Source organism: Streptomyces boetiae, from assembly GCF_031845405.1.
In the GTDB taxonomy this organism is placed as follows: Bacteria; Actinomycetota; Actinomycetes; order Streptomycetales; family Streptomycetaceae; genus Streptomyces; species Streptomyces boetiae.
On the sequence record NZ_JAVREN010000017.1, the window covers coordinates 54,968 to 109,305 of the forward strand.

Here is a 54,338-nt window from a genome sequence, read left to right on the forward strand (position 1 = left end):
TACCCGATCCGCCAGCTCTCCCCGCCGTCGTCGCTGATCAGCGCGTGCGCCCCGTAGTACCGCGGCTCAAGTCCGGTGTCCGGCGAGCCCGCGGGCGGTGACGCGGAGTGGTTGGCGGGGATCACCAGGCGCCCGGCGTGCTCCCCGCCCGTCAGCGCGATCCCGTGGCCGGGCCCGGTGGCGTACCAGCGCCAGCCGGGCAGCGCCGCGTCGTCGGTGATCTCCCGGGAGGCGCCGAACGTCCGCCCGTCGTCCTCGCTGATCTGCACGAAGACCCGGCGCCCCTCCCCGGCCGTCACCTCCCCGCGCATGATCTCCGCCTCGGTGGACCCGCCGCCGTTGAAGGTGGTCAGCAGGACGACCCGGCCCGTCGCCGGGTCGGCCACCGGCGTGGGGTTCCCCCGGGTGTCGGAGCCGCCGGCCGCCACGACGGTCAGCGGGCCCCAGGTGCAGCCGCCGTCCGCCGAGCGCCGCGCCACCACGTCGATCGCGCCCGTGTCACCCGCCCCGTCCCGGCGCCCCTCGGCGAACGCCAGCAGCGCGCCGCCCGGCGTTGCCACCGCCGCGGGTATCCGGAAGGCCGCGTAGCCGCCCTGCCCGGCGGCGAAGGGCACGGAGGACTCGCAGGCGGGCCCGGCGGCCGGGCCGGTGGAACGCCCGTCCTCGCGCGGGCGGTCGGGCCCGGCGGCGCGGCCGTCCAGGGCCAGGGCGGTGCCGAGCACGCCGAGGGCGGCGGCGGCCGTCACCGCGAGCGCCCGGAGGGCCGGGCCGGATGGCTTCACGCGAACGGACGATACCCGCGCCGGGTTACGCCCCGGCGCGCGCCGGCGGCCTGGGGCGGTCAGCGGGCGGCCGGGGCGCCCGGCCGGGGGTCAGTCCCCCGTCGCCACCGCGGCCACCGCGGCCGGGATGGGCGTTTCCCCGTTGACCAGGTCCAGCGTCAGGCCCGCCGTCGCCGGCTGGTCGAGCAGCGCCAGCAGCACGGCCGCGACGTCGTCGCGGGTCACCGCGCCCCGGGGCGCGCCCGAGGCGGAGAGCAGCACCCGGCCGGTGCCGTGGTCGTCGGTGAGGCGGCCGGGGCGCAGGATCGTCCAGTACAGGCCGGTCCTGGCACGGATGTTCTCGTCGGCCGCGGCCTTGGCCCGCAGGTAGGCGGCGAACACCGGGTCCGTGCCCGGCGGCGGCTCCTCGTCGGTGCCCATCGAGGAGACCACCAGCAGGCGTCGCACTCCCACCTGCTCGGCCGCGTCCGCGAAGAGCACCGCGGCGCCGCGGTCCACCGTGTCCTTCCGGGCCGCGCCGCTGCCCGGGCCCGCGCCGGCGGCGAAGACGGCCGCGTCCGCGCCCTCCAGGTGCAGGGCCACCTCCTCGGCGGCGGCCGACTCCAGGTCGCAGACCACGGGCTCGGCCCCCGCGGCGAGCACCGCGCCCGCCTGGCTCGGCTGCCTGATCAGCCCGGAGACCTGGTCCCCGCGGCCGGCCAGCAGGCGCTCCAGGCGGCGGGCGATCTTCCCGTGTCCTCCAGCGATGACTGTGCGCATACCTGCGACCGTAACGCGCCGGGCCAACGCCGGGGGTCAACGCCCGTGGTCAACGTCCCGGGCGGGCATCGGGGGCCGACGACCGGGCACCCCCCGCGGGGCCGCCGCAACGCTAGCCCGTCGCCTGCCGCGGAACCCCGGGAACGCCAGGGCCCGGCGTTCCCGCGAACTCCCGCACCGCGCTGGTGCGGGCCACGATCCGGCCGCGGTGGACGACCAGGCGGCTGACGCCCTGGCTGAGCGCCGAGGCGATGCTCTCGCCGCGCACGGCCAGCAGCTCGGCCGGGTAGCCGGGGGCCACGCGGACCTCCGGCAGCCCCAGCGCCCGCCTGGCCCGGCCGCTGACCGCGGCGTACGCCTCGGCCGGGGGCCGGTCGCCGCGCGCCGCCAGCAGGTAGGCGGCCTCCAGCGGGTCGCCGCGGCCCACCGGGTTGGCCGCATCCCGCAGCGCCCCCGCCCCGGCCGTCACCCGCACCCCGGCCGAGGCCAGCAGCCGCACCGGCGTCGCGGCCCCGCGCGCGGCCGGGCCCGCGAGCCCGCACGGGCCCTGCGGGAGCGCGACCACGCCGACCCCGGCCGCCGCCAGCCGCTCCGCGGCCCGCCCGGCCGCGCGGCGCGGCACCCGCGCCAGGCCGGCCGCGGGCCCGATCAGCAGCGGGGAGGCGGGCGGCAGGCCGGAGGCCGCGGCGGCCAGCCGGGCCAGCCGCACCGGGTCGGCCGCGGCCGTGTGCAGGTCGGCGGCCAGCCCCTGGTCGGCGGCCAGGCCCAGCAGCACCTCGGCGCAGCCGTCCGGGTCCGGGTCCAGGTCGGGGCAGCAGCCCAGGGCGCGGGCCCCGCGCCGGGCGGCCTCCCGCAGCCGCGCCCGGTTCTCCGCGCCCGCCCGGCCGGTCAGCGGGCCGGGGCCGGACGTGGCCACGAACGACAGCTCGGCCAGGCCGCGCAGCGCGCGGGCGGTGGCCAGGGCGGCGTCCAGCGCGGCCAGGCCGCGGTCGCAGCGGATGTGGCTGCGCTGCGCGGTGGCGCCGTGGGCGAGCTGGATCAGGGCGGCCTCGGTGATCCGCCGCCGCGTCCCCGCGGGGTCGTGGGGGCCGGTGAGGGCCGGGCGCGGGGCGCCGTCCGTCAGGGCGGTGTCGTGGTGGGCGTGCGGCTCGGCCGGGGCGGGGAGCAGCAGGTAGCCGGCCAGGTCGACGCGGCGCGCGGCGGGCACGGGAACGGCCGGGGGAACGGCCGGGGCGCCGGCCTCGGCGACGTCCGCGACGCGGCCCGCGCGCAGCGTGACGTCCGCGGTCCGGCCGTCGGGCAGCCGCGCGCCGCACAGCACCAGCGGCTGATCGGGGGAGGCCGGGAAGGGCTCGGCAAGGGGCTCGGGCATCACCGGGAGCGTAGGGGGCGGTTGTTCCCGCCTATACGGATTTCGTCCTGGGCGCCGATGCGTGTAATCTCTTGAGCGCTCGCCCCAATAGCTCAGTCGGCAGAGCGTCTCCATGGTAAGGAGAAGGTCAACGGTTCGATTCCGTTTTGGGGCTCTGGGGTTGCACCCCATGGCGGCGTAGCTCAGTCGGTAGAGCAAACGGCTCATAATCGTTGTGTCACCGGTTCGAGTCCGGTCGCCGCTACCTCAAGTAGCCGATTACGGGGTCGGTCCTCGGATCGGCTACTCTCTCTGTGTTCAACAAGTGTTCGACCCGTCCGCCCGTCAAGGAGCACTCACGTGGCTGCCACCGACGTCCGCCCGAAGATCACGCTGGCCTGCGTGGAGTGCAAGGAGCGGAACTACATCACCAGGAAGAACCGGCGCAACGACCCGGACCGCCTGGAGATGAAGAAGCACTGCCCGCGGTGCAACTCGCACACCGCGCACCGCGAGACCCGCTGACCGGGCTCTCACACGCTCATACGTCGCCGAGGCCGCTCCCGCCCCAGGGGGCGGCCTCGCTTCGATCCGCGGGGACCGACGACCGAACGACGAGCAGGGGGATTCACGCCGATGGGCCTCGACCAGTCCTTCGCCGGGCGGAGCTACCCGCCCACCGAGCCGTACGAGGTGGGCCGGGAGAAGATCCGCGAGTTCGCCGAGGCGATCGGCGACGCGAACCCGGCCTACACCGACCCCGAGGCCGCCCGGGGCCTCGGCCACCCGGACGTGATCGCCCCGCCCACCTTCGTCTTCGCCATCACCTTCCAGGCGGCCACGGCCGTGATCCACGACCCCGAGCTGGGCCTGGACTACTCCCGCGTCGTCCACGGCGACCAGAAGTTCGTCTACAGCCGCCCGGTGCGCGCCGGGGACCGGCTGTCGGTCACCTCGACCATCGAGGCCGTCAAGTCCATGGCGGGCAACGAGATCCTCGACGTCCGCGGGGAGGTGCACGACGTCTCCGGCGAGCACGTCGTGACCGCGTTCACCAAGCTCGTGGCCCGCAGCCTGGACGAAGCCGCCGAGTCCGCCGGGGCCACGGAGGCCGCCCGATGACCGCGCGGATCGCGTACGCCGACGTCGAGCCCGGCACCGAGCTGCCGCCGGCCACCTTCCCCGTGACCCGCGCCACGCTGATCCGCTACGCCGGGGCCTCGCTGGACTTCAACCCGATCCACTGGAACGAGCGGTTCGCCCGCGAGGTCGGGCTGCCCAACGTCATCGCGCACGGCATGTTCACGATGGCCGAGGCCGTCCGCGTGGTCACCGACTGGGCCGGCGACCCGGCCGCGGTGGTCGAGTACGGCGTGCGGTTCACCCGGCCGGTCGTGGTGCCCGACGACGAGAAGGGCGCCGTCATCGAGGTGACCGCGAAGGTGGCCGCCAAGCTGGACGACGAGGCCCGCACCGTGCGGGTGGACCTCACCGCGCACAGCGACGGCCAGAAGGTCCTGGGCGTGGCCCGCGCGGTCGTCCGCCTGGCCTGAGTGGAGACGCTCCGCCTGACGCCCCGCGACGCCTGATGCCTGATGCCGGACGCCCCGGCGCCGGGCCCCGCCCGACGCCGGGCGGTCCCGGCGCGGCCGGCGCGAGGCCGGACGTTCCGCCCGCCTCACCCCCCACCCGCCGTCCCCGGGCCGCCGCGCCCGCGCGGGCCGGGGGCAGCGTGCCTCGGCGGAGCCCCTCGCACAGCCCGCGCGGAGCAGCCCCTTGCGTAGTTAGTGATTGAGCACTAACTTCCTCCCCATGGCCCGAGACAGCCCCCGCATGAGCGCCGACGAGCGGCGCGTCAGCGTCGTCCGCGCGGCGATCACCGAGTTCGCCCGCGGCGGCTACGCCGGCACCTCCACCGCCGCCATCGCCCGCCGCGCGGGTGTCTCGCAGCCGTACCTCTTCCGCCTCTTCCCCGATAAGCGGGAGATCTTCCTGGCCGCCGCCGAGCGCTGCACGCTCGACATCCGGCAGGTCTTCGAGGAGGCCGGCCGCGGCCTGCCGCCCGAGGAGGCCCGCGAGGCGATGGGCGACGCGTACCAGGCGCTGGTGGTGGACCGCGAGCGGGTCCTGTTCCAGCTCCAGATGCACGTCGCCGGGCACGCGGCCGACGAGGCGGGGGACCGGCCGTTCGCCGACCGGCTGCGCGCCGCGTTCACCGACCTGTGGGACGCCTCCCGGCTGCTCCTGGGGGCCGACGACGCCGAGACCTGGGACTTCTTCGCCCACGGCATGCTGATCAACGTCCTGCTGGCCCAGGGCTTCCCGCCCGACCACCGGGTGTGGGTGGCCTGCCCGCCCCGCATCGACCCCGGCGCCTCCTGAGGGGCGGCGCCCCGCGCGCCGTCCCCGTGACGGCGCACCCGTCTGCCCGCAAAAGTTATTGACCGATCACTAATCCGAGGCTGCCCGCCCCCCAGAAAGGCACGCACCGCCATGGAAACCGGAACCGCCCCCGCCCCGCCCCGCCGCGGGCTCGTCGCCTGGACCCTGGTCCTCACCAGCGCCGCCACCTTCATGGCCGCCCTGGACAACCTCGTCGTCACCACCGCCCTCCCCGTCATCCGCGAGGACCTCGGCGGCGGCCTCGCCGAGCTGGAGTGGATCGTCAACGGCTACACCCTCCCCTTCGCCTGCCTGCTGCTGCTCGGCGCCGCGCTCGGGGACCGCCTCGGCCGCCGCCGCGTCTTCGGCCTGGGCGTCCTGCTGTTCACCGCCGCCTCGGCCGCCGCCGCCCTGGCCGGCTCCACCGGCGCGCTGATCGCCGCGCGCGCCGCCCAGGGCGCCGGGGCCGCTCTGCTGGTGCCCCTCAGCCTCACCCTCATCGCCGCCGTCGTCCCGCCCGAGCGGCGCGGCGCGGCGTTCGGCGTCTGGGGCGCGGTCCAGGGCATGGCCGTCGCCTCCGGGCCGCTGATCGGCGGCGCCCTGACCGAACACATCTCCTGGCAGTGGATCTTCTGGCTGAACGTCCCCCTGGGCGTGGCCCTCTACCCGCTGGTCCGGCTCCGGCTGGCCGAGAGCCGCGGGGCGGGCGCCCGGCTCGACCTGCCCGGCACGCTGCTGGCCAGCGCCGGCCTGTTCGGCGTCGTGCTCTCCATCGTCCGCGGCCACGAGCACGGCTGGACCTCGGGCCCCGTCCTGGCCGGCTTCCTGCTCGGCGGCGCGGCCCTGGGCGCCTTCGTGGCCTGGGAGCTGCGCGCGCCCGCGCCGATGCTGCCGATGCGCTTCTTCCGCTCCCGGGCGTTCACCGCCGTCAACCTCTCCAGCCTGCTGATGTACGCGGGCATGTTCGGCTCGATCTTCCTGCTGACGCAGTTCCTCCAGCTCATCCAGGGCTACTCGCCCACCGAGGCCGGGCTGCGGATGCTGCCGTGGACCGCGATGCCGATGCTCGTCGCCCCGGTCGCCGGGATTCTGACCGACCGGATCGGCGGGCGGCCGGTCGTCGCCTGGGGCCTGGGGCTGATGGCCGTGGGCGTGGGCTGGCTCGCGGTGCTGGCCGACCCGGCGGTGAGCTACGTCAGCCAGGTCCCGGCGTTCGTCCTGTGCGGCGTGGGCATGGCCCTGTTCTTCGCGCCCACCGGGGCGATGGCCATGGGCGCGGTCCCGGCCGAGCAGCAGGGCATCGCCTCCGGGGTGAACAACGCCCTGCGCGAGGTCGGCGGCGCCCTGGGCGTCGCGGTCCTGGCCTCCGTCTTCGCCTCGCGCGGCGGCTACGCCACGCCCCGGGCGTTCACCGACGGGCTGGTGCCCGCGCTGTGGGTCGGCGTCGCCGCCCTGGTCGCGGCCACCGCCGCCATCCTCCTCACCCCCCGCGCCCGCCGCGCCCCGCGGCCCCCGGCCGCCGGGCAGGACGCGGACCGGCCCGCGCGCGAGCCGGTCCCGGCGGGGCGCGTCTGACCTCACCCCCAGGGGGTCGCGCTCCCCGGCTCCCGGGACCCGGGGCCGGGGAGCGCCTATCCTGGCCGGGTGCAGGAGACCCGCAACGCCCCGCTCGGACCGCTGACCACGCTGCGGCTGGGAGGCCCCGCGGACCGGCTGCTGACCGCCCACTCCGACGAGGAGGTCGTCGCGGCCGTCGCGGAGGCGGACGCGGCCGGCGAGCCGCTGCTCCTGGTCGGCGGCGGGAGCAACCTGGTGATCGCCGACGAGGGCTTCCGCGGCACCGCCCTGCGGATCGCCACCACCGGCGCCGACCTGGACGGCACCCGTCTGGAGCTGGCCGCGGGGGAGAACTGGGGGGCCGCCGTCGCCCGCACGGTCGAGGCCGGGCTCGCCGGTCTTGAGTGCCTGGCCGGGATCCCCGGCTCGGCCGGGGCCACCCCGATCCAGAACGTCGGCGCCTACGGCCAGGAGGTCTCCTCCGTCCTCACCGAGGTCGTCGCCTACGACCGCGCCGAGCGGGCCGTGCGGACCCTGCGCAACGAGGACTGCGGCTTCGCCTACCGGCACAGCCGGTTCAAGGCCGAGCCCGAGCGCTTCGTCGTGCTGCGCGTCCGCTTCGCGCTGGAGGACGCCGGCGGCCTGTCCGCGCCGCTGCGCTACGCCGAGGCCGCCCGCCTGCTGGGCGTCGAGCCGGGCGCGCGGGTGCCCGCCGCCGACGCCAGGGACGCCGTGCTGAAGCTGCGCACCGGCAAGGGCATGGTCCTCGACCCCGAGGACCACGACACCTGGTCGGCCGGGTCCTTCTTCACCAACCCCGTGCTCACCGAAGCCGAGTTCGCCGCCTTCGCCGAGCGTGCCGCCCGCCGCCTCGGGCCCGGCGCGGCCCCGCCCGCCTACCCCGCGGGCGAGGGCCGCGCCAAGACCTCCGCGGCCTGGCTGATCGAGCGGGCCGGCTTCCCCAAGGGCCACGGCGCCGGGCCCGCCCGCATCTCCGGCAAGCACACCCTGGCCCTGACCAACCGCGGCGGCGCCCGCACCGCCGACCTGCTGGCCCTGGCGCGCGAGGTGCGCGACGGCGTGCGCGAGGCGTTCGGCGTGACGCTGGTCAACGAGCCCGTGTTCGTGGGCGTTTCCCTCTAGGGGGCGCGACACGCTCCCGGAGGTCGTCGTCACTCAGCCGGGGAGCACCGTGGCGCAGGCCGGTCCCTGGACGCCGAGGTCGGGCGGGCCGAAGAGCGCGGGGTACCGCATCTGCGCCGTCCGGGCCGCGCCCGGCCCCTGCGGGCCGCCGCAGCGGACGCTCACCTGCCCGGGGCTCGGCTGCGGTCCCTCGTCCGGGTCGCCCGTCCGGCCAGGATCCGTCACCGGGCGTGCGGCTGATTTGTCAGAGAGACACGAATCGCCCGCCCCGCCCGCACGCGGGGACGCGCCCGCGTGCCGATGGGCGCGGGGCCGCGGACACGCGCCGGCTAGAGCGCCAGCCACTCGTCGATCTCCACCAGGATCTTCTCCCGCACGTCCACCGGCGCCGCCGAGGCCCGCACCGACTGCCGCGCCAGCTCGGCCAGTTCGGCGTCCGTGAAGCCGTGGTGCTCGCGCGCGATCGCGTACTGGTCCGCCAGCCGCGAGCCGAACAGCAGCGGGTCGTCCGCCCCCAGCGCCACCGGAACGCCCGCGTCCCACAGCGTCCGCAGCGGAACGTCCCCCGGCGTCTCGTACACGCCCAGCGCGACGTTCGAGGCCGGGCACACCTCGCAGGCCACCCGCGCCTCCGCCAGCCGCTCCAGCAGTCGCGGGTCCTCCGCCGCGCGCACCCCGTGCCCGATCCGCGCCGCGCGCAGGTCGTCCAGGCAGTCCCGCACGCTGGCCGGGCCCGCCAGCTCCCCGCCGTGCGGCGCCGCCAGCAGCCCGCCCTCCCGCGCGATGGCGAACGCCCGGTCGAAGTCCCGCGCGAAGCCCCGGCGTTCGTCGTTCGACAGGCCGAAGCCGACGATCCCGCGGTCCCGGTGGCGCACCGCGAGCCGGGCCAGGGTCCTGGCGTCCAGCGGGTGCTTCATGCGGTTCGCCGCCACCAGCACGCGCATCCCCAGGCCCGTCTCCCGCGAGGTGGCCTCCACCGCGTCGAGGATGATCTCCAGCGCCGCGGTCAGGCCCCCGAGCCGGGGCGCGTACGAGGTGGGGTCGACCTGGATCTCCAGCCACCGGGAGCCGTCCCGCACGTCCTCCTCGGCCGCCTCGCGCACCAGCCGCCGGATGTCCTCCGGCTCCCGCAGGCAGGAGCGGGCGATGTCGTACAGCCGCTGGAAGCGGAACCAGCCCCGCTCGTCCGTGGCCCGCAGCCGGGGCGGCTTCCCTCCGCGCAGCGCCTCGGGCAGGTGCACGCCGTACTTGTCGGCCAGCTCCAGCAGCGTGCCCGGCCGCATCGAGCCGGTGAAGTGCAGGTGCAGGTGGGCCTTCGGCAGCGAGCGGATGTCCCGCGGGGGTGGTGCGGGGGGTGCAGGTCGGTCCATTGCCCGATCTTGCCGCACGCCCCCGGAGTGCGCCAAAGCGAATGCCCCGGGAGGGCGCCCGCCCGAACACCCGCCGCACCGGGGCGGCCCCGGCGCGGCGGGCGCGCGTCAGTCGCGGGCCTCGGCCAGCAGCTTCTGCAGCCGGGAAACGCCCTCGATCAGGTCGTCGTCGCCCAGCGCGTAGGACAGCCGCAGGTAGCCCGGCGTTCCGAAGGCCTCGCCGGGAACGACCGCCACCTCGGCCTCCTCCAGCAGCACCCCGGCCAGCTCCAGGCTGTCGGCCGGGCGCCGGCCGCGGATCTCCTTGCCGATCAGCCCCTTCACCGAGGGGTAGGCGTAGAACGCGCCCTCGGGCTCGGGGCAGGTGACGCCCTCGATCTCGTTCAGCATGCGCACGATCGTGCGGCGCCTGCGGTCGAACGCCTCCCGCATCTCGGCCACGGCGGCCAGGTCGCCGGAGACCGCGGCCAGGGCGGCGGCCTGCGCGACGTTGCTGACGTTGGAGGTCGCGTGCGACTGGAGGTTGGTGGCCGCCTTGACGATGTCCTTGGGGCCGATCATCCAGCCCACGCGCCAACCCGTCATCGCGTAAGTCTTGGCCACGCCGTTGACGACCACGCAGCGGTCGGCCAGCTCGGGCACGACCACCGGCAGCGAGGAGAAGGTGGCCCCGCCGTACACCAGGTGCTCGTAGATCTCGTCGGTCAGCACCCACAGGCCGTGCTCGGCGGCCCAGCGGCCGATCGCCTCGGTCTGCTCCCGGTCGTAGACCGCGCCCGTCGGGTTGGACGGCGAGACGAACAGCAGCACCTTCGTGCGCTCGGTGCGCGCGGCCTCCAGCTGCTCGACGGAGACCCGGTAGCCCGTGGTCTCGTCGGCGACCACCTCGACGGGGACGCCGCCGGCCAGGCGGATCGACTCCGGGTAGGTCGTCCAGTAAGGGGCCGGGACGATCACCTCGTCACCCGGGTCGAGCAGCGCGGCGAACGCCTCGTAGATCGCCTGCTTGCCGCCGTTGGTCACCAGCACCTGGCTCGCCTCGACCTGGTAGCCGGAGTCGCGCAGGGTCTTGGCGACCAGCGCCTCCTTCAGCTCCGGCAGGCCGCCGGGCGGGGTGTACCGGTGGTACTTCGGGGTGCGGCAGGCCGCCACAGCGGCCTCGACGATGTACTCGGGGGTGGGGAAGTCCGGCTCCCCGGCGCCGAAGCCGATCACCGGGCGCCCGGCGGCCTTCAGGGCCTTCGCCTTCGCGTCGACGGCGAGGGTGGCGGACTCGGAGATCGCGCCGATCCGGGCCGAGACCCGGCGCGCTGCGGGGGTGGAGGAGGATGCGAGGCTCATGCAGGCATGCTCCCAGACGGCCGCGGGCGGCGGCACGGGGTATCCCGGTATCCCCCTCGGCCGCCCCAGGAACCGTTCGACGCCCGCCGATTCACCACGTACACTCCTCACCGGTGGTGCTCGATGCGGTACGTTGTCGGACACCACGCGGCAAAGGGTCGTAGCTCAATTGGTAGAGCACTGGTCTCCAAAACCAGCGGTTGGGGGTTCAAGTCCCTCCGGCCCTGCTACACGCATCGAAACGCATAGCCGTCCGGGTGGCCGGGCGGCCTATGACCATGACCGGGATCAGGTGAGGACGAGTGGCTGGGATCACGGACTCCGTGGAGACGCCAGAGCCCCGCGAGCCCCGGGGTGAGGGCAGGACCACCGGACGCCGCGGCCGGCGCGCCAGGAAGGGGCCGCTGGCCCGCCTCGCGCGCTTCTACCGCCAGGTGATCGCGGAGCTGCGCAAGGTCGTCTGGCCGTCCCGCCGCCAGCTGAGCACCTATACCAGCGCGGTGATCGCCTTCGTGATCGTCGTCATCTGCATCCTGACCATGCTTGACTGGGGGTTCAGCCGGGCCGTCGAGTACGTCTTCGGCTGATCCGCGCCCCCTGCCGACCGTAAAGCCAGGAAGAAGCAGCTACCGTGCCTGACGAACCGATCCCGAACGACGCCGCGCCCGCAGAGGTCGAGGCCGAGGAGACCGCACCCGAGGCCGCGGCGGAGTCGGCACCCGAGCCGGAGCTGGCGGGCGAGGCCGAGGAGGCTGCCGCCGAGGACGAGGCTGCCGAGGCGGGGGAGCCGGAGGCCGGCGAGGCGGAGGCCGCGGACGCGGAGCAGGAGCCCGAGGCCGAGCCGGAGCCCGTGGACCCCGTCGCGCAGCTCCGCGAGGAGCTGCGCGTCCTGCCCGGCGAGTGGTACGTCGTGCACACCTACGCCGGGTACGAGAACCGCGTCAAGACCAACCTGGAGCAGCGGGCCGTCTCGCTGAACGTCGAGGACTACATCTTCCAGGTCGAGGTCCCCCAGGAAGAGGTCGTCCAGATCAAGAACGGCGACCGCCGCACCATCAAGCAGAACAAGCTCCCCAGCTACGTCCTGGTGCGCATGGACCTCACCAACGAGTCCTGGGGCGTGGTCCGCAACACCCCCGGCGTCACCGGCTTCGTGGGCAACGCCTACGACCCCTACCCGCTGACCCTGGACGAGATCGTCAAGATGCTCGCCCCCGAGGCCGAGCAGAAGGCCGCGGCCGAGGCCACCGCCGAGGGCGCCCCCGCCGGCCGCAAGGTCGAGGTCCAGGTCCTGGACTTCGAGGTCGGCGACTCGGTCACCGTCACCGACGGCCCCTTCGCCACCCTCCAGGCGACGATCAACGAGATCAACCCCGACTCCAAGAAGGTCAAGGGCCTCGTCGAGATCTTCGGCCGCGAGACCCCGGTCGAGCTGAGCTTCGACCAGATCCAGAAGAACTAGGCCCGTCCGAGAGGCCAGGAGCCCCCTACCAGCAGCTTTCCCGCCGGTTGGGGGCTCCCGTTTTGCCCGTGGGCCGTCTGTGGGCCGTCAGCCGTCTTGCTCGCCGTGTTGGAACACGGCGTCAACGGCCTTCCGAGTCCGCTCGGCGCTGCTGGGCATCAGGTGCGCGTACACCCGCAGCGTCATCGCGGCGTCGGCGTGCCCCAGGTACTCGCTCACGGCCTTGATGCTCTCCCCGGCATCGAGCAGGACCGAGGCGTAGAAGTGCCTGAGCGCGTGCATGCCGTGCTCACGCGCCGCCTGGTGACGTTCCCCGGGCGCCCGCTCGGGGATGACGCCAGCGGCCACGAGAGCCGGTTTCCAGGCGTGCACGTTGAAGTCGTTCCGGCGGATAGCCCGGCCCTCCCTCCCCGTGAACAGGAGCCGCGCGGTGACGGGCGGCCCGTCCGGCCGCTTCCACGGCAGCGTGACGGCAACCGGCTTGTGCGCCTTCATGTGGGCCCGCAGCGCCTCACCGATCGCGGCGGGCAAGGGCACGTCGCGTTCCTTGTCGCACTTGGGCGGTGCGAACACGGGCTTGCCCCTGATGAGCTTGACTTGCCGCACCACGCGCAGCGTGTCGGTGGCGAAGTCCAGGGCGTCAACGGCCAGTCCGAAGACCTCGCCCTGCCGGAGTCCGCATCCGCCGGCCACGTCGGTCATGGGCTGGAACGCCTCGGGGAGCGCGGCCCGGACAGCGAAGACCCGCTCAGGCAGCCACGGCACCACGCGCTTGGGCTCCGCTGCGGGCGGCCGGACCGACTGAGCGTCGCACGGGTTCCGGGTCAGGTAGCCGTCATCCACGGCGGCAGACAGCACCGCGCGGACGTTCCCGTAGATGACGTGCCCGTACGATCCCGGGATTCCGGCGTCCTCTAGCTCGCGCGTCCATGCCCGCATGTGGGCGGGCTGGAACGTCCCGAGGGGGCGCGTCCCGATGTACGGGAAGGCGTGCAGCCGAAGCCGCCTCTCCACGGCGTCACGGGTCGCCATGTCGGTGGTCTGGGAGGCGAGCCACTTTTCGGCGTACTGCCGGAAGGTGGTGCGGGCGTTCTTGGGGTCGATGTAGTGGCCGCGTTCCATGTCGGCGCGGGTGTGGGCGAGCCACTGTTCGGCCTGGCGGCGTTGGCGGTCGGGGAAGCTCTTGGATTTCTCGGTGCCGTCGGGTCCGGTGTAGCGGGCGCGGTAGCGCAGGCCGGTGCCGTGGCGGCTGGTCTTGACGCGGATGGTCTTGCCTTGGGGGTCGGTGATGTCCTTGTACCAGCGGTCTTGAATGTGCCCTGCCATGGGGGGTGTGCTCCCGTGGTGCTAGCGGTTGCGGCGGGTGCCGGAACGGCCCGTGCTGGGCCGTTCTGACGGGTGCCGGCGGCGGGGGCTGCTAGGGCCTAGGCCGCAGGTGGCGGGCGGGATCAGGGGCTAGGGAGGCCGCTAGACCTAGCGGGGCGGGGTGCTAGGTCTAGCGACCGTGGTCGCCCCTCAGGCGGCGTCGGGAAGGGCGGTCTGTGCTGCGACCCAGGCGGCGACGGCGGCGGGGTCGTAGCGCAGGTGCTTGCCGATGCGGAAGCCGGGCGGGCCGGTGCGCTTGCGGCGCCAGGCGTAGACGGTTTCCACGCTCGGGAGGCTGAACATGGAGGCGAGGTCTTCGGGAGTGAGGTAGCGGTCGGGCAGCCCGCCACGGAGGGCGGCGCGAGGGTCGGCCGGTTCGGCGCGCGGGTTGTCGGGGGATGGCTTGCGTCCCGGCCCCTGCGGCTCAGGCGTCCGGTCCGTGCCCGGTTCGGTCGGCCGATTCCCAGCCGACCGGACCGGGCGTGTCTGCGCAGGTGAGCCCTCGATCGTTGCCCCCGATCCGACCGCCGACCGATCGGCCGATCGGTCGGCCGATTCCGGGCCCGGTCGGGTCGGGGGGCGGTTGGTCTTGGGCGTCATGCGGCCACCTCCCAGCGGGCCCGCCAGGCGGCGCGGTCGGCTGTGTAGCGGTGGTGGGCGAGGCGGGCCAGCAGCCGGAGCGTGTTCACGGTGCCCTGGCTCATGTTCACGGCCTCCTGAACGGCGTTCACGGGCTGCTGGCCGGTGTTCACCGTGCCCGGTGCGGTGTTCATGGCCTCCTGGCCGGTGTTCACGGCCGCCAGCAGGGCCAGTGCCAGCAGCAGGGGCAGGCGGTCGGCCTTGGCCTGGTTGCAGCCGTTGCAGGCCAGGACGAGGTGCCGGGCGGCCCACGTGGCGTAGAGCGAGTGGGGGACGACGTGATCCAGCGTCGCCTGGCGCAAGTCCGTGAACGGGATGCGGCAGTAGGCGCAGCGGGCCCCGTCCCGCGCCGCCACGGCCGCCTTGCGGGCCCGCTTCTTCGCCGCGCCGTTCCGACGTGCCCGGTGCTGGCCGGTGCCCATCACGCGGCGGCCCCTTGGGCGGCGTGGATCTCGCGCAGGACGTGGGCGTGGTGGGCCGCCTCGTGGGGGCAGGGCGGCGGGGTCGTGCCGATGGCGGCACCGCCCGCGTTGAACCAGACCATCAGTGGCACCGGACGCGCCCAGGTGTAGTTCACCGCCAGGTCGTAGCAGAACCGGCGCCGCCGCCGGTCGGGCATCGCCGCTCGGAAGGCGGCGTCCAGCTCCCGCTCCGGAGTCCTGCTGTGCCGGTTGAAGTGGCGTTCCAGCTCTCCGCCGAAGACCGCCACCTGCCGGGCGCCAAGCCGGGAGATGCCTTCGGCCAGGTGTCCGGCGATCTGCGCCTCACGCGCGGGGTCGGTGCCCACGTGGGTGGTGCCGCCACCGGCCAGGCCCGAGGCGTACAGCCCGGCCGCCACCTGGTAGGCGTCCATCGGCGCGGACAGCGCGTCCGCGTACCAGAACGCCAGGCACAACCGGTGGGCCAGGCCCCAGGCCAGCCCCGCCCGCCGGTCCCACACCGGCAGCGCCTCGAACCCCGGCAGCTCAGCCGCCAGGCCCGCCACGCCGTACTCCGCCACCGCCCCCGCCAGCGCCTCCAGCAGCGACTCGTCATCGCTCCGGAAGCCAGCCTCCATCGCGTGAGGCTGCACGAACAGCGCCACCGCCACCAGCTCCCGCGACAACTCCACACCCGCAACCGGAACGGTCGGGAACACCTCACCCACACCCCGCCGCTCCACCAGCGCCGGGACCCCGGCCAAATCCACCGGCGCCCCACCAGACACCCGATCCAACACGCCCTGAGGCATCATGGACACACCCCTTCCAGGGGACTCAGGGGCGCGGTGATCTAGCTGGCAGGCAGGCACCGCGCCTCTCCTTGTGCTGTGCGCGCAGGGCGCACCTTGGCTTGCTGCCGCCTGTTCGGGAAGCAGCAACAGCTCTAGGGTGTTCTAGAGCAGTGCTGGAAGTCAAGAGGTGCACTAGAGCACTTCAGAGCGGAGGGGAAGGCTGTGGCTGAGAACGTAGAGGCGCTACCGCCCTATCGCCGCATCGCAGCGGGGATCAAGGAGCGCATCCGGAAGGGCGAGCTCCGCCCCGGAGACAAGATTCCGTCTGTCCGAGAGATCGAACGTGCTGAGGGTGTCTCGACTGCGACTGCGACGAGAGTTGCGGCAGTGCTGAGGTCCGAGGGGTACGCCGAATCGATCCCCGGTGTGGGGACCATCGTCAAGGCGCCCCGCGCCCAGACCACCGGGCCGGATCGCCTTGCGATGCTTCGCGCCGGCGGGGACGGCTTCCGGTCTGGTGAGCGCACCGAAATCCTGGCCTCGGAACTGGTGCCTGCGCCGGAGGACATCGCTTCGGCGCTCGGAGTCGAAGAAGGGGGCGAAGTCGTCCAGCGGCAGCGGCTATACGCCGATGACCAGGGAGTCGTCACCCTGTCCACGTCATGGCTGCCGGGTCACTTCGCGGAAGCGGCCCCCGAGCTCCTGCGGACCGCACCTCTCCCGAAGATGACGTTCGGGCTAGTGGAAGAGCGCACCGGCAGGCGGGCCGTGCGTCGACGTGACATCGTCGCTATCAGGCCCATCCCCGAGGACATTGCCGAGATTCTCGGTGTCCCAGCCGGGGCTTCGGGACTGACAATGACGAACTGCTACTGGGACCAGTACGGCGACGTGACCGAATACGCGATCGACTTCCTGGGGGCTGGCAGGGAGCTTTCCGCAGAGTACGAACTGGACTGAGCGGCCTACGGCCGCGCGATCGTTGGCAGCTCGCTTCGCTCGCGCGTTGGCGGCCGGGCTGGCCGGTAGCCAGGCGTCGCCGCCGTGTGCAGAGACCACCTCCGCCCGCCGGGCGAGGTGGTCTCTGCATGACACCCGCCCGTCCCTCGGGCTGGGGTGCGCGCGGGCTGGAGAAGAAGCCACCGGCCGCGCGCGGGGGTGGTCTCTTCACTCCAGACGACCGGTCTGCGCGGTCGGTAGGGCCCGTGAATGTCTTAGGTTCGGATTTCTGTGTCCCCCTGTGGTCCTGCGTCCCCCCATGGTGGTTGACCTGCGGAGATAGGGGGGACGCAGGGGGGGACGCAGGACCACAGGGGGGAAGCAGAGGGGGGACGCAGGACCACAGAGGGGGACGCAGAGAACCGGCTCTGCGTCCCCCCTTGTTTCCGCAGGTGAGAGGGTGTTTCAGGGGACGTGGACCACAGGGGGACGCAGGATTTCTCTACTTAGGACAGAGCCCGGTTCCAAATAGATATAAAAGGGACGCCGCACTTTCTGCGCGGCCGGACGTACACAGGCGCCTCACCCCCCGGGAAGGCCGCCCCGTGGGCCGTGCCAGGCGCCGCACGGAGGGTTGACGCGCGAGCGCAGCGAGCCAAGGAACGCGCGGCCGTAGGCCGCTCCTTCAAGCTCTTCCCCGCTCACGGCGGCCCGTCGGCCGGACCCGGCCCGGCGCAATAGCACCTGCCTCCGCCCTCGCGGGCCTCCTCAGCGGCCCGAAATCCGGGACAGTCCGGACCGGCCGCTAACCGCTAAGGCGCAGGTCACCTGCCCGTCCGGCCGCTATCGGACCCGCTAACGCTAGCGACACCCACCGCTATCGCTAGCAGCTCCCCGCCCCCTGAGCCGGGCCGTCTACGGGCCGTCCGAGGCCAACCGGAGACGACCACCAACGACCACCAACGACCCATAGAAGGGCGGCGCCGACTGGCCAGCGGCAGGTTCGGGCAGGTGGCCCAAGACGTACGACAGTCCCAGAAGAACTGAGGCCGCACCACTCTGACCTGGGCGGACGTCCCCGCCCGCCCAGGTCGGCCCACATCCAACCCACAGGGATCACCCCTCCCGCGTCTCGGTCGATTCAGTGCGGCGGACCGTCCCACCCGGGGCGGGCCGCTGGCACAGCTATCTTGTCACGTACGGTGACGGCAGTGCCCAAGCAGGTCCTACAGCGCGGGCAGCGCCCGGTTCACCATCTCCCGCGCCGAGGCGACGGCGTCGGGCCGCAGATGCCCATAGGTCCGCAGCGTGAACCCGGGATCGCTGTGCCCCATGAACTCGCTCACGGACTCGATCGGCACGCGCTTCTCTAGCATGAAGCGGGCGTAGTAGTGCCGCAGCGCGTGGCACCCGTCCTCCCGGGCGGCCTGGTGCTTCTGGGCACCCCGGGGGCGGTCCGGGATGATCCCGGCCCGGGCCAGCGTTGGCTTCCACACGTTCCGGTTGAAGTTCGTCCGGTTCAGGGCTGAGGCGTCCTCGTCCACGAAGTACAGCGCCCGCTTCATCTCCGCACCGTCCGGCCTCACTAGAGGTAGCGTGACGAACGTCACCGGCCACTCCCGTTCATGCTCCGCCAGCTCCGCCGCCACCACATCCGGCAACGGCACCTCCCGCGCGGACCTCCCCTTGAGCGCCTTGAAGACCTTCACCCCGCTGGGCAGCAGCTGCACCTGGTAGCGCAGGTGCACCACGCCACGCGCCCGGTCCACATCGTCCGGACTCAGCCCGAACAGCTCTCCCTGCCGCAGTCCGCAGTACGCACCAGCGACCCCAAGCCGCCTGTACCGTGCCGGCAGCGCGGCGAGCACCGCCCGTATCCGCTCGTCCTCCCAAGGGATGATCTTCTTTGCCACGGGCTTCGGCGGGCGCACCGTCGACATGGCACACGGATTCCGCAGGATGATCCCGTCCTCCACGGCCGCCTGCAGCACCGCCCGCAGCGTCCGCAGGATGTTGCGGGCGTACCGGTCGCCGGCCGTCAGGCCGGACAGCCACGCCTGCACCAGCGAGGGGCGTTGCTCCAGCTCCTTGAGCGCCCGGGAGCCCAGCACGGGCAGGATGTGCAGCCGCAGGTGACGCGCGACGCCATCGACCGTCGCCGCATCGCCACTGCTTCGCCCCTCGAGCCAGCGCCCGGCGTGTTCCTCCAGCGTCATGCGACGCTCCTCCGGGTCCACCCAGGCGCCCCGGCTCAGCTCCGTCTCCAGCTCCGTGCGCCGCTCCTTGGCCCGCTCCTCGGTCGGAACGACCTCTTCGCGCTGGTTGCCGCTGGGGTCGTAGTAGCCGACGGACCACCGGCTGCCCATGCCGTGCTTCTTCGTCGCGACCATGCGCCGGGCCTTGCTGCGGTGCTTCCCGCACTCGCGCTCCTCGGCGCCTGGTCGCTTCTTGTGCCAGCGATCCTCAATCCACACCCTGGGTATGTGCCGCCTCCTTCGGCTCGGCGATGACGGCGGCACGGTAACGAGGGGCAGTGACATGCACGCCCGCCGGGCGATCGGCTGGACAGCCCTGCCCCGCACCCTGGAACGCCTCCGCCACGGCGCGGATAACCGGACTCGCGCCGTAGAAGAGGCCGTCGACTCCACGGAGATCCGGGCAGCTACGGCCGCATAGCCACCCCCTCAGACCGGACCCAGGAGGACCCCAGACGGTGGCCAAGATCAAGCCCTTCCCTGAGGACTACGACCTCGGCGAACGTCCCTGGCAGCGCCAGCACGGCGAGACCCAGCACCAACACGAGTGGTTCCGCCGCTACCTGGCCATGTCCATACCGCGCTCCATCCGCACCCTGGCGGAGCAGCACCAGGTGAGCGTCGACCACCTGTATGCCATCTCCGCCGCCCGCCGCTGGGCGGACCGCGCCTGGGCCTGGGAGATGGCCGAGCAGACCCAGCATGACCGAGAGGTCATGCTGCGCCAGCGACGCCGCCACGCGCAGCTCACCGAGGCGGTCACCCACCTCACGGCGCGCTGCCTGGCCCACGCCCACACGCAGGTGGACCAGTTGGCGCCGGACAAGGCCGTGGCCCGTGCGTTCGACGGCGCCCGCACCATGCACCAGATGACCATGAGCAGCGGCCCGGCCGTCACGGTGAACACCTCTGTGGCCGCCACCGCTCAGGCGGCGGCCGTGGAGCTGGAGCAGCAGGACGCGGCGCACGGGCGGGACCGGGAGCTGGAGGAGCGGCTGCTGGCCCAGGTTCAGGCCGATGCCCGGTATCAGGTGACGCGCGGGACCTACCAGCCGCAGCCCGATGCCGCCCACGGCCACGGCAACGACCCGACCGACGACGGCCGGCAGCCGGAGCCTGGGCGCCGTCCGGTCGATGTGCTGGCGTTCCTTGACGACAACGACAACGACAACGACAACGACAACGACAACGACAACGACAACGACAACGACAGCGGCGGCGTGGGCGCGTGACGACCACGACGGCGGCCACCACTTCCTCCCGGACACTCCAAGCGCTGGCGCTGTCTGACCCGTTGACGCTGGGCATGTGGGCGCAACCGCGCGCCGTGGTCTCGCGCCCGCACCTGTCCCTGATCGCCTCCGCGTTCAAGCAGGCTGCCATCGCCCCGGGCGGGCGGCTGCTGATCACCACCCCACCCCAGGTGGGCAAGAGCTTGACCGCGGCCACCTACGGCCCGGCCTGGTACCTGCTGCGCCACCCCGGGCGCCGCATCGCGATCGGTACCTACGCCGATGCCCTGGCCCATCGCCGGGGCCGGGATGTGCGGGATGTGATCGCCGAGCACGGGCACCGCTGGGGCGTCGGCATCCGGCGCGGCTCGGCCTCGGTGGCGGACTGGGAGACCACCGCCGGGGGCGGCCTGCGGTCGGTCGGCGTCGGCTCCGCGCTCACCGGCTTCCCCGCGGACTTCCTCCTCGTGGACGACCCGCACAAGGACCGGGCAGCCGCGGACTCCCGCCGCCAGCGCGAAGCGGTCTGGGACTGGTGGAGCGCGGTGGCCACCTCCCGCCTATCCCCCGGGGCACCGGCCGTACTGATCATGACCCGGTGGCACGATGACGACCTCGCCGGACGCCTGCTCGCCCGTGAGGGACGCGCGGAGGACGGCGGCCGGTGGCACGTCATCCACCTGGAAGCCATCCACACCGGCAAGCACGGCCCCGACCCGCTGGGCCGCGCCGTGGGCGACCCCCTGCCCCACCCCAAGGTGGCGGAGGGCGGTACGGCTGCGCTGCTGTCCCACTGGGAGGACAAGCGGCGAGGTTCGACCGCTCGGGACTGGGCGGGGCTGTATCAGGGCGACCCGCAGCCAGCGGAGGGCGCGCTGGTGACGGCCGCGCTCCTGGCCGAGCGCCGCGTACCGTACGGCCAGGCGCTCCCCGCCCCGGAGCGTGTTGCCGTGGCCGTGGACCCTTCCGGTGGCGGCCGGGACGAGGCGGGCATCATCGGCGGCTACCTCGGCGCGGACAGGCTCGTGTACCTCACGCACGACTGGTCCGGGGTGATGGGCTCGGACCGGTGGGCACGCACCGCGTGCCTGCTGGCCGTCGAGACGGACGCGGACCGCATCGTGGTGGAGAAGAACTTCGGCGGCGACATGTGCCGGCAGATGATCAACACAGCGTGGCAAGCACTTCATCAGGAAGGGCGTGTCCCCGCCGGCCGCTCCGCCCCGTTCGTGGCCGAGGAGACCGCCAAGCGCGGCAAGGCGCTGCGTGCCGAACCGGTCGCCCAGGCCCTCGTGGAAGGCCGCGTCTGGCTGGCCGACGACCTCCCGGAACTCGCACGGGAATGGGCCACCTGGCAGCCCACCAGCAGCGAATCCCCCGGCCGCCTCGATGCATCGGTCTACCTGGTGAAGAACCTCGCCCCGCACGTCCCGCCCTACGTCCCCAGCCAGCATCAGGGCAGAAAGCTGGCGGACATCAGCCTGAAGCGAGACGTCCCGAATACGCCCCGCCTTCCGGACCTCGGGAGGCGGTGGTGGCACTAACAGCTCCCGAAAAAAGGGTGGGCAATGACATGCCACAATGATTCAGAGGTACCGAGTCAGGGCCGAGGCTCGGTTTTAGACCCGGCTAACAGCGTTGGTCTCGGGGACGCGGGTTGATGTTGATGACTACTTGCGGATACTGGCGCGGGCAAAGCTTTCGAGGATGCGGCTGCTCGGCACCTCGGAGAGTGACACGAGCCGATTCGCCAGAGCAACGGGGATTAGGGCGTTGTCGTACATCGAGCAGCGGAGCTCCGAGACGGCCGCCAGTACGTTGGTGAGGTTGACATAGTCCGCGAAACTAGGCGTGGACTTGTGTCCGCCGAGCGTCGGAACAGTTGCCACATAGATACTCCCGTCCTTCGCTTTGAAGATCATCTTGCCACCCCAGTATGTGTTCTGCCCGTACGTGATCGTGCCGCCCGGGGCGCCCGGAACCACGTACTTGTAGATGTACTCATTCGACAATGGCAGAACGATGCCGACACCGTCATCTTCCGCCATGGCCTCTGCGAGGGCTTTGTCGAGGCTCTTCTCGATATGCGCCGCGTGCTCCACGAAGGACCCGCTCTTCTCCAGGCCCACGACATTGAGAAGCGGGAGGACCTTGCTCTGGTCTGCCGGATCACGATAGGAGGCGAGAAAGTCGGCGAGGTCTCGCAGTGGGTCAGTCAGCGTGAATACTTGACCGAACAATGCAAGCGGCCCATCTTTGATGAACAGGAATTCGCGCAGCAAGATCGGTTTCATCTCCCACAGCGCGTGGATCACGTGGACCAGCGCGAGCGTCTCCAGTGCGGAGAGCAGGTAAGAGGTGACCCTGCTGGCGCCCTGTTCGTCGTCAACGAGCTCATGGAGACGTAGGATATCGGCGAGATAGATGGGCCCACCGCAGCTCGTGCATTCGGAATGGAAGGGAGTGTCCGGGCTCAGAACAATTTCCTCGCGGGCGCATCCGTTGACGGCTCCATTCGGGCAGTGTCGAAGGGTCCGGCGGGCGTCCGGGCTATGAGTCCACCGCCGGAAGATCAGCCATCGCAGCGTGTCATAGAGGGAATTCTCGCCATCAAGGTGGCGGGCGAGGAATTCGTGGAGTGTCAAACGGATGGAGTCCTGGAGACCCAGTCCGGAGCGGGAGATGTTGCTTGTGGGAAGAGCAAGCTGATAACGCTGGATCTTCTTCAGCTTGGCCAGATCCTCTGGGGCAATGAATGTCTCCCCGTTGAGGTGCCTTAGGTCGTCGAGCTTGAAGATCAATGGCCCGAATGCGAAGAAGGTGATTGTTGCCGAGGGAAACTCGTCGCGCACGAGTACTTCACGGAAGCTGCCGTCCACCGCGACAACATGCTTGATCGACTGGTGCGCAGGCAGTGGGACGTGCGCAAGAAGCCCTTGCAGCGTCTGTGCATCGGACGGACGCGGGATGATGCACTCGGCCAGGAGAACTTTCACCTCTGGCGACGCGATGATGTTGGTGTGCGAGATCTTACTAGCTCGTTCCATGGGCTTGCGCCCACGCAGGCTGGAGTAGGCCATGCTAGACCCTCGCTACCTTGAAGGGGTCTACCTGAATCGGCACGATGAAGGTGTTCGAGTCGGTCTTGAGCCGGATGAAGCCCTTGTCGGTGGTCCGCCGGAGGCTGTCCGTGAAGTCTTCAAAGTCGTAGAATTTATCCAACTCGCGCAGTTCGTCGCGGTTGTTCAGGTGCGAGACGAACCAATTCTGAGTATTCTTCAGGATGCTCCCGGAGATTGAGCTGACCTCCTGTGTCGCATAGCACAGGCCCAACCAGAGTTTCTGGCCCTCCTTGGCGATCCGGTTGTAGATCTGGGATAGGTCCTTGTCGTCCTTTCGCGGGAAGAGGTTGTGGGCCTCCTCGAAATACATCTGGATGAAGTTGGTCTGGTCGTTCTTGATGAATCGGTCCATTGCTTCATTGAATATCCTGCGCGAGACGCGTTCGGAGTAGGTGCGCTGGATTTCTGGATTACCCTGGGATAGATCCATGATTATGATTTTGCCGACGCGCAGCAACTTGACGATCTCGTCCTCAAACGGCTGCGTAGATTTGTCTGTGTGCAGTTCCCGATGCTTCATGAGTTTACGATAGCCGGCCTCGTTGGCCCCACCGCCCGGCTTGGAACGGCGGGTGAGAAAGCGAATCAGCGTCTTCGTATCCTCGTCGGCCCAGTCCCTGCCCTTCTGCGCCTTATATGTCTCGAAGGGGCCGTTCCGGTCCTCGTAGTGCTCCCATGCCGCCTCGAACCAGGTGATGGCATCCTCGAGGGAGATACCCTTGCTGGGGTCGATGCCGGCCAGCCCCGGGATGCCACTGCCCATGATATCCTTATTGGATTTGAAATAGACATTCTTGCCTCCGTTGCCGAAACCGGCCGCCTTTAGGCAGGCTTGGTAGGCGGCGGTCTTAACGGCGTGGCGCGTCTTGGCGGAGAAGTCGTCCGGATCAGGCTCGGTCCAGTCGATCGAACAGAAGTTCCGGGTGTAGGTGGTCTTGTCCTCCTCAAGCAGACTGGCCAGCAGGCCGTGTCCCTCCACGATCGAGTGATGGAAGTTGAGTTTCATGACCTTGAAGCCAGGCTTCTCAAGGACGCTATAGCGTGTGACATCGTCCGGGTACTGCTGAAAAATGGCGGTGCCGTCGTCCTGCTGGTTGGCGTTGGCGTACTCGCCGTTGATGTCGAAGATGATCTGACCGACAGGAAGAATCGGATCATCCTTGATCTTTATACCGGACTGGGAGATCCCGACGGTCGCCTGGATGATCTTCTTAACCGAGTTGGACTTGCCCGTACGGGTCATACCGAAGAGGGCGGTTCGCTTCCCGAGGAAGTCCAAGGCCGACACGTAGACGGGGACCTCATCGCCCGTATGATGCCTCAGGCTTGAGCTGTATCGCACTCGGCCGATGCGTTCGTCACCTTTGCCGCCGGGGATGCCCTCTTCACGGAAGTTGACGACATATTCGAGGATCTTCCCGGTCGGCTTGACGATCCGATAGTTGTGCGGGGCATAGAAGTTGTCGAGATCTCCGGCGAAGCGCGTTGCGTTAGTCTCGTCTCGGTAGAAGGTTCCGATCACACGGCATTCGAGTCCTGAGAACTGGAATTCGGCCCGCGTGTACGAGTCGAGCGGGGCGCCGCTGTTGTCCCGCGGGGCTTCCTTGTAGTGGTCCACCATGGCCATGACCATGTCGTCGTCCGTGGGCAACTTGGTGGGGCGCAGAACACGCAGGAGGATGGCCTCATCGATGCCTGCTTCGCCGTTGTAGAGCGCGAGGAGGAAGGCGCCGGCCGGTACGCCCCCGACGCGCTGCTTCCACTTATCGTTGCTCATCAGGCGGAGGCGATCATAGTCGAGGTAGAAGGGGCGTCCGACGAAGGCGTCTTCCTTGCGACTTTCCGCGAACAGATCGACACTGGCGAGCTGCTTGAGTTCCTCGATCATGGTCATGATGTGGTTCCCCCTCCTGCGAGGTTCTAGCTGCGCGTTGTTAAGAAGGAAAGCTGCTGAGTCCAGGACGGCGGGACGACGTCTGGAAGATCTCGGGGTGTGGGGCTGAGGAGCAGCAGTCGGTCAACCTTGGTGGCTCGGCCGCTGTTGTGCTTCCAGATTCGGCTCACCTTGCGGTCCTGGGGGATCTCGTCGGCGATGATCCCGTGGAGGTGCCAGTTCTGGTCATGGAGTACCTCATCCCAGACCGCCTGGGCGAGGTTGAGGTCTTCCTCCCCGCGCCGAACATCCCCGATCACGAAGCATACGTAGCCGTCTTCAGCGACGACATGCTTGAGGTTTGCCGAGACTGACCTCATGAACTCCAGGTACCGGGAGAGTGAGGCTGAGGCCATGAGGCGCTTGTCGACTTCAGTTGATGTCTCGCCGAGAAACCACAGGCGTACCCAGTTGTACTGACCGTACTTGATGACCTGCAAGTACGGAGGTGAGGTGAACACCAGCTTCGGACGTTGGCGGATGAGCCACGGTGGCGGTGCCTCCGTGGCGTCGTGCGTCCAACTCTTGCCGCCTGCACGTTTGGCGGTTGGCAGGTCGAGACGTTCCAGCCGAGCCTTGAGCATGTCGAAGACATTCACTTCGGGCCGCACGAGGCCGTGTTCTCGGATGTACTTGGCCACATACCTAGGCGCCATGGCGAAGGTGTTCGGCATGCTAATAGAGAAGCCGCTGGGCCCGGTCTTATTGTGATTGCCGTGAAGCATGCCAAGAATCGTGGCGATCCAGAAGCAGTCGGTATCGTTCGTACGGTCCAGTTGATCCTTGAGCCAGACCAACTGCTTGAGAGTATGGTCGCTGTAGAGCATGGCGATGTTCTCAGGCTCGTCGTTGATCGACACGGTGTTGCGCGAGAAGCTCGCTTCGATCTCGGCGAGGCGCTTGAGCAGAGTGCGCTTGCTCGGCACCTTTGTCTTCGCACGCGAGAGGGTCACGGCCAGCGGATTGGCGTCGCTGCCATACCCGCGCCGCCCCTGAAGGACAGCCTCGAGGGGCACGGTTCCTCGGCCGGAGAACGGGTCGTAGACGGCTTCCCCAGGCTGGGTGAGCCAGTCAACGAAGAAGTGTGCCAGCTGTGGTGGGAACATGGCGAAGTAGCTGCACAGGCTGTGCAGGGGGTGTCCCCACCGCCGAGGTGCAGAGCGCCACTGCTGCGGAAGGTCCTGGATTGGAAAGCTCGCGGAAACGCCCATGCTCCTGATCATGTAGTACTGGTGCAGTCGCAGGCCAGTACGCGGGCCTGAGCGCGGTAATATTACAGGCTGTGGCCCGGTCAGTACATAGAGATCGGGAAGATCCGGTGACGGGATCAGCCGGTGCTCTTGTCCGGGCAACTCAGATCTGTGGTCGTTCGGCCGATGGCGCCTGCGCCATGTCGCTCTCCCTCTCGGCCGTGCGGGCTCGGTCGGTCAGGTCCGCGACGCGTTGCAGGAGCGGGGTGCAGGCGGGGCGGTGCCGGGCGATGGAGGGGAAGCGGCTTGCTGTGGGCCCGGTGCGGTCGATGCCCGTCATTCCCAGGTGAGGGTGATGGGGTGGTGGGGGGCGGTGCAGGAGGAGGTGTCCGGCGTCGGGGTCGGCGGCGGGCGGGGTGTTGGGGCTGGCGTAGTGGACGCTGCGGGTGCGGGAAGTCCTAGTCCGAGGTGGTGATCACGCGTCCGACGTGCTCGGCGAGGTGCTGGCCGGTGGGTCCGTGGCCGATGACGCCCACGACGTAGCGTTTGCCGCCGTCGGGGGCGGGTTCGGCGGACGGAGCAGGATAGGCAGGGAATGGGATCCATCGACGAGCTCGAAGCGCTTGTCCGCAGATGAACTAGCGGAACTGAGGGCCCAAGACCCGGAGTTCGGCGGGCCGGCGGACCTAGTCTGCTGCCCGGTCGGGACCGGCGGCACCCTGGCCGGCATCGCCGCGGCGCTGCCGCCGGGCGCCCGCGCCCTGGGTGTCGCGGTGCTGAAGGGTGGCGCTGGCTATCTGGAGGGCGAGGTGGCCCGGCTACACCGGGAGGGCTGGCCGGGGCGCGAGATCGCCGACTGGTGCGTGGCGCACACTCACCACGTCGGCGGCTACGGCCGGGTGCCGCCCCGACTGGCCGCGTTCGCCTCCGACTTCGAGGCCCGGCACGGGGTGCCAGTCGAACTCAGGTACGTCGCGAAGAACGTCGGCCAGACCGTCATCCTCATCACCCACCGCATGGCCTCCGTCCGTGACGCCGACCTCGTCCACGTCCTCCACCAAGGCCGCCTCGCCGAGACGGGCACCCCCGACGAACTCCTCAACCGCGGTGGCCGCTACGCCGAGATGTACAACATCCAGGCCGCCCAGTTCACCCATACGGGAACCAGGGAGGACGTTCATGTTCAAAAACGAACCTTGAGACTGTGCTGGCGCGGATGGTCGACCGTAAGGCCGGGCGTGCCGAGGCGGTGCTCCAGGCCGATGTCCGGCAGTTCCTCCTTGAGGGCGGCTTGAACCTGGGCGAGGACGACCTGACCGTGGAGGTCGACCTGGAGGCGCAGGTCGGCGACGGTCGGCGGATAGACGTGGAAGTCGGCTTCACCGCCGCGCCAGAGGCCGCTTCGCCCTTCGTGCTGAACCGTCTAACCTCCAGAGCATGATTCGTGCGGTGGTATTCGACGTGGGCGAGTGTCTTGTTGACGAGACCCGGGAGTACGGGACGTGGGCGGACTGGCTGAGGGTGCCACGGCACACCTTCGCGGCGATGTTCGGGGCGGTCATCGCGCAGGGGCGCGACTATCGCGAGACGTTCCAGGAGTTCCGGCCCGGGTTCGACCTGACCGAGGAGCGGGAGAAGCGCGCGGCCGCCGGGAAGCCGGAATGGTTTGGCGAGGATGATCTCTACCCTGACGTCCGGCCCACCCTGGCCGCCCTTCGTGAAGCAGGGCTGTGGGTTGGCATCGCCGGGAATCAGACCGTGCGGGCCGGCGGTCTGCTGCGTGGGCTGGACCTTCCTTCCGACATGATCGCCACCAGTGACGACTGGGGGACGTCAAAGCCGGACGTGAGGTTCTTCGAGCACGTCATCGAGGCGACGCCTGCCGACCCTGGCGAGATCCTTTACATCGGTGACCGGCTCGACAACGACATCCGCCCTGCCGTGCAGGCGGGGCTTCTGACCGCCCTCATCCGGCGCGGCCCCTGGGGCACGATCCAACAGCGCGACCCGGACGCGGACGCGATCACCACCATGCGCATCGACTCACTCGGGGAACTGCCGGAAAAAATCGCGAAGTTCAACGCTGAAGGGCGCTGACCGTCGTGCCCCAGTCGTAGAGACGGTCATCGAGGTTCCGGACGCACTGCTCGTTCTGCCAGGGGGCGAGCGTGCGCCGGACCTCCCGGATGCGGTCCATACCGGTGGCGTACCAGGTGATGGCCAACTGGTCGAGGGCCATGATGGCGTATCTGCATGCTTCCTCCGGTTTGCCGTCTGCGGCTTCGACCGCAGCGAGGTCGCCAAGGACGACGGTGCGCTGTTTGTCCGACTCGGGTGGCAGACCGTCGAGTACGTCGAGGAGCGTCTGGCGAGCCTGCGGCAAGTGGCCAGCCTTCAACTGCGTGTTGCCTTTGAACGCGGACAGGCGGACAGGGCTGAACCAGTCCACCCAGTCAGGCGTGGCATGTTCGGAGCCCTCGGCGAGTGTGTCCTCGGCGCGGCGGATCAAGCGCAGGGCTCCGTGAGGATCTCCGCAGCGGGTCTCGCATTCCGCCTCTACGGCATCTAGCCACGCCCAGAACTCCGCCGATGCGTGCCCGCGGCGGGCGTAGGTACGGGCGGCCAGCATGCGCTCCGCTGCGGCATCCCGGTCGTCCGCCCAGCCCGGGATGAAGGCCATGTGCGCGAGGATGGCCGCTCCGAGCAGCGGGTCGTCCGCTTCGCCTGCAGCCTGTAGAGCCCGTAGGAGGGTCTCTGAAGCCTGCCCTGGCTGTTGCAGGTCGAAGAACTCAATACGGCCGGCCAGCAGGTAGGACTCGGCCAGTGCGGCCGCGACGGTCTGACGGGCTGGGTCCGCCGTCTCTGGGAGGAGAGCGCACCCCAGACGGGCATGCTCCAGGATCGCCGGATGTAGCACGGCAGGAGCGACGGACCAGTACAGGTGCCGATGCGCGCGGGTGACAGCCTCGAAATCCCTGCCGACAGTCGTGGGCTGTGTTGTGGCTCCGCCTTGAGCGGGGACGGAAGCGAGCCTGGCGCCAGCCAGGGGTGCTCGGGGGGTGCTGCCGGTCGCGGTGCTGGGCTGGTTCCGTCCGCTTCCCCACGGAGGTGTGAATCCGAGGTCTTCCATGCTCTGCCCCAAGAGGTGGGTCAGGACCCGGTGGACATCGGGCTGCGGCCAAGGCGGTGAGGCGGATTCCCAGCGCCGGATCTGTCGGACGCCGACAGCCAGACCCCTGATGCCGAGGCTTGGCGCCACCTTGGTGATGGCGTCGGCCAAGGCTTGCTGGGAGTTGTATCCGGCAGCCAGACGGGCGGCCTTGAGCTTGATGTTGCCTGCGGGACGCGCCATGGATCTCCTCCGGGACGAGCTCTCGTAAGAGAGCGACATGCGATGTCCTCATGGTGGCGCAAACACACCCACTCGAGAGCAACAAGGTCCCTCGTAAGTCCTATTGATGACCTATCAGAGTCCTCGAATAGGACCTCATCGGTCAGCATGATGTCACCACGTCACTGCGAAGCCGCGCCTCACCACGCTGCTATGCACCGCGGAGCGGCGGGGCTGAAGACGGGAGCCTGCACAACCCCGTGCCCGGTTGTCGCAGTGCTACTAAGCGCCGCCCCGCCCGCACTCCCCGAGCGGGGCGGCACCCGCCGGTCTCCAGGGGTTGTTCGAGTAAATCCAGCGCACGAGGAAGGATCAGCCATGCCTCAAGCCAGGCGAGAGAAGAAGGACCACCTGATCTACGCGGACGTCGTGGACTCCAAGTCCAAGGCGGGCGTGTGGATGGGTGAGCGCGCCTCCTTCCAGGAGAAGCAGGGCCGCATCATCGAGGCCCTCAGGGAGCGCACCGACTGGGTCGAACTGAAGAACGCGATCATGGTCATCGGTACCGACCCGGCCGGCATCACGGTCATCGCGCCGAACCCGACGCTGCCCGGTGTGATCGTCCTCGCCGACGGCGGATCGCCGAGCACCTCCGCGAAGCTCCAGGCCGCGGCCGAGGAGAAGGTCCGCGAGGTCATGGGCGAACTCGGGATCGCCGAAGAGGAAACGGCGGCCTGACCACTATGGCCGTCCCCCGGATGCTGTGGGGGAAGTACTTCCAGTACGAGCGGGACGGGGAAGCGGTTCTCCTCGACCCGATCGCGCTGGACAGCGTGTTCATCGACTCCGGCGAGGTCAACGACCTCGCCGGGGTCCCCCCGACCGCGACTCATGAAGCCCTTGCCGGGCTCGGCTTCACCCCCGGCGGCCCTGTGGCCGACCGGCGCGAAGCACTCCGTGACCGTCTTCGATTCCTCGGCCTGGACGCCAGCCCGTCTCGCATCAGCGGTCTGCGCGTGGTGCTCACCGACCGCTGCAACATGGCGTGCACCTACTGCTTCGTCGATACGAACACCGGCAAGCCGGACATGACGAAGGAAGAACTCTCGGAAGGGCTGGAGTTCCTGTTCGAGCAGAACGCCGGGCAGGAAGAGGTGTCCATCCAGTGGTTCGGCGGCGAGCCGACCATCCGCTTCGACCTCATGCAGTACGGCGACCGGCTCGCCGACACGCTCGCCGACCGCTATGACGTGGCGAGGGTGCGGCGCACGGTCGTCACCAACGGTGCCCGCCTGACCGACGATGCCCTCGACCACTTCGTGGCATACGAGTACGGAGTCGGCATCTCCATCGACGGTCCCCCGGGAATCAACTCCGCGCACCGCCTTCTGCTCGGTGGCCAGCCCGCAGACGACCGGATCCGCCGCAATGTCGCCCGGTTCGTCGAGGCCGATGGGCTGCACGTGGGCTGCAACCTCACCCCGACGGCCGCGAACATCGGACGCCTCGCCGAGACAGTCCGGTGGATCATCGATGACCTCGGGCTGAAGTTCATCTACGTCAACACGCCCATCCCGACCGCGGGCCGCTGGCAAGTCAACGGTACCGACCTGGCGCGCGAGTTGTACGAGGCCCGGCTGACCGCCCTGGCACGGGGCGGGATACTGTTCTCCGTCCTGGACCGCGCCTTCCAGGCCCTGGACACCCGCCGGCCGATGCTGTTCGACCACATGCAGGGCGACCGCAGCCTGAACGCCGCCCTGCTGCCCGGCAACCGGGTCAGCCTGTGCGACATCAACTTCACCGAGCCGTCGTTCCTGCGCACCCTCGATGAAGTACGAGCCGATACGGACAGCCTGATCGGCGTGGCGAAGAAGGTCGCTCCCATCCCCGAGTGCGGCAACTGCCCGGCGCTCGCCATCTGTGGCGGCCCGTCCCGCAACGAGCAGGCCCTCATCGGTGGCGATACCCCGGATCCCGAAATGTGCGCGTTCTACACGAGCACCGTGGAGATCGCCGTGTGGGACAACACGGGGGTGCAATGAACGCCCACGTTCGCACGGCGCTGATCTCCACGGCAGGGCACTGCAAGGTAGCCTGCGGCTTCTGTTTCCGTGCCGACCGTGCTCACGGCTTCCTCGACACCGCGACCTACGCCCGCACCCTGTCGCGACTGAAGGAGATGGGCGTGGACGGGGTATGCCTGACCGGCGGCGAACCGACCCACCACCCGCAGCTCAGGCAGCTCGTACGGCTGGCCCGCCAGTTCGGTATGTCGGTGTCGATGGTGACCTCAGCCCGTGCCGTGGCCGAGGTCGTCACCCTCTCCACGGTGGCGCATCTGCTGGCCAACGTGACCGTCTCCGCCGACTCGCAAGGCGCGATGCTGCTGGGCCGCACTACCCGCACAGCGACTTCGGGCATCGACACGCTGCGCGCGATCAGCACCGAGACGAAGATCCTGCACGTCACCTGCTGGGGCCTGAGCGACAGCGAGTGCCGCGACCTGGCCGGCCTCGTATCTGACGCAGGAGTGGAGGTCCAGTTCAGCCCGGTGGTCCTCGACGAGCGTGCCCTGCGCCGCGACGGCAAGTCGGTGCAGGACTATCTGGTCCAGCAACATCTCGACGCCGACGTGCTGGGCCGCTACTTCAATCTGTCCGACCGGTACCGGGAGTACCTCTGCGAGCTGCGGGATCTCCAACTGCCCGCCGCAGGGGGCGATCGCTGGTCGTGCCGCTCGGCGACCGCTTACGTGTCCGCTGACGGCCACATGCGGCGCTGTCCCTACGGGCAGGCGTCGGTCAGCGTCCACGAGCCCCGTGCCGAGATCAGACAGATCCTGAGCGCTCCGGCGCAGGACCGGGTGATCCCGGACTGCGCTGCCATCTGCCGCCCTTCCGCCGCGTCCGACGAACGCAGTGCGTCGTGTGCCGCGCAGGCGTGAGGGCGGGCTGCCCGCACACGACTCCATGGACTGCTCTATGACGATCACGACTCCTGATGACTTCACCCGCCGGTGGCGGCAGCCGCCGAACTTCTCGCTGGACGTCCGCTTCAACTACACGTTCCTGCCCGGCGTCGACTTCCTGGACCACATCCGCCAGGACGAAGAGGTCCGGTTCACGATCCTTGGGAACGACGACTGGCAGGTGCGCATGGACCGCACCGCTGCCTTCCGCACCGCCCCGCTCGAAGAGGTCGTCACTTGGCCTTTCCGGCTGGTGCACTTCAACCTCAGTCGCTTCTACGACGACCTCCTGAGTGGCTTTCAGGATGAGGTCATGATCCCCTGGCGCACCCACCTGTCCGTCCGGGGCTTCACCTGGCAGCGCCTGGCACCGATCCTGTTCCTGTCCACCGAGGGTGCGTCCTCGACGTACCATAATGACAACTCGCACGGACTAGTTTGGCAGGTCCACGGCACCAAGACGTTCCACAGCTACCTCGCCCCCGACAAGCATCTGTCAGCCAATGTGGCGGTCATCGGTGAGACGACCGGCGAGGAACCGCCCGAGCATGACGTGGCCGATCGCCACTCCGTCACCATGCGGTCCGGGGACCAGCTGTGGAGCCACGCTCTGACACCCCACTGGGTCACCACCGAGTCGGCGCTCGCCATGAGCGTCACCCTCTCCCACGGTGGCCTGTGCCACCAGGGCCGCTTCTCTGAGCGTGAACTGGCGCTGCGGGCGTACTGGGACAAGAACCCCAGCGAGGCGTGGATGCATGACCTGCGCAACGTCCGCTACTGAGACCGCGGCCCACGGCACGAGGCGCTCGCCCGTGTCGTGGGCCGCAACCACGACCGCTACGGCGTGAGCCGGTTCGGCCCGCGGAAGAGGAAGGTGGCCTCACGGATGGAGTCGAGGCCGAGCATGACCATCAGCACCCGGCCGAGGCCCATGCCGAGGCCCCCGTGCGGCGGGCACCCGTACCGGAACGCGTTCAGGTAGTCCTGCATCGGCTCGGTGCTCATGCCCTTCTCGGCGGCCTGCTTCAGCAGCACGTCGTACCGGTGCTCGCGCTGCGCGCCGGTGGTGACCTCCAGGCCCTTCCACAGCAGGTCGAAGCTCAAAGTCACGCTCGGGTCGTCGGCCGGCCGCATGTGGTAAAAGGGCCGGATGCCGACCGGGTAGTGCGTGATGAACACGAACTCATGCCCGGTGGCTTCCTTGATGTGAGCCGAGATGCCCCGCTCACCCTCCGGGTCCAGGTCCTCCTTGACCCCTGCGGGGTCCCACCCGCCCTTGCGCAGGATCTCGTGCGCCTCGGCCATGGTGATCCGGGGAAAGGGTGTCGTGGGCACGGCGACCTCGACACCGAAGTGTTCGGCGATCGCCTCACCGTGCGCGTCGGCGACCTTGGCGATCGCGTGGGCGAGCATCTGCTCTTCGAACGCAATCACGTCCTCGATTCCGTCGATCCAGGCCAACTCCACATCGACGCCTGTGAACTCGGTGGCGTGCCGTGAGGTGAACGACGGTTCGGCGCGGAAGACCGGCCCGATCTCGAAGACCTTGTCGACGCCGGCCGCGATCGCCATCTGCTTGAAGAACTGCGGCGACTGCGCCAGGTAGGCGCTGCGGCCGAAGTAGCCGAGCTTGAAGACCTCCGCGCCGGACTCCGAGGCGGTGCCCATGAGTTTGGGGGTGTGCATCTCGGTGGCGCCCTGGGCGTAGGCGTACTCGCGCATGCCCTGTTCCAGGGTGGTCTGCACGGCGAACATCAGCTGGGTGGCGGGACGGCGGCGCACGTCCAGGAAACGCCAGTCCATCCGCTGCTCCAGGCCGGTGTGCTCGTCGATCGGCAGCGGCGTGGCGGCCGGGTTCAGGACCTCCACCGCTTCGGGGACGATCTCCAGGCCGCCGAGCTTGACCTGGGCGGCGTCGACGACGCGGCCGGTGATCCTGACGGCGGACTCGGATGTGAGGGCTTCGAGCTGGGCCTCGAGTGGCCCGTCGTCACGCTTGTGGGTCACCTGGACCATGCCGGTGTTGTCCCGCACGATGACGAACTGCATCTTGCGCTGCAGGCGGAGTGTGTTCACCCATCCGCAGACGGAAACGGTACGGCCGACGTGTTCTCGCAGGTCGGAGACGTGTACGCGGCTGTGGATCATTGCGGTCCTCCGAAGGACATCGTCATGATCCCTTGGGAGTGCGGGCGAGAAGGGCAACTCGCGGTGCCACCGCACTTTCGCCGCCACAGAGCGGCGGCCTCATTCAGGCCCGGTGACGGGGGCCGGCCGGCGGGGCATTGGACCACCAAGCGGGGTCGTTCCTCCCCGCGCTCGGGAGGGTCTTCACCTCGGGGCACGAGACCGCCTTCCCAGCTTCCGGCGGCTCTCTCTGCTCGCGTGATCCGTGGCTACTTGTCTCCGTCAGCGCGTTGCCCAGCAGGATACGGACACGGCGACCGCGTCTGCAATCAAGTAGGGCTCCCTGGCGGCGTCACGCACGCACCCAGAGGCCGGGAATCGACACTCAGCTCATCGAAGTCGTGCACGGCGTCTTCCGAAGCCTGCTGGCTGCGGCGTAGGCGAGCGTCGTCTTGCCCGAGCAGCTGGACCCGGTGAGCTTGAACAACATCGCCCCAGGAGGGCCAGCGCCTCGGCACCTCTCTCGACCCGTCTCTGCGTGCTACCCGCCTCCGCAGCTCCTCCCCGCGCACGACCGCTGACCAGCACAAACGCAGCAGCCCGGCTGGAGCACTACGCTTGCCGCCACACTGACACACGCGACTCGAGGAGACACGGGACCGTGACGGCCATCGTCGACGAACTCACGTGGCGTGGGCTGATCGCCCAAGCCACTGACGAGGACGCATTGCGCAAGGCTCTCGCGGATGGCCCTGTCACGTTCTATTGCGGCTTCGACCCCACCGCGGCCAGCCTGCACGTCGGCCACCTGGTGCAGGTGCTCACCGTCCGCTGGCTCCAGCAGGCCGGGCACCGGCCGCTGGCGCTCGTGGGCGGCGCAACCGGTCACATCGGTGACCCGCGGCCGACCGCCGAGCGCACCCTGAACGACCCGGAGACCATCGCCCAGTGGGTGACCCGGCTGCGCGCACAGATCGAGCCGTACCTCTCCTTCGAGGGCGACAACGCGGCGACCATGGTCAACAACATGGACTGGACCACGGGCCTGTCCGTCATCGAGTTCCTGCGGGACATCGGCAAGCACTTCCGGGTGAACAAGATGCTCACCAAGGACTCGGTCGCCCAGCGCCTGGCGTCCGACCAGGGCATCAGCTACACGGAGTTCAGCTACCAGTTGCTCCAGGCCATGGACTTCCTGGAGTTGTACCGGCGGTACGGCTGCACCCTCCAGACGGGCGGCAGCGACCAGTGGGGCAATCTCACGGCCGGGCTGGATCTGATCCACCGCCTGGAGCCGCACGCCGAGGTGCACGCGCTCGCTACGCCACTGCTGACGAAGGCGGACGGCACCAAGTTCGGCAAGTCGGAGACCGGCACGCTCTGGCTCGACCCGGAGATGACGACGCCGTACGCGTTCTACCAGTTCTGGCTGAACACGGATGACCGGGACATCTCCCGGTACATGCGCATCCTCTCCTTCCAGTCCCGCGAGGAGTTGGAAGAATTGGAGAAGGTGACCGAGGAGCGGCCGCAAGCCCGGACCGCGCAGCGTGCACTCGCCGAGGAGCTGACCACGCTGGTGCACGGCGCCGGCCAGTGCGCCGCCGTGATTGCCGCGTCGAAGGCGCTGTTCGGGCAGGGCGAGCTCACCGCACTCGACGAGGCGACGCTGGCCGCCGCGGTCTCCGAGCTCCCGAACGCCAAAGTGAGCGAGCTCGGCCAGGTCACCGATCTGTTCGCGGAGGTCGGCCTGGTGGCGAGCAAGTCGGCCGCCCGCCGCACCGTGAAGGAGGGTGGCGCCTACGTGAACAACGCGAAGGTAACCGCCGAGGACGCGGTGGCCACGGCCGACGAACTGCTGCACGGACGCTGGCTGGTGCTGCGCAAAGGCAAGAAGAACCTGGCGGCGATCGAAGTCACCGGAGCCTGAAGCAGACCGGGAGACGGAAGCTCAGCCGTGAGCGGGAGGAGGACTTCCGGCTCACCAGGCTGGACTACGGCAACGACGAGGCGAGCAAGCTCGTCAGCATCACCCCCTCGGACCGGTCGTGAGTGCCGCAACGGCCGGTCCGGGCGACTTTTGCGCTTTCTGTCAGAGGTCGACCTGGTACACATGGCCGACCGACCTCTATGGGGGAAAGTCACTGTCTGCGCCATTGTCAGCGAGCTTGGTCGATCTCCGGCAATATCGCTGGCTCGGACCTGCTGGTTGAATGGTGGACATGTCTTCCAAGTGGTAGCGGCCGAGGCGCTGCGGAAGTTCAGCCTCGATCCACCGCGTGAATTCTGATCACGGGTGTCGGGTGGGTTGCGGGGGTTTCTTCGGGGTGTGGGCAGCGGTGATCGCCGGGTGGCCGTCCGGTGCGGGGTCTCCGAAGTCTTTCCGGGGTGTGGGCGGGCAGGACGGTCGCGCGGGTCAGGTGACCATGCGTTGTCCGGTCGCCGTCCACAGGTCGGTGAAGTCGTCCTGCCAGCACCAGTGTTGGGGCAGGTGGAGGGTGAGGCGGCGGGCGCCGGTGGCGATCCGGGCGGGGATGTCGATCAGATGGCGGCGGATGGTGCCGGTCCGTGCCTTCGCGTGGAAGACGGAGGCGAGGTGGCCGGCGGCCCGGGTGAGGTTGTATGCCGCCGCCGCGAGGGTCAGCCAGGCGGCGTTCGCGGTGAACTTCCCCGATGGCAGATGCGCGAGCGCGGAATCCTCCAGATCGGCGAAGTCCTGTTCCACTACGGCGTGTTCGCGGTGCATCGGCTCGGCCTGGGCCAGGACGAAGAGGCTGTCGGTGAAGATGACGAGGTGGCGCCAGACGCCGAACAGCTCGGCCTGCCCCTCGGGCACGCTCTTCGGGTTCAGCCGCCTCACCCGGCGCACGATCAGCCGGGCGGTAGCGTGAGACGCCTTCTTCTTGCTGGTGAACGCGGTGAAGGGGACCTCGGTGATCTCGGCGTCGGAGATCCAGCGTTCCTCCTGGGCGTCCCAGACCGCGCCGGCGTACTTGATCGGTGTCCAGCTCTCTTCGGGGATGCCCGCGATGGCCTCACGGATCTTCCTCTTGACCGGGACGGCGAGGGAGAACCGCGCGCCGGCCTTGCGGCAGACCTCGACGACCTTGTGGGAGAAGTACGCGGAGTCGGCGCGGACGCTGATCCTCGTCGCCACGATCACCGGCGCGCAGGTGCCCGTTTTGACGGTCACGATCTGGAAGTGCGGGCCACGCTGTCTGGTGTAGCCGAAGGAGGCCCCCTGCTTGGCCGGGCCGTAGACCTGCTTGACCTTGGAGTCGATGTCCACGAACACCACCTCGTCCCCGGTGGGGACCAGACCCGTGTGCGCGGCCAGGTTGCAGGTGAACGCCCGTGTGGCGGACTCCAGTTGACGTATGTGGCCCCAGGTGAACGCGCGCAGGAAGGTGCCCAGCGTGGACGGGGCACGCACCCCGCCGAACAGGCGGGGCAGCCCGCCGTGCCGCAGCACGTCCAGGTCGTCGATGCTGTCCGCCCCGGCGACCATCCCGCCCACGATGCTCATGGCCTTCGCCCCGGCGGCCGTACCGGCGCCGTTCTTCGCGCCGGTCAGCTTCACCTTCGCGGCCACCAGAGCGGGCAGACCGCACCGCTCGGCCAGCCGGATCGTGGGGACCAGCCCGGCATGTGCGATCAGGTCGGGGTCGTCGAACGCGGCGGACAGCTCCGCGGGTCTGTGGGAGACTTTCACTTACGAGGTGCCTTGCTGTGTGCGGCTGATGGAAGTGTAGGAACTCCCATTATCGCAGGTCAGCGGGCACCTCTTCCCATTCCCCCCTCCACAAACCGACTATCACGCGGTGGATCGAGGATGAGCGCTTGCGGTACGGCCACGGAGGATCAACGACGCGAGGGCGGCGGAGGCTACGCGTTGTTTCTTCGCGGCTTCGCCCGCGCCGCCTACCGCGACGCCCCCATCCTCGTCGTCGACGAGCCCACCGCCGCCCTCGACGCCAAGGCCGAACAGGAGGTCTTCACCCGCATCCGCGCACTCGCCAACGCCGGCCAGACCGTCATCCTCATCACCCACCGCATGGCCTCCGTCCGTGACGCCGACCTCGTCCACGTCCTCCACCAGGGCCGCCTCGCCGAGACGGGCACCCCCGACGAACTCCTCAACCGCGGTGGCCGCTACGCCGAGATGTACAACATCCAGGCCGCCCAGTTCACCCATACAGGAACCAGGGAGGACGTTCATGTTCAAACTCAGACCTCCAGCACCGTCTCAGTATGAGACCGCGTTCCCCAGCGTCCGCTCCACGAGCCGCGCAGGCACGAGGACCACCGGCGGAACCCGCCGACGAACAACACATCAGCGACGCTGAGGTGCCCCCGGGATGTCGGCCAGCCGCCGGGGGCTGTGAATCGAGGGTCTGTCAAATGAACGGCCCTGTCGCATTCCCGATGGTGACGGAGGGCGACTGGCGGGGGGTGGCAAGCGCGAGGTGATGCTGCAGGTGGCTGCGCAGGGCCGCCAGCGGTCTGGTGGCGCCCAGGCGGCGGAGGAACTCCTCCGCGTGCCAGGTGATCAGCGCCCCTTGGCGGGACAGATAGAGGCCGACCTGGTTGATGCCGTGGTGATCGTCGTAATCGAGCAGCAGATATCCGGCGAGCTGATAGATCTCCTCACGGCCCAGACGGCGGGGCTGGGTGGTGGCTTTGCAGTCCAGGAGGAGGCCGTCGAGGATGAAGTCGGCGTCGGCGCCGCCGAGGTCCCCGCTTCCCGCGAACTCCGGCCCACACGTGCGGGCGTGGCGTGGCAAGGCGCGGAAGGAGGTAAAGGGCCGTTCGGCGAGCTCCACCTGGCGGCTGAGGTCCTCGGTGACGTACGCGGGGACGGCCGCGGTGAGGTCCGCGAGGGTGGTGGCCGGCGTGGCGTCGGCGAGGAGGCTGAAGCGGCGGACTTCTCCGGTGCGGAAGATGTCCTCGTAGAAGGCGGCGACGAAGCACAGCCGGCCAAGGGACTCGTCGTCGAAACGACTGGGGTGGGCGAGGCAGGCGTTCACCGCGGCCAGCAGGTCCTTTCCCACCGTGTGCAGCGCTGCGCGGACATGCGGTGCGGGTGCCCCGGGAAGAGACATGGTGCTGCCGATGGCCCGTATTCCGTGGCTGACCGAGGGGCCGAAGGTGCAGCCGAGGGAGAGGCGGAGCCGGAAGTCGATGGCGTGGCCGAGGGCCGCCCAGTTCGGGTACTGCACGTCGATGGGCTGTATCGGGTGCGGGAGGTGGGCGATGCGCTGGAGGTAGTCGCGGACGAGGGCGGGGTTGTTGGGCAGATACTCGGCCATGAACCGGGACATCGGTGAGCCCGGGTACTTCAGTTGGCGGGTAAGGCTCAGAGTGATCAGGGGCCGTCCCGCTACGGTGCCGTCGCTGCCCCGCTGGGCGGTGACCTTCTCGTAGTTGTCGATCCACGCGATGCCCACCGGGTCGAGGTGGCGCTGGGCCCGGGTGACGGCGACGTAGACCAGGCGCGCTTCGGGCGCGCTGAGCGGGCGCTGCATCCCGTCGTCGTCGACCGATGGGGCGGCGAAGCCGTCGCCGATGCGGATGCTTGCCCACTCGCGGCCCTTGGCCTTGTGCGCTGTTGAGACGGTGACCTTCGCGCTGCGCTCATCGGCCAGGCGGTCCACCGCGTGGATGATGGTCTCCGGGCCGTACTTGTCGACCAGCTTGACGATGGCTTTCAGGTCCTGGCCGGCCTTGTCGTTCTCGACGTACTCCTGCACGTCGTCCCAGGAGGTGAAAAGGAACAGCTCGGGGTGGCTGGTGCGTTTGCCGGACTTCAGCTCCTGGGCGGCCGTCGCGATGCGCTGCAGCGCGCTGCCGCCGCCCGTCAGCGCCACTGGGATGCCTTGATCGAGGAAGGACAGGACTTCATGCATCGCGTCGGCGTTGCCCCGGCACAGCACCGCATCGGTGCCGGCCGACGGGCCCACCCGGGAGTCGGCCGGTCCGCAGCCGGTCAGGTGCATGTCCGACTCGGCGTGCCGCAGCCACTGGTTGGCCACCCGGGCGATCTGCGGGCCGAAGCGGAAGGACTGCGTCAGATGGAGGTGCTCGGCGGGGAAGCCGGTCATCACATCCCGGGCGTTGCGCCAGGCGTAGATCTGCTGAGCGGGATCCCCGACGCACACGCGCTGCGCGGCCTGGGCGAGGAAGACTTCTTCCAGCACGGGGTTGGTGTCCTGGGCTTCGTCGAGGAGGACGAAGTCCGCCCGCAGGGCCGGTTCCGTCAGTGCCCACATCTTCATGTAGTGGTCGTGTTCGAACCGCAGTCTGCCTTCGAGGGAGCGGATGTCCTCCCACGCCTTCACGGCATACGGCAGCAGGGCGCGGGCGAGATAGTCCTGGGCCTGCGCGTTCAGCCCGTTGACGCGTTCCATGTGCCGGGCCATCACCTGGCGGTCGCTGGTGTGGCAGAAGCGGCGGATCATGCCCATCACCAGCCGGGCCTGGTGGTTGCGGGTGATGCGGCGGGAGTCGATCTCCAGGTCCCGGACGATGCCGAGCAGCCGGGCGGTCTCCTTCGCGGGGATGCGGGCCGAGGCGTTCAGACGTTCCTGGTAAACGCGCCCGACGGCGGTGAACGCCAGGGAGTGCGCCGTGCGGCAGTCGACGTTCCGCCCGAAGCGCCGGCGGGCGTCATCGGCGATGGCCTTGTTGAACGCGATGTACAGGCCGCGCTTCCGAGTGGCGGCGCCCATCAGGATCAGCGTGGACGTCTTGCCAGTCCCCGCGCCCGCGATCAGGGCCAGGTCCCGGCCCGCGGCGAACACATCCCGTGCGGCTTGCTGCTCTTCGGTCGGCTCCATGGCCTTTGCTGTCCTCCCCGAGTGCGGCTTTATGTACCGCAGCCCTTGAGGCTGCCGGGTTGGGTCACCGACGGTCAAGAGGATCTGACTCGCCGCGACTCCATGGGGATGAGAACCGGCCATACCAGGACGAGACTGCGGCCTGAGGGTGGGTGTTTCCCATACGCGTTATCGGCGCAATGACCGCGATGGCCACGAACAAGTACCGTGTCCGGCGCCAGTCCAGCTTGGCGAGGGCGAGCCGCGGAGCCGGGCCGAACTCCAGCGGCCAGCTGAAGAGGATGGCCGCTGATACTCAGCGTTGCTGATCGCTAGGGCTGCCTGCGGCAGAATGGCGGTGTTGCCGAGGTTCACCGCCGCGTCCTGCTTCGACGTCTACGGTCTCGGCAGAGGGAAGGAGGAGGGCGCAGGGGGAGCTCCCCGGCCCGTTGGTCCGGCGCTTCAGCCAGGTCCTGCGGGATGCGCGTCCGCTGCATCGGATGGTCATGACTCCACAGACGAACCTTGAGACTGTGCTGGCGCGGATGGTCGACCGTAAGGCCGGGCGTGCCGAGGCGGTGCTCCAGGCCGATGTCCGGCAGTTCCTCCTTGAGGGCGGCTTGAACCTGGGCGAGGACGACCTGACCGTGGAGGTCGACCTGGAGGCGCAGGTCGGCGACGGTCGGCGGATAGACGTGGAAGTCGGCTTCACCGCCATCGAGACCAAGAGGGATCTGCGCAGTACCTCGGTCCTGAGGGAGGCCGAGAGGCAGCTCCATGGCTATGTCCGGACCCGCAGTGAGCAGGTCGGGCAGCGGTACGTCGGCGTTCTCACGGACGGCGCCGACTGGCGGGCGTACAACCTCGCCGGCGAGAAGATGGTCTTGGTCAGTCGCTTCGAGGCCAAGCAGCGGACACGGCCGGCCGAGCTGCTGACCTGGCTGGAGGGCGTCCTCGCGACCGCGGTCGGCGTCAAGCCGACTCCGTTGACGATCGAAGCCCGGCTGGGAGCCGGAAGCGTTTCCCACAAGCTGGACTTCGCCACGCTGGCCGCGCTGTACGAGGAGCACAAGGACCTGCCCACGGTGAAGCTCAAGCGTGAGCTGTGGGCGCGGCTGCTGCGAAGTGCGCTCGGGGCGCAGTTCGAGGACATCGACGAGCTTTTCGTCGAGCACACCCTGCTGGTCAACAGCGCTGAGATCATCGCGCACCTCGTGCTGGGCTTCGACGTCAAGACCATCCAGCCGTCCACGCTGCTGCTGGGGCAGCTCTTCGACAGGGCGCAGATCCTGGGAGCCGTGGAGAATGACTTCTTCGACTGGGTCATCGAGGTCCCGGGCGGCGAGAGTTTCGTGCGGACCTTGGCCCGCCGCCTGGCCCGCTTCGACTGGGCCAGCGTCGAGCATGACGTGCTCAAAGTGCTCTATGAGTCGGTCATCGCGCCCGAGACCAGGAAGAAGCAGGGTGAGTACTACACGCCCGACTGGCTCGCGGAGAAGATCGTCGCCGACACCGTGACTGCGCCCTTGCGGCAGCGGGTTCTTGACCCTTCGTGCGGCTCGGGGACTTTCCTGTTCCATGCCGTCCGCCGCTACCTGGAAGCGGCGGAGAATGCGGGGAGACCGCTGCGCGAGGCACTCGATGAGCTGACGGATCACGTGGCGGGCATCGATCTGCACCCGGTGGCGGTGTCGCTCGCTCGTGTCACCTATCTGCTGGCGATTGGCCGGGACCGGTTGGTCTCGGAAGAGCGTGGATCGATAAGGGTGCCCGTCTACCTGGGCGACAGCATCCAGTGGCAGCAGCGGACAGACCTGCTGGACCATGGGCATCTGGTGATCCGCACCGGCACTGGCGGTCAGTTTTTCGAGGACGAACTGCGCTTCTCCGAGGACCTTCTCAAGGACGCCGGGCGTTTCGACCGGCTGGTCAACGAACTCGCCGACAAGGCTGTCAGCCGCTCGCCCAGCAGCAGGCCGTCCCTGGCGAGCCTGTTCAACAGACTGGCCATCGCCGAGGAACACCGGGGGGAGATCACGGCCAACTTCGAACTGCTGTGCCGTCTCGTTGATCAGGGCCGCAACCACATCTGGTCCTACTACGTACGGAACCTCGCTCGGCCCATGTGGCTGTCCCGGATGGAGAACCGCGTCGACGTGCTGGTCGGCAACCCGCCGTGGCTCTCGTATCGGCACATGCCTGAGGACATGCAGGACCTGTTCAAGGACATGTCCCAGGCGCGCGGGTTGTGGCGAGGGGACGAGGTCGCCACCCACCAGGACCTGTCGGGACTCTTCATCGCCCGCGCCGTGCAGCAGTACCTCGCGGAAGGCGGGAAGTTCGCGTTCGTCGTCCCGAACCCGGTGCTGGACCGTCCGTACTGGTCAGGATTCCGTGCGGGTGACTACCCCGACCCCAATGAGCCGGTGCGCGTCGCGTTCACGGGCTCCTGGGACCTGCGGCGGCTGCGGCCCCACTTCTTCCCGCGCGGCAGCGGAGTCATCTTCGGACGGCGCATGACGGCTCGCGTCGGGAGTGGATCGGTGGGCAACGATCCTGTTCCGCTGCCGAAGACGACCGAGCGGTGGACAGGCAGAATCGCGACGGCATTCGCTGACTGGTTCCACGTACGGCAGTGGATCACGCGCCAGGACAGCGAACTTCAGTATGTGCGCGAGGATCTGATCTCGTCGCCGTACCGGGCCCGGTTCTGGCAGGGCGCGACCATCGTGCCCCGGGTCCTGTTCTTCGTGGAAGAGCAGCAGGCCGGCCCGCTCGGGCTCGGGGGAGGGCGCGTCTCCGTGCGCTCGGAACGCAGCAGCACTGAGAAGGCTCCGTGGAAAAGCCTCCCCGACCAGGATGGAGTCGTGGAGAAGCAATTCGTCCGGCCGGTCCTGCTTGGCGAGAGCGTGCTGCCGTATCGCCTCCTCTCGCCACGGAAGGCCGTGCTTCCCATCGAGGGGAATGCGACGCTGCTCCATGGTGAGCATGCCAACATCGACCGCTACCCGGATCTCGCCAAGTGGTGGCGACAGGCTGAGGCCACGTGGACCGAACACCGCAGTAGCGAGCGGCTGACGCTCGCCGAGCGCCTCGAATTCCATCGGGGGATGTCGATGCAACTCCCCGGCACACCGCTGCGCGTCGTGTACGGAAAGGCCGGCATGCACGTCTCGGCGGCGCTGGTGGACACCCAGAATGCCGTCATCGATCACACACTGTATTGGGGTACCGTCGCGACCCGGGAGGAAGGCATGTACCTGTGCGCCATCCTCAACACCCCGGCCCTCACCGAGGTCGTCCGTCCCCTCATGTCGTACGGCAAGGACGAGCGCCACATCGACAAGGCAGTGTGGCAGTTGCCGATCCCGCAGTACGACCCGCATGAGGACTCCCACCGGCGCCTCGCGGAACTCGGCGCGGCGGAGGCCGAGCGCGTTGCCGCTCTGGACCTCGACGAGTCGAAGAACTTCGTGAAGCTGCGCCAGGTGGTCCGCTCCGTCCTCGCCGATTCACCGCACGCAGAAGAGCTCGACCAGTTGGTTCGCCTGCTGTTGGAGTAGCCTCCCGTGACAGGCAAGTCCGGTCCGGGGCGGCAGAGTAGTCCGTTGTCAGCGGTGATGCGGTGAGTGTGAACGCAACCACGCGAAGTTCCTCGCCATCGATCACCGATTCCTCCTGGTGACCGCGCCAACTTCTCCTGGAGCGCAGAGCACCGCAACGTCGAGTTCGGAGTGATCATCGACAACCCCAACCTGGCCGAGTCCGTCGAGCGCTAGATACGCCGGGCCGAAGACTGCTCAACGAGCGCATCCTCACGGCGCGTAACAAGGTCGCCACTGTCCCGCAGAGGATGGGCAGATCGGGTCGACGCTGCTTGGGCCGTGCTGAAGATCAGGAAACTGCTCGACGAACACGGAATGGGATACCACCCGCCTGAGCTCCGACGCACCAGCCGCCCGCGGCGTCACCATCCCGTAGAGCCGCTCTCACGGTGACCATTGCTCTCGTGGAGCCGCTTGATGCAAGCCAGGAAGTCGAATTCGGTCGGATATCTCTCATCGGCTATTCCATTCGGTTTGCTTCCCGGATAACAGAGTTCTCAGGCGAAGCACCCGAAACTCCCGAGGGCTGATGCCTGCTCTTCTATCCCGGCACTCGGTGACATGTGCAAGCGCGAAATTCAACGGTAGTTTGCCGCACTGACATGCGTAGTATTCCTCTTAGGGCGCTCGCATGGGCAAATTCCGGCGTGGGAATCCTTCGTGTGAATCGACCAAGGGTTCGGCCTTCCTGATGATGGCCAGAAAGAGCTCTGATACTCGCCCGTGATGTTTGGATCACGGGATACAGGCGCGCACTCTCCGGCTCCATTGAGCCTCGGGAGGCGCGTGGGAGGGATCCGCACACGTGTGGCAGGGAGGCCCACGATGACACAGGATGATCAGGAGAATGCGGACGTCGCGGGAGTTGAGCTGACGGAGACCGGACACGCGAGGGTCACCCGGCTGCTCTGTTCGGTGGGATTTCTGCGCGACGACCCTGGCCGTATCGTCGGTGCAGTGCTTCGTCAGGAGGCCAGGCGCGCGGCCCGGAAGGTCGACGCGAAGCTGAAGGAGTGGAATCTCCGGAAGAGCGACGCGGCTCCCTGGGGAATCGAACCTGAGACCCCTCACTCCCTCTACGAGCCTTCCAGGGAATCAAATCCCGAAGTGATCGTCGGCCGCCGCTACGTCCGATGGTTCCGTCGCCGAATCACTGCCGGCCGCCCCGTTCCTGCGAACGGCTTCGACATGCCCACAGTGTTGGAAGCCTGCGAGCTTGCGGCCTGGGTTGTCCTGCTTCACCGCGTGCTGGTGTCACTCTCGCTCGGGATGGCCGTCGTGTCACTGCTCTTGGGGTTTCCCATCTGGGCGTCGGCCGCCATAGCGATCGTTGGCCCCTGGGGAGCGTGCTACCTGGACGAATGCCTTGCGCGCGGCGGAATCCGTGCCCTCGTAGCAAGCGAGAAGGGAGCGCTTCCTCAGCCTCGTTGGCTGTCACGGCGACGGCAGCGTATGCGCGACGAGCAGAGAGAACTCCGGCCGGGCACGAGCGTCGTTCCCTACCGGTGGGAAACGGGCGCAGTTCGTGGCAGGCGATTCCACATGATCGGCTTCGGAGACGCCTGGCAGCCGAGCACCATCGGGATCGACGTCTTCCCCGCGCAGACGAAGAGCGGGAGGACAACGTCCGAAGGCGCCGACGCCGACGCGTCCGCCTTCCCGGAGGTCAAGCCGTTCACCCCCGACGACTTGCACGACCACGTCGCTGACCGGCTCCTCCAAGCAGCCGACCCCAAGCCCCTCTTCCACTCCAGGAGCCAGTCGCTGGCGTTCGGCGTCGCGGTGGTTCCCGAGGAACAGTGGGCACGCTTGTCACGCCACCAGTGGGACGCCTTGTCCGCCTTTGCGGACAAGGGACGTACAGAGGCAGATCGGGAACTGCTGACTCCCGAGAACAGCTACCGGATGCTGTGCGTCCAGAAGATCTCGTTCGGTGCGGAACTCGTAGCGTCCGTCTTCGTCAGTTTCGCCTACGAGGACAACCATCTCAGTCTTGAGCTCCGCCCCCATGCGATCACCCCGATTGCCCCGGCGGTGACCGGTGCCTGCGGGGACGCGGAGCGCTCTGCCTGGTCCTGGCACCTGCGGGCTCAAGCACGCGCCGCATTACGCGTCGTCGTGCCGTTCGTGTCTCACTTCCTCTCGGAGGACAGGGCAGGCGCGCCGGAGCTCGACTCCGGAAAGGCAACTGTGAGCCTGCGGGAGGCGTACTCGGCGAAACGGCGGGAGGACGTGATCCAGTACGACCACGCGGGATGGTACGTCGACATGCTGAGGGATCGAATACTCGACGCCGTGGAGGTGTTCCTCGAGGAACACAACGTCGATACGAAAGATTACCGAGAAAAGGTGACGTACATCACCAACAACATCAACAACGGGGACGGCGTGGTCATCACGGGAAACAACGCCGGTTCTTTGCAAAACCAGGTCGGGAACGCCAACGCGCAGCAACGCAACCACTCCCCCGGAGGAGCATCGTAATGGCCCGAGAGCACAGGCGGCAGGAGCCCATGAGCACCAACTACGGGATTCAGAGCACCGGCGGATTCCTCAGCGGAGTCCAGAACCAGGTCGGAAACTACGGCTCCCAGCAGGTTCAGGTGACGCCTCCGGCGGACGATGACGCCCTGCCACGGCTGATCAACGAACTCAAGAGCCTCCGTCCCACAATGGAGGAGAACAGGGACGGGATTGATGACTACCAGCAGTGCCTCGGGATGCTTGATCTGGTGGAACGCCACGACCCGGCCGACCCTGTCGGCCGATCCGCCATCCGCACCGCGCTCTCGGTCATCTCCGAGAAGTGCGGCGGCGCCCCAGGAGTCTCCACCCTCATCGCCTCGACCCTTTCGTTGATCGCCACGATCGGACAGGCCACACTCTGACTCCAGATCGTGCGGTCTGTACGGTCTTCGGCTCTGTTCCGTAACCACCGATTACGGAACAGAGCCGTTGACACACCCCGCCGATGTCACAGGCGAGGGCCGCAACGACGTCACGGCCTACTTCAGAGGGAGCCCGCCGCCGATCGCTGGCGGGACAGCCGTGTGTCCGGGCCGGCGTCGCCGAGCGCTGCACGGCTGGCCCGGCGCTGTCGAGGTCCACCTCGTGGGTCGGCACGAGCCCGGAGGGCGTCCGCGACGGCCCAGCAGTTAGAACAGCTAGATCTAGCGCTGAGTTTTGTAGGTAGGGCTGTGACCTGCCGCTTCTCGCCGCCTACCGGCTCGCGGAGAGATACCTCCTCTACCGGGGGAGCGCCGGGCCCGGTGTTGGCAAGCAGGTGGGCTGTGGCTCTCCGGCCGAGGCGGAGAGCTTGCCGGTGGTCCCGGAGAGGAAGTTCTCCGCCCCCTTCCCGGAGGCCGCCGCCGACACCTTCTCCGGTACCTCTCAGGTGGATTCTCCCGGGGTTCTCCGGTGGGTTTGGAGAGACAGGGCAGACGGCAGTGTGGTGCCGGAGCAGTTCTCCCGGTTCGTGATAACTCCCAGAAGGCAGCGTCAGAGTCGGAGCTCAGATGTCGCACCGCGGCGCCGTGTCTGCATAGGAGTGCTCAACGACGACCTCCTGCTCGCCTTCTCAGCGCGGGCGCGGGCCAGGGCTCCGAGGCGGGCCGTATCGTGCCGCAGGCGCTCGTTTCGGGCGCGCAGGATCGGACTCTCCGCTTCGAGGCGTTGCATCTCGCGGTCGTGCTGCTCGGCGTCGGCGATGCGGCGGGCGGCGAAAGCGGCGTCAATGGCAGCGAGTTGCGGAAAGCGGGCGGAGACGGCGGCTCGGCGTGCGGCATCCTCGACGGCCTGCCGCTCGGTCTCGGCCTGGTACAGGCGGGAGCCGTCGCGGGCGATCCGCCGCGCCTCGGCCTTCGGGTCGGCGAAGCGCGGGCCGGGCTCCAACGGCTCGTCGAAGCGGACCTCCCACGGTCGAGCCGGGATGGGGTTGATGTCCCCGGTGTCGTACGCCGGCCAGCGCCAGCCGGGCACTGATTGCTGCGATCGCGAGGTCACCACGGCGCCGTCGGTGCGCCAGTGGCCCAGGCGCCAGGCTGCCCACCCGGGCGGGCAGCGCACGGTGTGGGGGTGGATGTGCGCGGTGCCGTCCGGTCGGTGGTCGAGGGCGTGCATCACGTCGGACGGCGACCATCCGGCGGCGGCGAACGGGGCGATGATCTTGGTCAGGCGGCCCGGGGCGATCTTGCGCAGCGTGGCCGAGTCGGCGCGCAGGCGGGCGGCGAGGAGGCGCGCGTGGAAACGCTCGGTCGAGGTAGTACTGATCTCCCCGCGCCGCGCACGCGGCGGCCGAACGCCTGTGGGGGGTAGGGGGGAACTACCACCTCTCCTAGAGAAGCCCCGGTTTCGGTTCCCACTTCTGTCCACAGCACGGCCCCGGCGGTCAGCGTCCCCCGGTGTCCCGCTGGTGGTGGCGTAGTGGCCTGCGCCTGGTCGGCGGTCAGCGCCCCTGCCCTGGTCATGGGCGTACGTTTCCGCAGGTCGGGCCAGGTTCGCACTACCGTCTACGGGCAGTCCAAGGGCGCGGCGCACGGTGTTCGCGCGTCGGGCTCGACGCTGGCGGACGCGGCGGCCCCGGCCGCCGGGCACCCGGTCGGGCAGTACGGGGTCCACTGTCTCGGGCACCGTCAGGGCGTAGAGGGGCACCGTGCCGTGCGCCTCACCCTCACGCGGGGCGCGTGCGGCGACGAGCGCGACCAGGAGGCCGTGCTCCGCGAGCCGCTTGACGGCCTTGCCGATGTCCCGAGTGGTGACAGGGCGGCCGGCGTGAGCGGTGGCGGTCTCGGCGAGCAGTGCATGGCGGCGGCGGACGGTGGTGGCCTGCTGGTGCGCGGTGGATGCCATGGCCAGGGCGACGGCTTCCACCTTGGACTGGAAGTCGGAGCGGCCTATGGGTTCGGCGCGTACCGCGTGCATCCACTCGCCCGCGTCGGCGGCCAGGCGTACGCCGTCGAGACGGCCCGCCGCTTCCAGGCGCACGAGGTGGCGGAGGATGCGTTTGCGGTCGGCGGCGTAGTCCGCGGGGTTGCCCGCCGCCTTTTCGGCGGCCCGCTGCCTGTCCAGGTGGTCGCCGCTGCGGCCGGTGCGGTCCGTCCAGAAGGAACGGCGGCGTGGCGCATCGTGCCCCTCCATGTCCGGTCGTGCCGCAGCGGTGCCACGGGTTATAGGGGACGACCGGGACGCCCCGGGCGTGGGGGAGTAGTCGTAGCGGTGCGCAGGCTGCGCTACCGTGTTGCTCAGTTGGGGGGCCAATCGGACCTCACGTGCTCCGTACGGAGCGCCCCCGGGTGAGTCTTTGGCGAGAGGAACCCGGAAGCGCCAGAACGCGGAGAGGGCGCCCCCGCCGGATGACGGCGGGGGCGCCCGTTGCTTTACGTGAGCACGGCGACCTCCCCCGGGATCGCCCAGTCCGCCGGGAGCGGCCCACACTGCGGCCCATACAGGGCCGTGATGAGGCGTTCCGGATCGTGGCGGACCGTGTCGCCTTCACCCGCGACAACGCGCAGGTCAAGGGGGGCGACGGGGGAGGGGTGGCAGGTCAGAGAGGTGTGGCGGCCACAGTCCCTGGGATGGAGATCAATCCCAGAAGAACTGACCCTCCGGGCCGCCGCGCGGACGGCCCTCATGCGGCGCACCCGGCCCGCGCGGACACCCCTGTCCGCGCGGGCCGGCCGTTGTGGTGGGGCCCGCGCGGACGGGGGTCGGGGTCAGCGCAGGTTCTCGGCGAAGAAGTCGGTCGTCGCCTGCATCGAGTCCGGCCACTGGGAGAAGAAGGTGTGGCCCTCGCCCTCGTACGTCAGGCGGCGCACGTCCTTGCCGGCCTCCTCGAAGGCGGTGGCCACCTCCTCCGACCAGGCCGGCGGGCAGACGTCGTCGGCGGTGCCGTGGTGGATCAGCAGCGGCTCGGTGACGCGGTCCACCTGGTGGAGGGGGTTGGCGCCCTCCCAGAACTCGGGGTTCTCCTCGGGGGTGCCGTGCTCGGCCTCGACCGCGGCGGTGTTCGGGTCGGGGGCGGAGCCGTCGGGCAGGCGCGGGCTGCTGTACCCGAACTGCCTGAGGTTGTCCGCCGGGCGCGCGCTCACCGGGGCGAAGACCACCGCGGCGTCCACCAGGCCGGGGGCCACCACCATCGTGTTGTAGACCACCCCGCCGCCCATCGAGCGCCCCAGCAGGCCGATCCGGTCCCCGTCGACCTCCGGGAGGCCCGAGGACCGCAGCGCCAGGACCGCGCCGATGGTGTCCTCGGTGTAGCCCAGGCGCAGGTGGACCTCGCTGTCCGGGTCCTCGTCGGAGCCGGCGTGGTTGCGGTAGTCGGTGTGCAGGGCGATGTAGCCCTCGCGGGCCAGCAGGTCCTGCTCCCGCATCAGTCCCTGGCCGGTGTTGTACTCGTCCGGGTCGATGTAGCCGTGGGCCAGGACCACCGCGGGGAACGGCCCCTCGCCCTCGGGAACGTTCATGATCCCGGAGATCGTCAGGCCGTTGGCCCGGTAGGTGATCGCGTACCGCGTATAGGCGTCGGTCCGGGCGAGCACCTCGCCCAGCCGCAGGTCCGAGCCCTCGTGCTCCCGGTCGATGAGGGCCTGGATGGACACCGGGTCCACGGGGGTCGGCGAAGGCGAAGGCGACGGGCTGGGGGAGGGCGACTCCTCGGCCTCCCGGCTCGCGGACGGGGACTCCTCGGGGGCGGCGCGCTCCTCCTCCCCGCCCCCGCTGCACCCGGCCGCGACGGCGGTCAGCAGTAACGCCGCTCCCGCCCGTATCGCACGTCGTGTCCATGTCCGGCTCACCGGCAACCTCCTGGTCCGAAGGACGTCCTGCGGCGGACCGGGAGGGGCGAGGCCGCCCGGCCGCCGGATACGAACGGCCCGGCCGGGACCGCCCCGGCGAGCCGGTGGTGCGTGCTGGTACGTACTCGCGGGCGCGAAGATTCGCGCCGGGCCCATTCAACCTCACCGCCGCCCGGCCCGTCGCGCCTCCCCCGGCCCGTCGCCGCCCTCCGGCCCCGGCCGGACCGGGCGCGATTTGGGGCGGACGGGCCCAGCCGTTACCGTTAGTCGGTATGTCTCCGCCCGGGAGGGCAAACCCGGCGGGGACGCACCACGAAGCAACCATCGCGAGGCAAGGACCCGGAATGCCGCCGAGGAAGAAAGTCACTGGGCTGATCAAGCTCCAGATCCAGGCCGGCGCGGCCAACCCCGCGCCGCCCGTCGGGCCGGCGCTCGGCCAGCACGGCGTGAACATCATGGAGTTCTGCAAGGCCTACAACGCCGCGACCGAGTCGCAGCGCGGCTGGGTCATCCCGGTGGAGATCACGGTCTACGAGGACCGCTCCTTCACCTTCATCACCAAGACCCCGCCGGCCGCGAAGATGATCCTCAAGGCCGCGGGCGTGGAGAAGGGCTCCGGCGAGCCCCACAAGACCAAGGTCGCCAAGATCACGCGCGCCCAGGTCCGGGAGATCGCCACCACCAAGCTCCCCGACCTCAACGCCAACGACCTGGACGCCGCCGAGAAGATCATCGCCGGCACCGCGCGTTCCATGGGCGTCACCGTCGAGGGCTGAGCGCCACCCCGCCCCCGGGCGACGACCACCGTGGCAGGGCCTCGCGCGGCCCGGACCACGACTCCCCGCACCACATGAGAAGCAGGAGCAGCAGTGAAGCGCAGCAAGAACCTCCGCGGCGCGGACGCCAAGGTCGACCGGACCCGCGTCTACGCCCCGCTGGAAGCCGTCCGGCTCGCCAAGGACACCTCCTCCGTCAAGTTCGACGCGACCGTCGAGGTCGCCATGCGCCTGGGCGTCGACCCGCGCAAGGCCGACCAGATGGTCCGCGGCACGGTCAACCTCCCGCACGGCACCGGCAAGACCGCCCGGGTCCTGGTCTTCGCCACCGGTGAGCGCGCGGCAGCCGCCGAGGCCGCGGGCGCCGACATCGTCGGCTCCGACGAGCTGATCGAGGAGGTGGCGGGCGGCCGTCTCGACTTCGACGCCGTCGTCGCCACCCCCGACCTGATGGGCAAGGTCGGCCGGCTGGGCCGCGTGCTCGGCCCCCGCGGCCTGATGCCGAACCCCAAGACCGGCACCGTCACCCCCGACGTGGCCAAGGCCGTCACCGAGATCAAGGGCGGCAAGATCGAGTTCCGCGTGGACAAGCACGCGAACCTCCACTTCGTCATCGGCAAGGTCTCCTTCGAGGAGCGGCAGCTCGTGGAGAACTACGCCGCGGCGCTGGAGGAGATCCTGCGCCTCAAGCCCTCGGCGGCGAAGGGCCGTTACCTGAAGAAGGCGACGATCACCACCACCATGGGCCCCGGCGTCCCCGTGGACACCAACCGCACCCGCGATCTCCTCGCGGAGGAGACGGCCGCCTGACGGCCGCGCGACGCGCCCGTCCCCGTTCTGTCACAGAGCGGGGGCGGGCATTTTTTCTGCCTTTCGGCCTGTCTACTGTGACAGAAAGGTGAAAAACGATCGCTGGTACGCGCGTTGACCGCGGAAGCGAAGCAGAGACGGGAGCACCATGCGTTGCGCACGCACGGCCGCACTGACGCTGACGGCCGCCGCACTGGTCGCCGGCACCGCCGCCTGTAGCGGCTCCGGCGACGACGGACGGCCCGCGGGCGGCGGGTCGGCCTTCGAGGCGGTGCAGGCCGCCGCGGAGTCCACGGCGGATACCACCTCGGCCCGGGTCGACGCGGTGATGACGATGCCGCCCGCCGCGGGCGGCACCGTGGAGATGGCCGGGGCCATGTCCTGGGACCCGGAGCTGGCCATGGAGCTGACGATGAGCGGCGACGCCATGGCCGCCGACCCCTCCATGCCGGAGGAGACCACCGTCGTCTGGGCCGACGACGTGATGTACATGCAGATGGGCGAGGAGTTCGCCGCGCAGTACCAGGGCCGCGGCTGGCTGGGGATGAACCTCACCGAGCTGGCCGAGGAGACGGGCAACCCCGCGCTGGGCGACGCGATGTCCATGGGCCTGGACGAGGCCAACCAGGACCCCGCCCAGCAGCTCGCGATCCTGCTCCAGTCCCCGGAGATCGAGCTGGTCGGCGAGGAGCGCCTGGAGGACGGCACCCGGACCAGCCACTACCGCGGCACCATCGCGGTGGACGACGCCCTGGAGAACAACGGCGCAGCCGACCTGCTCAGCGAGGGGGAACGGCAGGAGCTGGCCGACATGATGCGCCAGCAGGGCATCGAGGCGTACGACATCGACGTCTGGGTGGACGGCAACGACTTCCCCGTGCAGATCCACCAGGCGTACGACACCCACCAGGGCCCCGTCTCGTACGAGGCCCGGTACAGCGACTTCGGCACCGAGGTGAGCGCCGAGGCCCCGCCCGCCGGCGAGGTCGTGGACATCATGGAGCTGCTGAGCGCCCAGGGCGTCACCGGCTGACGCCCCCGCCCCGCGGCCGGGCGCCGGGCGGGGGCGTCAGC

At 69.5% G+C, this 54,338-nt stretch carries 46 protein-coding genes, 3 tRNA genes and 1 pseudogene (1 of these 50 cut by a window edge); 29 read left to right on the top strand and 21 right to left on the bottom strand.

Going from position 1 to position 54,338, the window contains the following annotated elements:
- The 3 genes from RM780_RS13770 to RM780_RS13780 all read right to left on the bottom strand — a co-directional run.
- Window positions 1-701: the 5' portion of a sialidase family protein gene (locus tag RM780_RS13770; protein WP_394812958.1), read on the bottom strand. Its footprint begins 460 nt before the window's first position; only the first 701 of its 1,161 coding nucleotides appear in the window; its start codon is at window positions 699-701; its stop codon lies beyond the left edge, outside the window.
- A 171-nt stretch (window positions 702-872) separates the two neighbouring features.
- Complete coding sequence (locus RM780_RS13775) at window positions 873-1,541, bottom strand: NAD(P)H-binding protein (protein WP_311630979.1); 669 nt, start codon at window positions 1,539-1,541, stop codon at window positions 873-875.
- A gap of 112 nt (window positions 1,542-1,653) precedes the next feature.
- Window positions 1,654-2,913, bottom strand: coding sequence for an amidohydrolase family protein (locus RM780_RS13780; protein ID WP_311630980.1), 1,260 nt, complete (start codon window positions 2,911-2,913; stop codon window positions 1,654-1,656).
- An 81-nt stretch (window positions 2,914-2,994) separates the two neighbouring features.
- Between RM780_RS13780 and RM780_RS13785 the strand changes: the two genes are divergently transcribed.
- The 8 genes from RM780_RS13785 (at window position 2,995) to RM780_RS13820 (ending at window position 7,974) form a co-directional block, all read left to right on the top strand.
- Window positions 2,995-3,067 (top strand) — tRNA-Thr (locus RM780_RS13785).
- Window positions 3,068-3,084: 17 nt separating this feature from the next.
- A tRNA-Met gene (locus RM780_RS13790) sits at window positions 3,085-3,157 on the top strand.
- Between the two features lie 95 nt (window positions 3,158-3,252).
- Window positions 3,253-3,417, top strand: a complete 165-nt coding sequence (rpmG, locus tag RM780_RS13795; RefSeq protein WP_097230363.1) for a 50S ribosomal protein L33 — start codon at window positions 3,253-3,255, stop codon at window positions 3,415-3,417.
- 111 nt (window positions 3,418-3,528) lie between these two features.
- Window positions 3,529-4,014: a MaoC family dehydratase N-terminal domain-containing protein gene (locus tag RM780_RS13800; protein WP_311630981.1), complete on the top strand. Its 486-nt coding sequence runs from the start codon at window positions 3,529-3,531 to the stop codon at window positions 4,012-4,014.
- On the top strand, window positions 4,011-4,445 hold the full coding sequence (locus RM780_RS13805; protein ID WP_311630982.1) for a MaoC family dehydratase: 435 nt from the start codon (window positions 4,011-4,013) through the stop codon (window positions 4,443-4,445). The genes RM780_RS13800 and RM780_RS13805 overlap by 4 nt, the downstream gene beginning before the upstream one ends.
- Before the next feature lie 259 nt (window positions 4,446-4,704).
- Window positions 4,705-5,274, top strand: coding sequence for a TetR/AcrR family transcriptional regulator (locus RM780_RS13810; protein WP_311630983.1), 570 nt, complete (start codon window positions 4,705-4,707; stop codon window positions 5,272-5,274).
- Window positions 5,275-5,385: 111 nt separating this feature from the next.
- Window positions 5,386-6,849 carry a DHA2 family efflux MFS transporter permease subunit gene (locus RM780_RS13815; RefSeq protein WP_311630984.1) on the top strand — a complete coding sequence of 488 codons (1,464 nt, stop codon included), beginning with the start codon at window positions 5,386-5,388 and terminating at the stop codon, window positions 6,847-6,849.
- A 69-nt stretch (window positions 6,850-6,918) separates the two neighbouring features.
- On the top strand, window positions 6,919-7,974 hold the full coding sequence (locus RM780_RS13820; protein ID WP_311630985.1) for a UDP-N-acetylmuramate dehydrogenase: 1,056 nt from the start codon (window positions 6,919-6,921) through the stop codon (window positions 7,972-7,974).
- 33 nt (window positions 7,975-8,007) lie between these two features.
- On the opposite strand, the gene RM780_RS13825 is transcribed toward RM780_RS13820, so the two are convergent.
- From RM780_RS13825 to RM780_RS13835, 3 genes are all read right to left on the bottom strand, one after another.
- The gene (locus tag RM780_RS13825) at window positions 8,008-8,199 is read right to left on the bottom strand and encodes a hypothetical protein (RefSeq protein WP_311630986.1); all 192 of its coding nucleotides are present in this window, start codon (window positions 8,197-8,199) and stop codon (window positions 8,008-8,010) included.
- Window positions 8,200-8,303: 104 nt separating this feature from the next.
- Window positions 8,304-9,344 carry an adenosine deaminase gene (locus RM780_RS13830; protein ID WP_311630987.1) on the bottom strand — a complete coding sequence of 347 codons (1,041 nt, stop codon included), beginning with the start codon at window positions 9,342-9,344 and terminating at the stop codon, window positions 8,304-8,306.
- A 108-nt stretch (window positions 9,345-9,452) separates the two neighbouring features.
- Window positions 9,453-10,685, bottom strand: a complete 1,233-nt coding sequence (locus tag RM780_RS13835) for a pyridoxal phosphate-dependent aminotransferase (RefSeq protein WP_311630988.1) — start codon at window positions 10,683-10,685, stop codon at window positions 9,453-9,455.
- A 154-nt stretch (window positions 10,686-10,839) separates the two neighbouring features.
- Here RM780_RS13835 and RM780_RS13840 point away from each other — a divergent pair.
- From RM780_RS13840 to nusG, 3 genes are all read left to right on the top strand, one after another.
- Window positions 10,840-10,912 (top strand) — tRNA-Trp (locus RM780_RS13840).
- A gap of 75 nt (window positions 10,913-10,987) precedes the next feature.
- Window positions 10,988-11,272: a preprotein translocase subunit SecE gene (gene secE, locus RM780_RS13845; RefSeq protein WP_311630989.1), complete on the top strand. Its 285-nt coding sequence runs from the start codon at window positions 10,988-10,990 to the stop codon at window positions 11,270-11,272.
- A 59-nt stretch (window positions 11,273-11,331) separates the two neighbouring features.
- Window positions 11,332-12,147, top strand: coding sequence for a transcription termination/antitermination protein NusG (gene nusG / locus RM780_RS13850; protein ID WP_394812959.1), 816 nt, complete (start codon window positions 11,332-11,334; stop codon window positions 12,145-12,147).
- 87 nt (window positions 12,148-12,234) lie between these two features.
- On the opposite strand, the gene RM780_RS13855 is transcribed toward nusG, so the two are convergent.
- The 4 genes from RM780_RS13855 to RM780_RS13870 all read right to left on the bottom strand — a co-directional run bounded on the left by RM780_RS13855 (window position 12,235) and on the right by RM780_RS13870 (window position 15,262).
- Window positions 12,235-13,473 carry a tyrosine-type recombinase/integrase gene (locus RM780_RS13855; protein ID WP_311630991.1) on the bottom strand — a complete coding sequence of 413 codons (1,239 nt, stop codon included), beginning with the start codon at window positions 13,471-13,473 and terminating at the stop codon, window positions 12,235-12,237.
- 189 nt (window positions 13,474-13,662) lie between these two features.
- Entirely contained in the window at window positions 13,663-13,854 is a 192-nt protein-coding gene (locus RM780_RS13860) for a helix-turn-helix domain-containing protein (protein WP_311631024.1), read from the bottom strand.
- A gap of 254 nt (window positions 13,855-14,108) precedes the next feature.
- Complete coding sequence (locus tag RM780_RS13865; RefSeq protein WP_311631025.1) at window positions 14,109-14,573, bottom strand: HNH endonuclease; 465 nt, start codon at window positions 14,571-14,573, stop codon at window positions 14,109-14,111.
- Complete coding sequence (locus RM780_RS13870; RefSeq protein WP_311630992.1) at window positions 14,573-15,262, bottom strand: hypothetical protein; 690 nt, start codon at window positions 15,260-15,262, stop codon at window positions 14,573-14,575. The genes RM780_RS13865 and RM780_RS13870 overlap by 1 nt, the downstream gene beginning before the upstream one ends.
- Before the next feature lie 324 nt (window positions 15,263-15,586).
- Here RM780_RS13870 and RM780_RS13875 point away from each other — a divergent pair, with 324 nt between their 5' ends.
- Window positions 15,587-16,324 (top strand): GntR family transcriptional regulator, encoded by a 738-nt coding sequence (locus RM780_RS13875; protein ID WP_311630993.1) that lies wholly within the window; start codon window positions 15,587-15,589, stop codon window positions 16,322-16,324.
- 1,205 nt (window positions 16,325-17,529) lie between these two features.
- Here RM780_RS13875 and RM780_RS13880 read toward each other — a convergent pair.
- Window positions 17,530-18,777 carry a tyrosine-type recombinase/integrase gene (locus RM780_RS13880; RefSeq protein ID WP_311630994.1) on the bottom strand — a complete coding sequence of 416 codons (1,248 nt, stop codon included), beginning with the start codon at window positions 18,775-18,777 and terminating at the stop codon, window positions 17,530-17,532.
- A gap of 239 nt (window positions 18,778-19,016) precedes the next feature.
- Between RM780_RS13880 and RM780_RS13885 the strand changes: the two genes are divergently transcribed.
- Together RM780_RS13885 and RM780_RS13890 are read left to right on the top strand one after the other, a co-directional pair.
- A complete protein-coding gene (locus RM780_RS13885) occupies window positions 19,017-19,790 on the top strand; it encodes a hypothetical protein (RefSeq protein WP_311630995.1) in 774 nt (257 codons plus the stop codon).
- Between the two features lie 74 nt (window positions 19,791-19,864).
- Window positions 19,865-21,334, top strand: coding sequence for a terminase large subunit domain-containing protein (locus RM780_RS13890; RefSeq protein ID WP_311630996.1), 1,470 nt, complete (start codon window positions 19,865-19,867; stop codon window positions 21,332-21,334).
- Window positions 21,335-21,460: 126 nt separating this feature from the next.
- Here RM780_RS13890 and RM780_RS13895 read toward each other — a convergent pair whose 3' ends face one another.
- The 4 genes from RM780_RS13895 to RM780_RS13910 all read right to left on the bottom strand — a co-directional run bounded on the left by RM780_RS13895 (window position 21,461) and on the right by RM780_RS13910 (window position 26,375).
- Window positions 21,461-22,870: a hypothetical protein gene (locus RM780_RS13895; RefSeq protein ID WP_311630997.1), complete on the bottom strand. Its 1,410-nt coding sequence runs from the start codon at window positions 22,868-22,870 to the stop codon at window positions 21,461-21,463.
- Window position 22,871: 1 nt separating this feature from the next.
- Complete coding sequence (locus RM780_RS13900) at window positions 22,872-24,806, bottom strand: ATP-binding protein (RefSeq protein ID WP_311630998.1); 1,935 nt, start codon at window positions 24,804-24,806, stop codon at window positions 22,872-22,874.
- 26 nt (window positions 24,807-24,832) lie between these two features.
- Window positions 24,833-26,056: a DNA methyltransferase gene (locus tag RM780_RS13905; RefSeq protein WP_311630999.1), complete on the bottom strand. Its 1,224-nt coding sequence runs from the start codon at window positions 26,054-26,056 to the stop codon at window positions 24,833-24,835.
- A gap of 142 nt (window positions 26,057-26,198) precedes the next feature.
- The gene (locus RM780_RS13910) at window positions 26,199-26,375 is read right to left on the bottom strand and encodes a hypothetical protein (protein WP_311631000.1); all 177 of its coding nucleotides are present in this window, start codon (window positions 26,373-26,375) and stop codon (window positions 26,199-26,201) included.
- A gap of 148 nt (window positions 26,376-26,523) precedes the next feature.
- Here RM780_RS13910 and RM780_RS13915 point away from each other — a divergent pair, with 148 nt between their 5' ends.
- Genes RM780_RS13915 through RM780_RS13925 form a run of 3 tightly spaced genes read left to right on the top strand, consistent with a single transcriptional unit; the run spans window position 26,524 to window position 28,132 of the window.
- Entirely contained in the window at window positions 26,524-27,330 is an 807-nt protein-coding gene (locus RM780_RS13915) for a hypothetical protein (RefSeq protein ID WP_311631001.1), read from the top strand.
- On the top strand, window positions 27,327-27,476 hold the full coding sequence (locus RM780_RS13920; RefSeq protein WP_311631002.1) for a hypothetical protein: 150 nt from the start codon (window positions 27,327-27,329) through the stop codon (window positions 27,474-27,476). Before RM780_RS13915 ends, RM780_RS13920 begins: the two co-directional genes overlap by 4 nt.
- Complete coding sequence (locus tag RM780_RS13925) at window positions 27,473-28,132, top strand: HAD family hydrolase (protein WP_311631003.1); 660 nt, start codon at window positions 27,473-27,475, stop codon at window positions 28,130-28,132. The genes RM780_RS13920 and RM780_RS13925 overlap by 4 nt, the downstream gene beginning before the upstream one ends.
- Here the strand turns inward: RM780_RS13925 and RM780_RS13930 are convergent.
- Window positions 28,113-29,387 (bottom strand): transcriptional regulator, encoded by a 1,275-nt coding sequence (locus tag RM780_RS13930; protein ID WP_311631004.1) that lies wholly within the window; start codon window positions 29,385-29,387, stop codon window positions 28,113-28,115. The two genes, RM780_RS13925 and RM780_RS13930, sit on opposite strands and share 20 nt — an antisense overlap.
- Window positions 29,388-29,744: 357 nt before the next feature.
- Between RM780_RS13930 and RM780_RS13935 the strand changes: the two genes are divergently transcribed.
- From RM780_RS13935 to RM780_RS13950, 4 genes are read left to right on the top strand one after another with little or no spacing between them, the layout of a single operon-like run.
- Window positions 29,745-30,104 carry a hypothetical protein gene (locus RM780_RS13935; protein ID WP_311631005.1) on the top strand — a complete coding sequence of 120 codons (360 nt, stop codon included), beginning with the start codon at window positions 29,745-29,747 and terminating at the stop codon, window positions 30,102-30,104.
- A gap of 20 nt (window positions 30,105-30,124) precedes the next feature.
- Window positions 30,125-31,411: a radical SAM protein gene (locus RM780_RS13940; RefSeq protein ID WP_311631006.1), complete on the top strand. Its 1,287-nt coding sequence runs from the start codon at window positions 30,125-30,127 to the stop codon at window positions 31,409-31,411.
- The gene (locus tag RM780_RS13945; protein ID WP_311631007.1) at window positions 31,408-32,313 is read left to right on the top strand and encodes a radical SAM protein; all 906 of its coding nucleotides are present in this window, start codon (window positions 31,408-31,410) and stop codon (window positions 32,311-32,313) included. The genes RM780_RS13940 and RM780_RS13945 overlap by 4 nt, the downstream gene beginning before the upstream one ends.
- 37 nt (window positions 32,314-32,350) lie before the next feature.
- The gene (locus tag RM780_RS13950) at window positions 32,351-33,121 is read left to right on the top strand and encodes a hypothetical protein (protein ID WP_311631008.1); all 771 of its coding nucleotides are present in this window, start codon (window positions 32,351-32,353) and stop codon (window positions 33,119-33,121) included.
- Window positions 33,122-33,177: 56 nt separating this feature from the next.
- Here RM780_RS13950 and aspS read toward each other — a convergent pair whose 3' ends face one another.
- Window positions 33,178-34,488 (bottom strand): aspartate--tRNA(Asn) ligase, encoded by a 1,311-nt coding sequence (gene aspS, locus RM780_RS13955; RefSeq protein ID WP_311631009.1) that lies wholly within the window; start codon window positions 34,486-34,488, stop codon window positions 33,178-33,180.
- Between the two features lie 640 nt (window positions 34,489-35,128).
- Here aspS and tyrS point away from each other — a divergent pair.
- Window positions 35,129-36,397 (top strand): tyrosine--tRNA ligase, encoded by a 1,269-nt coding sequence (tyrS, locus tag RM780_RS13960; RefSeq protein ID WP_311631010.1) that lies wholly within the window; start codon window positions 35,129-35,131, stop codon window positions 36,395-36,397.
- A 486-nt stretch (window positions 36,398-36,883) separates the two neighbouring features.
- Here the strand turns inward: tyrS and RM780_RS13965 are convergent, their stop codons facing one another.
- Window positions 36,884-38,179, bottom strand: coding sequence for a transposase (locus RM780_RS13965; RefSeq protein ID WP_311631011.1), 1,296 nt, complete (start codon window positions 38,177-38,179; stop codon window positions 36,884-36,886).
- 192 nt (window positions 38,180-38,371) lie between these two features.
- Here RM780_RS13965 and RM780_RS13970 point away from each other — a divergent pair.
- Window positions 38,372-38,722, top strand: a pseudogene (locus RM780_RS13970) (hypothetical protein); the annotation flags it as partial.
- Window positions 38,723-38,864: 142 nt separating this feature from the next.
- Here RM780_RS13970 and RM780_RS13975 read toward each other — a convergent pair.
- On the bottom strand, window positions 38,865-41,303 hold the full coding sequence (locus tag RM780_RS13975) for a UvrD-helicase domain-containing protein (protein ID WP_311631012.1): 2,439 nt from the start codon (window positions 41,301-41,303) through the stop codon (window positions 38,865-38,867).
- Window positions 41,304-41,815: 512 nt separating this feature from the next.
- On the opposite strand from RM780_RS13975, the gene RM780_RS13980 reads away from it, so the two are divergent.
- The 3 genes from RM780_RS13980 (at window position 41,816) to RM780_RS13990 (ending at window position 47,775) form a co-directional block, all read left to right on the top strand.
- A complete protein-coding gene (locus tag RM780_RS13980; protein WP_311631013.1) occupies window positions 41,816-44,845 on the top strand; it encodes an N-6 DNA methylase in 3,030 nt (1,009 codons plus the stop codon).
- An 867-nt stretch (window positions 44,846-45,712) separates the two neighbouring features.
- Window positions 45,713-47,371: a hypothetical protein gene (locus RM780_RS13985; RefSeq protein WP_311631014.1), complete on the top strand. Its 1,659-nt coding sequence runs from the start codon at window positions 45,713-45,715 to the stop codon at window positions 47,369-47,371.
- A gap of 29 nt (window positions 47,372-47,400) precedes the next feature.
- Window positions 47,401-47,775 (top strand): hypothetical protein, encoded by a 375-nt coding sequence (locus RM780_RS13990; protein WP_311631015.1) that lies wholly within the window; start codon window positions 47,401-47,403, stop codon window positions 47,773-47,775.
- 610 nt (window positions 47,776-48,385) lie between these two features.
- Here RM780_RS13990 and RM780_RS13995 read toward each other — a convergent pair.
- Together RM780_RS13995 and RM780_RS14000 are read right to left on the bottom strand one after the other, a co-directional pair.
- Window positions 48,386-50,023: a hypothetical protein gene (locus tag RM780_RS13995; protein ID WP_311631016.1), complete on the bottom strand. Its 1,638-nt coding sequence runs from the start codon at window positions 50,021-50,023 to the stop codon at window positions 48,386-48,388.
- 575 nt (window positions 50,024-50,598) lie between these two features.
- A complete protein-coding gene (locus RM780_RS14000) occupies window positions 50,599-51,678 on the bottom strand; it encodes an alpha/beta hydrolase family protein (RefSeq protein WP_311631017.1) in 1,080 nt (359 codons plus the stop codon).
- Between the two features lie 344 nt (window positions 51,679-52,022).
- Between RM780_RS14000 and rplK the strand changes: the two genes are divergently transcribed.
- From rplK to RM780_RS14015, 3 genes are all read left to right on the top strand, one after another.
- The gene (gene rplK / locus RM780_RS14005) at window positions 52,023-52,454 is read left to right on the top strand and encodes a 50S ribosomal protein L11 (protein WP_311631018.1); all 432 of its coding nucleotides are present in this window, start codon (window positions 52,023-52,025) and stop codon (window positions 52,452-52,454) included.
- A 93-nt stretch (window positions 52,455-52,547) separates the two neighbouring features.
- Window positions 52,548-53,264, top strand: coding sequence for a 50S ribosomal protein L1 (gene rplA / locus RM780_RS14010; RefSeq protein ID WP_311631019.1), 717 nt, complete (start codon window positions 52,548-52,550; stop codon window positions 53,262-53,264).
- Window positions 53,265-53,412: 148 nt separating this feature from the next.
- The gene (locus RM780_RS14015) at window positions 53,413-54,297 is read left to right on the top strand and encodes a hypothetical protein (protein ID WP_311631020.1); all 885 of its coding nucleotides are present in this window, start codon (window positions 53,413-53,415) and stop codon (window positions 54,295-54,297) included.
- The last annotated feature ends 41 nt before the right edge of the window (window positions 54,298-54,338 follow it).

Bases quoted from the DNA above. Each gene is read 5' to 3' on its own strand.
- RM780_RS13775 (WP_311630979.1), bottom strand. From the start codon at position 1,541: ATGCGCACAGTCATCGCTGGAGGACACGGGAAGATCGCCCGCCGCCTG.
- RM780_RS13780 (WP_311630980.1), bottom strand. From the start codon at position 2,913: ATGCCCGAGCCCCTTGCCGAGCCCTTCCCGGCCTCCCCCGATCAGCCG.
- RM780_RS13800 (WP_311630981.1), top strand. From the start codon at position 3,529: ATGGGCCTCGACCAGTCCTTCGCCGGGCGGAGCTACCCGCCCACCGAG.
- RM780_RS13805 (WP_311630982.1), top strand. From the start codon at position 4,011: ATGACCGCGCGGATCGCGTACGCCGACGTCGAGCCCGGCACCGAGCTG.
- RM780_RS13810 (WP_311630983.1), top strand. From the start codon at position 4,705: ATGGCCCGAGACAGCCCCCGCATGAGCGCCGACGAGCGGCGCGTCAGC.
- RM780_RS13815 (WP_311630984.1), top strand. From the start codon at position 5,386: ATGGAAACCGGAACCGCCCCCGCCCCGCCCCGCCGCGGGCTCGTCGCC.
- RM780_RS13830 (WP_311630987.1), bottom strand. From the start codon at position 9,344: ATGGACCGACCTGCACCCCCCGCACCACCCCCGCGGGACATCCGCTCG.
- RM780_RS13835 (WP_311630988.1), bottom strand. From the start codon at position 10,685: ATGAGCCTCGCATCCTCCTCCACCCCCGCAGCGCGCCGGGTCTCGGCC.
- RM780_RS13855 (WP_311630991.1), bottom strand. From the start codon at position 13,473: ATGGCAGGGCACATTCAAGACCGCTGGTACAAGGACATCACCGACCCC.
- RM780_RS13865 (WP_311631025.1), bottom strand. From the start codon at position 14,573: ATGGGCACCGGCCAGCACCGGGCACGTCGGAACGGCGCGGCGAAGAAG.
- RM780_RS13890 (WP_311630996.1), top strand. From the start codon at position 19,865: ATGTGGGCGCAACCGCGCGCCGTGGTCTCGCGCCCGCACCTGTCCCTG.
- RM780_RS13895 (WP_311630997.1), bottom strand. From the start codon at position 22,870: ATGGCCTACTCCAGCCTGCGTGGGCGCAAGCCCATGGAACGAGCTAGT.
- RM780_RS13900 (WP_311630998.1), bottom strand. From the start codon at position 24,806: ATGACCATGATCGAGGAACTCAAGCAGCTCGCCAGTGTCGATCTGTTC.
- RM780_RS13905 (WP_311630999.1), bottom strand. From the start codon at position 26,056: ATGGGCGTTTCCGCGAGCTTTCCAATCCAGGACCTTCCGCAGCAGTGG.
- RM780_RS13910 (WP_311631000.1), bottom strand. From the start codon at position 26,375: ATGACGGGCATCGACCGCACCGGGCCCACAGCAAGCCGCTTCCCCTCC.
- RM780_RS13925 (WP_311631003.1), top strand. From the start codon at position 27,473: ATGATTCGTGCGGTGGTATTCGACGTGGGCGAGTGTCTTGTTGACGAG.
- RM780_RS13930 (WP_311631004.1), bottom strand. From the start codon at position 29,387: ATGGCGCGTCCCGCAGGCAACATCAAGCTCAAGGCCGCCCGTCTGGCT.
- RM780_RS13935 (WP_311631005.1), top strand. From the start codon at position 29,745: ATGCCTCAAGCCAGGCGAGAGAAGAAGGACCACCTGATCTACGCGGAC.
- RM780_RS13940 (WP_311631006.1), top strand. From the start codon at position 30,125: ATGCTGTGGGGGAAGTACTTCCAGTACGAGCGGGACGGGGAAGCGGTT.
- RM780_RS13945 (WP_311631007.1), top strand. From the start codon at position 31,408: ATGAACGCCCACGTTCGCACGGCGCTGATCTCCACGGCAGGGCACTGC.
- RM780_RS13950 (WP_311631008.1), top strand. From the start codon at position 32,351: ATGACGATCACGACTCCTGATGACTTCACCCGCCGGTGGCGGCAGCCG.
- aspS (WP_311631009.1), bottom strand. From the start codon at position 34,488: ATGATCCACAGCCGCGTACACGTCTCCGACCTGCGAGAACACGTCGGC.
- RM780_RS13975 (WP_311631012.1), bottom strand. From the start codon at position 41,303: ATGGAGCCGACCGAAGAGCAGCAAGCCGCACGGGATGTGTTCGCCGCG.
- RM780_RS13985 (WP_311631014.1), top strand. From the start codon at position 45,713: ATGACACAGGATGATCAGGAGAATGCGGACGTCGCGGGAGTTGAGCTG.
- RM780_RS13990 (WP_311631015.1), top strand. From the start codon at position 47,401: ATGAGCACCAACTACGGGATTCAGAGCACCGGCGGATTCCTCAGCGGA.
- RM780_RS13995 (WP_311631016.1), bottom strand. From the start codon at position 50,023: ATGGAGGGGCACGATGCGCCACGCCGCCGTTCCTTCTGGACGGACCGC.
- rplK (WP_311631018.1), top strand. From the start codon at position 52,023: ATGCCGCCGAGGAAGAAAGTCACTGGGCTGATCAAGCTCCAGATCCAG.
- RM780_RS14015 (WP_311631020.1), top strand. From the start codon at position 53,413: ATGCGTTGCGCACGCACGGCCGCACTGACGCTGACGGCCGCCGCACTG.